Origin of the sequence: Pseudomonas sp. GM21 (genome assembly GCF_000282215.1) — a bacterium.
Classification (GTDB): Bacteria; Pseudomonadota; Gammaproteobacteria; order Pseudomonadales; family Pseudomonadaceae; genus Aquipseudomonas.
The window spans coordinates 1-57,671 of sequence record NZ_AKJS01000129.1 but is presented as its reverse complement, the minus strand read 5'-3'; the positions used below and the strand labels follow the sequence as shown (position 1 = coordinate 57,671).

At 58.6% G+C, this 57,671-nt stretch carries 48 protein-coding genes and 2 tRNA genes (1 of these 50 running past the window's edge); 18 read left to right on the top strand and 32 right to left on the bottom strand.

The window, feature by feature from the left end:
* Positions 1 to 2,061, bottom strand: the 5' portion of a protein-coding gene (locus PMI22_RS07905; RefSeq protein ID WP_081502817.1) for a dermonecrotic toxin domain-containing protein. Its footprint begins 2,895 nt before the window's first position; only the first 2,061 of its 4,956 coding nucleotides appear in the window; its start codon is at positions 2,059 to 2,061; its stop codon lies off the left edge, out of view.
* Positions 2,062 to 2,301: 240 nt separating this feature from the next.
* On the opposite strand from PMI22_RS07905, the gene PMI22_RS07910 reads away from it, so the two are divergent.
* Entirely contained in the window at positions 2,302 to 3,429 is a 1,128-nt protein-coding gene (locus PMI22_RS07910; RefSeq protein WP_007947567.1) for a sensor histidine kinase, read from the top strand.
* 143 nt (positions 3,430 to 3,572) lie between these two features.
* Here the strand turns inward: PMI22_RS07910 and PMI22_RS07915 are convergent, their stop codons facing one another.
* Entirely contained in the window at positions 3,573 to 3,878 is a 306-nt protein-coding gene (locus PMI22_RS07915) for a chaperone modulator CbpM (RefSeq protein WP_007947566.1), read from the bottom strand.
* Between the two features lie 23 nt (positions 3,879 to 3,901).
* A complete protein-coding gene (locus tag PMI22_RS07920; RefSeq protein ID WP_007947564.1) occupies positions 3,902 to 4,849 on the bottom strand; it encodes a DnaJ C-terminal domain-containing protein in 948 nt (315 codons plus the stop codon).
* A 293-nt stretch (positions 4,850 to 5,142) separates the two neighbouring features.
* Between PMI22_RS07920 and PMI22_RS07925 the strand changes: the two genes are divergently transcribed.
* A complete protein-coding gene (locus PMI22_RS07925; protein ID WP_007947563.1) occupies positions 5,143 to 6,408 on the top strand; it encodes an Hsp70 family protein in 1,266 nt (421 codons plus the stop codon).
* 103 nt (positions 6,409 to 6,511) lie between these two features.
* On the opposite strand, the gene PMI22_RS07930 is transcribed toward PMI22_RS07925, so the two are convergent.
* The 4 genes from PMI22_RS07930 to PMI22_RS07945 form a co-directional block, all read right to left on the bottom strand.
* The gene (locus tag PMI22_RS07930; RefSeq protein WP_007947561.1) at positions 6,512 to 7,525 is read right to left on the bottom strand and encodes an AI-2E family transporter; all 1,014 of its coding nucleotides are present in this window, start codon (positions 7,523 to 7,525) and stop codon (positions 6,512 to 6,514) included.
* A 217-nt stretch (positions 7,526 to 7,742) separates the two neighbouring features.
* The gene (locus PMI22_RS07935; protein ID WP_007947560.1) at positions 7,743 to 8,048 is read right to left on the bottom strand and encodes a PsiF family protein; all 306 of its coding nucleotides are present in this window, start codon (positions 8,046 to 8,048) and stop codon (positions 7,743 to 7,745) included.
* Between the two features lie 90 nt (positions 8,049 to 8,138).
* Positions 8,139 to 11,147 (bottom strand): DUF6543 domain-containing protein, encoded by a 3,009-nt coding sequence (locus PMI22_RS07940; RefSeq protein ID WP_157214448.1) that lies wholly within the window; start codon positions 11,145 to 11,147, stop codon positions 8,139 to 8,141.
* Between the two features lie 211 nt (positions 11,148 to 11,358).
* Positions 11,359 to 12,141: an AraC family transcriptional regulator gene (locus PMI22_RS07945; protein WP_007947558.1), complete on the bottom strand. Its 783-nt coding sequence runs from the start codon at positions 12,139 to 12,141 to the stop codon at positions 11,359 to 11,361.
* Between the two features lie 97 nt (positions 12,142 to 12,238).
* Here PMI22_RS07945 and PMI22_RS07950 point away from each other — a divergent pair, with 97 nt between their 5' ends.
* The gene (locus tag PMI22_RS07950) at positions 12,239 to 13,126 is read left to right on the top strand and encodes a DMT family transporter (RefSeq protein WP_007947557.1); all 888 of its coding nucleotides are present in this window, start codon (positions 12,239 to 12,241) and stop codon (positions 13,124 to 13,126) included.
* Between the two features lie 92 nt (positions 13,127 to 13,218).
* On the opposite strand, the gene PMI22_RS07955 is transcribed toward PMI22_RS07950, so the two are convergent.
* The 3 genes from PMI22_RS07955 to PMI22_RS07965 all read right to left on the bottom strand — a co-directional run bounded on the left by PMI22_RS07955 (position 13,219) and on the right by PMI22_RS07965 (position 15,162).
* Positions 13,219 to 14,109 (bottom strand): esterase/lipase family protein, encoded by an 891-nt coding sequence (locus tag PMI22_RS07955; protein ID WP_007947556.1) that lies wholly within the window; start codon positions 14,107 to 14,109, stop codon positions 13,219 to 13,221.
* A gap of 108 nt (positions 14,110 to 14,217) precedes the next feature.
* On the bottom strand, positions 14,218 to 14,523 hold the full coding sequence (locus tag PMI22_RS07960; RefSeq protein ID WP_007947555.1) for a DMT family transporter: 306 nt from the start codon (positions 14,521 to 14,523) through the stop codon (positions 14,218 to 14,220).
* On the bottom strand, positions 14,524 to 15,162 hold the full coding sequence (locus PMI22_RS07965) for an FMN-dependent NADH-azoreductase (protein WP_007947554.1): 639 nt from the start codon (positions 15,160 to 15,162) through the stop codon (positions 14,524 to 14,526).
* Between the two features lie 121 nt (positions 15,163 to 15,283).
* On the opposite strand from PMI22_RS07965, the gene PMI22_RS07970 reads away from it, so the two are divergent.
* Positions 15,284 to 16,183, top strand: a complete 900-nt coding sequence (locus PMI22_RS07970; protein WP_007947553.1) for a LysR substrate-binding domain-containing protein — start codon at positions 15,284 to 15,286, stop codon at positions 16,181 to 16,183.
* A gap of 122 nt (positions 16,184 to 16,305) precedes the next feature.
* Here PMI22_RS07970 and PMI22_RS07975 read toward each other — a convergent pair whose 3' ends face one another.
* Positions 16,306 to 18,381, bottom strand: coding sequence for an AsmA family protein (locus PMI22_RS07975; protein WP_007947552.1), 2,076 nt, complete (start codon positions 18,379 to 18,381; stop codon positions 16,306 to 16,308).
* A gap of 387 nt (positions 18,382 to 18,768) precedes the next feature.
* Between PMI22_RS07975 and PMI22_RS07980 the strand changes: the two genes are divergently transcribed.
* The 7 genes from PMI22_RS07980 to PMI22_RS08010 all read left to right on the top strand — a co-directional run bounded on the left by PMI22_RS07980 (position 18,769) and on the right by PMI22_RS08010 (position 23,910).
* Positions 18,769 to 19,155, top strand: coding sequence for a hypothetical protein (locus PMI22_RS07980; RefSeq protein WP_007947551.1), 387 nt, complete (start codon positions 18,769 to 18,771; stop codon positions 19,153 to 19,155).
* A 157-nt stretch (positions 19,156 to 19,312) separates the two neighbouring features.
* A complete protein-coding gene (locus PMI22_RS07985; RefSeq protein ID WP_007947550.1) occupies positions 19,313 to 19,945 on the top strand; it encodes a TetR family transcriptional regulator in 633 nt (210 codons plus the stop codon).
* Positions 19,946 to 20,213: 268 nt separating this feature from the next.
* Positions 20,214 to 20,714: an urease accessory protein UreE gene (ureE, locus tag PMI22_RS07990; RefSeq protein ID WP_007947549.1), complete on the top strand. Its 501-nt coding sequence runs from the start codon at positions 20,214 to 20,216 to the stop codon at positions 20,712 to 20,714.
* Positions 20,711 to 21,385, top strand: coding sequence for an urease accessory protein UreF (locus PMI22_RS07995; RefSeq protein WP_007947547.1), 675 nt, complete (start codon positions 20,711 to 20,713; stop codon positions 21,383 to 21,385). The genes ureE and PMI22_RS07995 overlap by 4 nt, the downstream gene beginning before the upstream one ends.
* A gap of 23 nt (positions 21,386 to 21,408) precedes the next feature.
* Positions 21,409 to 22,023 (top strand): urease accessory protein UreG, encoded by a 615-nt coding sequence (gene ureG / locus PMI22_RS08000; RefSeq protein ID WP_007947546.1) that lies wholly within the window; start codon positions 21,409 to 21,411, stop codon positions 22,021 to 22,023.
* Between the two features lie 28 nt (positions 22,024 to 22,051).
* Positions 22,052 to 22,615 carry a HupE/UreJ family protein gene (locus PMI22_RS08005; protein WP_007947545.1) on the top strand — a complete coding sequence of 188 codons (564 nt, stop codon included), beginning with the start codon at positions 22,052 to 22,054 and terminating at the stop codon, positions 22,613 to 22,615.
* A gap of 167 nt (positions 22,616 to 22,782) precedes the next feature.
* Positions 22,783 to 23,910, top strand: a complete 1,128-nt coding sequence (locus tag PMI22_RS08010; RefSeq protein ID WP_007947544.1) for an AGE family epimerase/isomerase — start codon at positions 22,783 to 22,785, stop codon at positions 23,908 to 23,910.
* Positions 23,911 to 23,997: 87 nt separating this feature from the next.
* Here the strand turns inward: PMI22_RS08010 and PMI22_RS08015 are convergent, their stop codons facing one another.
* The 9 genes from PMI22_RS08015 to amaB all read right to left on the bottom strand — a co-directional run bounded on the left by PMI22_RS08015 (position 23,998) and on the right by amaB (position 34,805).
* The gene (locus PMI22_RS08015) at positions 23,998 to 24,762 is read right to left on the bottom strand and encodes an SDR family oxidoreductase (RefSeq protein ID WP_007947543.1); all 765 of its coding nucleotides are present in this window, start codon (positions 24,760 to 24,762) and stop codon (positions 23,998 to 24,000) included.
* A 983-nt stretch (positions 24,763 to 25,745) separates the two neighbouring features.
* On the bottom strand, positions 25,746 to 26,051 hold the full coding sequence (locus PMI22_RS08020; protein WP_007947541.1) for an HdeA/HdeB family chaperone: 306 nt from the start codon (positions 26,049 to 26,051) through the stop codon (positions 25,746 to 25,748).
* A 369-nt stretch (positions 26,052 to 26,420) separates the two neighbouring features.
* Complete coding sequence (locus PMI22_RS08025; RefSeq protein WP_007947540.1) at positions 26,421 to 27,137, bottom strand: ABC transporter ATP-binding protein; 717 nt, start codon at positions 27,135 to 27,137, stop codon at positions 26,421 to 26,423.
* A complete protein-coding gene (locus tag PMI22_RS08030; RefSeq protein ID WP_007947539.1) occupies positions 27,134 to 28,006 on the bottom strand; it encodes an ABC transporter ATP-binding protein in 873 nt (290 codons plus the stop codon). The genes PMI22_RS08025 and PMI22_RS08030 overlap by 4 nt, the downstream gene beginning before the upstream one ends.
* Entirely contained in the window at positions 28,003 to 29,286 is a 1,284-nt protein-coding gene (gene livM, locus PMI22_RS08035; RefSeq protein ID WP_007947538.1) for a high-affinity branched-chain amino acid ABC transporter permease LivM, read from the bottom strand. The genes PMI22_RS08030 and livM overlap by 4 nt, the downstream gene beginning before the upstream one ends.
* A gap of 3 nt (positions 29,287 to 29,289) precedes the next feature.
* A complete protein-coding gene (locus tag PMI22_RS08040; RefSeq protein WP_007947537.1) occupies positions 29,290 to 30,204 on the bottom strand; it encodes an ABC transporter permease subunit in 915 nt (304 codons plus the stop codon).
* A gap of 239 nt (positions 30,205 to 30,443) precedes the next feature.
* Positions 30,444 to 31,577, bottom strand: a complete 1,134-nt coding sequence (locus PMI22_RS08045) for a branched-chain amino acid ABC transporter substrate-binding protein (protein WP_007947536.1) — start codon at positions 31,575 to 31,577, stop codon at positions 30,444 to 30,446.
* Positions 31,578 to 31,941: 364 nt separating this feature from the next.
* A complete protein-coding gene (gene amaA / locus PMI22_RS08050; RefSeq protein ID WP_007947535.1) occupies positions 31,942 to 33,225 on the bottom strand; it encodes an L-pipecolate oxidase in 1,284 nt (427 codons plus the stop codon).
* A gap of 89 nt (positions 33,226 to 33,314) precedes the next feature.
* The gene (gene amaB, locus PMI22_RS08055) at positions 33,315 to 34,805 is read right to left on the bottom strand and encodes an L-piperidine-6-carboxylate dehydrogenase (RefSeq protein ID WP_007947534.1); all 1,491 of its coding nucleotides are present in this window, start codon (positions 34,803 to 34,805) and stop codon (positions 33,315 to 33,317) included.
* 174 nt (positions 34,806 to 34,979) lie between these two features.
* Here amaB and PMI22_RS08060 point away from each other — a divergent pair, with 174 nt between their 5' ends.
* The 3 genes from PMI22_RS08060 (at position 34,980) to nadE (ending at position 38,124) form a co-directional block, all read left to right on the top strand.
* Complete coding sequence (locus PMI22_RS08060) at positions 34,980 to 35,888, top strand: LysR family transcriptional regulator (protein WP_007947532.1); 909 nt, start codon at positions 34,980 to 34,982, stop codon at positions 35,886 to 35,888.
* A 177-nt stretch (positions 35,889 to 36,065) separates the two neighbouring features.
* A complete protein-coding gene (gene pncB, locus PMI22_RS08065; RefSeq protein WP_007947531.1) occupies positions 36,066 to 37,292 on the top strand; it encodes a nicotinate phosphoribosyltransferase in 1,227 nt (408 codons plus the stop codon).
* A gap of 4 nt (positions 37,293 to 37,296) precedes the next feature.
* On the top strand, positions 37,297 to 38,124 hold the full coding sequence (nadE, locus tag PMI22_RS08070; RefSeq protein WP_007947530.1) for an ammonia-dependent NAD(+) synthetase: 828 nt from the start codon (positions 37,297 to 37,299) through the stop codon (positions 38,122 to 38,124).
* Positions 38,125 to 38,315: 191 nt separating this feature from the next.
* Here nadE and azu read toward each other — a convergent pair whose 3' ends face one another.
* Positions 38,316 to 38,762: an azurin gene (gene azu, locus PMI22_RS08075; protein ID WP_007947529.1), complete on the bottom strand. Its 447-nt coding sequence runs from the start codon at positions 38,760 to 38,762 to the stop codon at positions 38,316 to 38,318.
* Between the two features lie 345 nt (positions 38,763 to 39,107).
* Between azu and PMI22_RS08080 the strand changes: the two genes are divergently transcribed.
* Positions 39,108 to 39,695: a TIGR00730 family Rossman fold protein gene (locus tag PMI22_RS08080; RefSeq protein ID WP_007947527.1), complete on the top strand. Its 588-nt coding sequence runs from the start codon at positions 39,108 to 39,110 to the stop codon at positions 39,693 to 39,695.
* A gap of 68 nt (positions 39,696 to 39,763) precedes the next feature.
* The gene (locus tag PMI22_RS08085) at positions 39,764 to 39,952 is read left to right on the top strand and encodes a hypothetical protein (protein ID WP_007947526.1); all 189 of its coding nucleotides are present in this window, start codon (positions 39,764 to 39,766) and stop codon (positions 39,950 to 39,952) included.
* A gap of 109 nt (positions 39,953 to 40,061) precedes the next feature.
* On the opposite strand, the gene PMI22_RS08090 is transcribed toward PMI22_RS08085, so the two are convergent.
* The 11 genes from PMI22_RS08090 to rnr form a co-directional block, all read right to left on the bottom strand.
* Positions 40,062 to 40,952, bottom strand: a complete 891-nt coding sequence (locus PMI22_RS08090; RefSeq protein ID WP_007947525.1) for a transglutaminase family protein — start codon at positions 40,950 to 40,952, stop codon at positions 40,062 to 40,064.
* Entirely contained in the window at positions 40,952 to 43,438 is a 2,487-nt protein-coding gene (locus PMI22_RS08095; RefSeq protein WP_007947524.1) for a circularly permuted type 2 ATP-grasp protein, read from the bottom strand. Before PMI22_RS08095 ends, PMI22_RS08090 begins: the two co-directional genes overlap by 1 nt.
* 88 nt (positions 43,439 to 43,526) lie before the next feature.
* A complete protein-coding gene (locus PMI22_RS08100; RefSeq protein WP_007947523.1) occupies positions 43,527 to 46,802 on the bottom strand; it encodes a transglutaminase family protein in 3,276 nt (1,091 codons plus the stop codon).
* Positions 46,803 to 47,099: 297 nt separating this feature from the next.
* Entirely contained in the window at positions 47,100 to 49,403 is a 2,304-nt protein-coding gene (locus tag PMI22_RS08105) for a YgiQ family radical SAM protein (protein WP_033049522.1), read from the bottom strand.
* A 201-nt stretch (positions 49,404 to 49,604) separates the two neighbouring features.
* Positions 49,605 to 50,999 (bottom strand): replicative DNA helicase, encoded by a 1,395-nt coding sequence (gene dnaB, locus PMI22_RS08110; RefSeq protein ID WP_007947521.1) that lies wholly within the window; start codon positions 50,997 to 50,999, stop codon positions 49,605 to 49,607.
* A 120-nt stretch (positions 51,000 to 51,119) separates the two neighbouring features.
* Positions 51,120 to 51,566: a 50S ribosomal protein L9 gene (gene rplI / locus PMI22_RS08115; RefSeq protein ID WP_003197251.1), complete on the bottom strand. Its 447-nt coding sequence runs from the start codon at positions 51,564 to 51,566 to the stop codon at positions 51,120 to 51,122.
* Between the two features lie 19 nt (positions 51,567 to 51,585).
* Positions 51,586 to 52,479, bottom strand: a complete 894-nt coding sequence (locus PMI22_RS08120) for a hypothetical protein (protein WP_007947520.1) — start codon at positions 52,477 to 52,479, stop codon at positions 51,586 to 51,588.
* Positions 52,480 to 52,515: 36 nt separating this feature from the next.
* Positions 52,516 to 52,746, bottom strand: coding sequence for a 30S ribosomal protein S18 (rpsR, locus tag PMI22_RS08125; protein ID WP_002551829.1), 231 nt, complete (start codon positions 52,744 to 52,746; stop codon positions 52,516 to 52,518).
* Positions 52,747 to 52,774: 28 nt separating this feature from the next.
* The gene (gene rpsF, locus PMI22_RS08130; RefSeq protein ID WP_003217491.1) at positions 52,775 to 53,197 is read right to left on the bottom strand and encodes a 30S ribosomal protein S6; all 423 of its coding nucleotides are present in this window, start codon (positions 53,195 to 53,197) and stop codon (positions 52,775 to 52,777) included.
* 314 nt (positions 53,198 to 53,511) lie between these two features.
* On the bottom strand, positions 53,512 to 54,279 hold the full coding sequence (gene rlmB / locus PMI22_RS08135; RefSeq protein WP_007947519.1) for a 23S rRNA (guanosine(2251)-2'-O)-methyltransferase RlmB: 768 nt from the start codon (positions 54,277 to 54,279) through the stop codon (positions 53,512 to 53,514).
* Positions 54,276 to 56,906, bottom strand: a complete 2,631-nt coding sequence (rnr, locus tag PMI22_RS08140) for a ribonuclease R (protein ID WP_007947518.1) — start codon at positions 56,904 to 56,906, stop codon at positions 54,276 to 54,278. The genes rlmB and rnr overlap by 4 nt, the downstream gene beginning before the upstream one ends.
* Before the next feature lie 226 nt (positions 56,907 to 57,132).
* On the opposite strand from rnr, the gene PMI22_RS08145 reads away from it, so the two are divergent.
* Both PMI22_RS08145 and PMI22_RS08150 read left to right on the top strand, forming a co-directional pair.
* A tRNA-Leu gene (locus tag PMI22_RS08145) sits at positions 57,133 to 57,219 on the top strand.
* Positions 57,220 to 57,385: 166 nt separating this feature from the next.
* Positions 57,386 to 57,472: transfer RNA gene (locus tag PMI22_RS08150), tRNA-Leu, on the top strand.
* The last annotated feature ends 199 nt before the right edge of the window (positions 57,473 to 57,671 follow it).

The window sequence follows — 57,671 nt, the reverse complement described above, 5'->3', positions numbered from 1 at the left end:
GGTCTTGTCCCATTCGATGGGACGGTCGAATTCGGTCTGCCAGGCACCGGCACCGTTGTGTTTCATCTTCGGCTGATAGGCCGTCGATCTGTTCGGGTGCTGAAAACGCGGCTGGCCGGTCAGCGGATCGTCGGTGACCTCAAAGTGCTTGCCCTCCCGTGGAAGAAAGTCCCTGCCATTGTGTCGATGAAGACCTCGCTCATTCGCCAGTGCATCCTTGGGCAGGGAAACCGAGTGCTCATAGGGTTTCAGGTCCGGGTTCCAGAGACGGGTAAAGCCATCGGGGAGTTCGACCTTTTTCAGTTGGTCAACAAAAGACGACGCCCTGACTGGCGTCGGGAGCCGAGCGGGCAATACGTGGCCGGCCATCATCAGTGCCACCTGGGCCGCATTGATCATGACCCCGGCTAGCAGACCCGCGGCTTCGTCCCTGTCGCCTTTGCTCCAGTCTTCAATGCCCTCCATGGTTTCGAGCAGCATTTGCCCGACCATGATGCCCAACATCGCTTCGCCCAGCCCGGGCACCAACAGGGCGCCGAAATTGAACACGTTCCAGCCCAGACTCAAGTAACTGGTCAACCGCGCCCAGCGAGTGGCGGCATCTTCATCACCCGTCGGGACGGCAATGTGTCGCGCGTCGGCGATGGCTTTCTCCCTGCGCCAACCTGAAATATGACGCCAGATATCGCCCGTGACGAGGTTGGTGACCGGCTCTGCATCGGGGTTTTCCGTGGCGGTTTCCCTCCACCAGGGGCCCATATCCAAGGGCTCGCGTTGATGCCAGGTAAAGGTAGTGAGGCGCTCGTTGACTCGCGAGAAAAAACGACCCTTGTCTTTTTGCGCCACGAACCGACTGAAAAACTGTTGATAGTCCGGTGCACGCAACTGGCTGATCAGCACCTTCATGAACTCAGTGAACGATGCATATTCCTTGAGCGGGTGATCAGGGTCGTCCGGTATATAAGCGATCAATGTACCGTCCAGACGACTTTGTTGATGGATATCATCCTGACGGAGCATTTCATCAATCATGCCGCTGGGGCCGTTGGCGAAAAACGCCTCGAGCAGCTTGAACTGCTCGAACTCCTGGCCCGGCAATATCGACAAGCGCTGAGACCATTCCATCAGCAATTGCTGGTGCGCCGGAATCAGACTGTCATAGGTTTTTTTCACCAGCGAGGAGTCTGCCACTGCGCTGAACAATACAACGCCGGTCAGTTTGAACCCCATGAGAGACAAGCGATGACATTGCAGGGGCCGACTGCCCAGCATGATGTTGCTTTTACGATCCCGTACGTCCTGCAACTTGCTGTATGAATAATAAGAGAGGTCGTTTTTCAGATACGCAATAAGCGCTGACTCGTTGAAAGCCGCTATTTCGCAGGCGACGGCATGCCGCTCAAGCGTAGTCCTGGCATCAACGTTTTCCGGCTTGAGCAATGCAGTCATGTGTTTTTGATACTGGGCGCCGATATCCAGCGTCCTGCACAGGGAGGCAAACTGTTCGACCGTCAGTGTCTGGCGTTGCAATTCCCCCTCGGCATCCCGGGTGAAAATACCGGAGCCATCGCGAAAGGCGCCGGCCTGTGTTTCCGGCTCTTCAAAATTGTGCAGAGCCGCTTCCAGCAACGTGTATTGCCTGATTCGACTGGCATGGGTATCAATGCCAAATGTCAGTGTGGCGGGAACATAAAGCCGCACTAACGTTGTATTAACGTCCAGTTCAAGATCCAGCTGATCTTTCAGGGCGTGAACAAGTAACGGTTGCGCAAAGGTGTTGATGTCTTGTTGCAAATCATTGAGTGTTTTTTCCAAAGGGCCCTGCAATCGCCAGCGCTCATCGATAAGCCCTTTCAGGTACTGGCGATCCATGGCGCGCGCACGGGCATACCACTCGGGAACGGCCGGACTTTGCTTGACGAATGATTCAAGCCTGTCAGCGGGCACGGTCTTTATAAACGCCGGGACTTTTTGTGTGAGGTATTCCAGATAAACGTTCTCACCCTCGTCGGACACCGACGAAGATGTGTCCAATACAGTTCCATCTGATGACGCTTCCATTTCGCAAAAACCCCTATGCGACGACAAGAGCACCTAGCTTATGCAACGACGACAAAAACAAAAGATTAAATAACTGCTGACAAACCGCTTGAAAACAGTCACTCACATTCAACTTTAAAACCTGAAAAATAATTAATTACCACCCTGACCGCCTCGTTCTCTGAACCTGCGCGTGAACGGTAGTATTGGGCCGTCGGTAAAAAGACTAAGCTGCCAAGACCTTCAGTCAGGAAACCGGCCATGCGCTTATCCGAATTCATCAGGCAACACGTGGACCGTATCGTCGATGAATGGGAGCAGTTCGCCAGAACCATCACGCCAGCGGCCGAAAATATGGATCGTGTGGCCTTGCGCGATCACGCCAAGGCGATCCTGTTAGCGGCTGCCCGAGACATGACAACAGCACAAACCGCCAGCGAACAGGTCGCCAAGGCCAAGGGTGAAGGGCCGGAGAAAACCCCAAGCCTGGATGCGGCCGGCGCCAGCCATGGCGAGCTGCGCCATACCGTGGGTTTCGATCTGGTGCAGATGACCAGCGAATTCCGCCACCTGCGAGCCTGTGTGATTCGCTTGTGGGTCAACAGCCTCGAATCACCGGACCTGGCCTACTTCCAGGACATGATCCGCTTCAACGAAGCCATCGACGAAGCCCTCGCCGAGTCCACTGCGGCCTATGCCGAACAGGTCAATCGCTCACGGGATATCTTTCTGGCGATCCTCGGTCATGACCTGCGTGCACCGCTGCAAGCCGTGAGCATGTCCACCGAACTGCTGCTGCGTAAAACCGCGCTCGAAGGCGACGCGTTGGCCTGTGCGAACAGCATAAAGCGTGGTGCTCGGCACATGGCGGTGATGGTCAGCGATTTGCTGGAACTGGTGCGCAGTCGATTGGGCAAGAGCCTGCCCATTGAACCGGCGCCCATGGACCTGGCGGACGCCGCCCATACCGCGATTGCCGTCGCATGCGCCGGTAACCCGGAGTGCGACCCGATAGTAAGCGTCGTGGGCGATACCCGAGGTGTCTGGGATGCCGGGCGCCTTGATCAGCTGCTACAAAACCTGATTGGCAATGCGTTGCAGCACGGTTTGAACAAACGGGACGTCACCGTCACCGTTATAGGGGAGCCGGATACGGTTCGCCTGACGGTGCACAATTTTGGCGTGCCGATTCCCGAGGACGCTCTGAGCACGATATTCGATCCGCTGGTGCGCAGCGCCGACGAGGAATTGGGTCAGCCAACGACCAGCCTTGGCTTGGGGTTGTTCATCGTCAACGAAGTGGTGAATGCCCATGGCGGGACGATAGAGGTCAGCTCGAACGAGACTGACGGGACGCTGTTTACGGTGGTGTTGCCCAGGAACGGGTAGGCAGGGATACCGAGTTATCGTTCTTCGCGAGCAGGCTCGCTCCCACCTTCGACCGTATTCCTGCTGGATGAATGTGGTCTAAATGTGGGTGCGAGCCTGCTCGCGAAAGCGGACTGACAGGCACTAGAGAATCACCAGAACACCTATTCAACCACCAACCGCCCCAACCGCTGCTTGAGCATCCGGTTCTCGGCCCGCAGTTGCTGGACCTCTTCGAGCAGGTCCAGCGCCAGGGCGACGCCTTCCCATTCCAGTTCCAGGTCATGCCGCAGCTTGGCGGCACGCTTGGCCAGCGCCAGTTCGTAATCGTTGAAACGCCAATCCTTGGGCTGCGTGCCCTGAGGTTCGAGGATGCCGTGTTCGACGATTTCGATCACGTAGACGTCCGACAAGTCGGTCGCCTCACAGAATTCTGCCAGGTCCAGGTGAACGATCAGGGGGCTGCTCATGATGGGCTACTCCGTCTCTTGGATCAGAAGTTTTCTCTTGGGTTGAACTCGGCTTTTTTCGCCAGTTCCTGCCACAACGCCTTGACCTCATCGCTCGATGCTTTTGGCATGACGGCCTTGAGTTGCACAAACAGGAAGCCGCGCTCACCCGTCTTGCTCATCAAACCGTGGCCCTTGGCACGCATGCGCTGGCCATTCTGACTGCCGGCCGGCACCTTGAGGTTGATCTTGCCGGTCAGGGTCGGTACCGCGACTTCGGCGCCGAGCGCCAGCTCCCACGGTGCCAATGGCAACGTGATGATCAGGTTCTCGCCTTCGACATCAAATTTGGGGTGCGGCGCAAAACGGATCGTCAGGTACAGGTCGCCATTGGCACCGCCACCGACACCTGGGGCACCCTGGCCTTTGAGGCGGATGCGCTCGCCGTCGGTCACGCCGGCCGGGATTTTCACGTTCAGGCTTTTGCTGGTGTTGCTGACGTGCTGGCCGGCAGCGTTGTACTGCGGCACCTGGAAGGTGACCTTCTTCGATTCGTTCGAGAGGGTTTCTTCCAGAAAAATCCCGAGTTCCATTTCCACGTCTTGCCCTCGACGCCCTGTGCTGCGACGCGACTGTCCACCATTGAAACCAGGGCCACGGTTGCCGAAAATCGAACTGAAAAAGTCCGAGAAATCGCCCGCGTCCTGACCGCCACCGAAACCGCCTGCGCCACGTCCCTGCCACCCTGGCGGGCCCTGGAACGGTTGGCCGTGCTGGCCATATTTGCGCAAGTCGTCATATTCGGCGCGCTTGTCGGCACTTTTCAGCGCTTCATAGGCTTCCGAGGCGTCCTTGAACTTGGCCTCGGCGTCCTTTTCCTTGCTGACATCGGGGTGGTATTTGCGCGCAAGCTTGCGATAGGCAGCCTTGATCGCCTTGTCGTCAGCCGTCGGCTCCACACCCAGAATCTTGTAATAGTCTTTGAAGTCCATCTAAGGATCACCATCCGTTATCAAATCGCGCAGCCAGGCACAGCATGCTCTTGTTTGCAGCGTTTGGATTGACCGATCTCAAATTTGTGACCGGGCAGCGCGTCAGAAGTTTATCGGCAGCGGGCGGCGGTTCTTGCGACCGCCGGTTGGCTACCAGGCCCATGCCAGCAAGTTTGGGGCAAAGCTGAGTCTTTCAAGCGCTAATGACTGCGAATTAGCGGATAGTCGGCCTTCGAATATTCGTCGCACTGACATACACTGCGCGGCCGTTTTTTAACCGGAACTCGAAAGACATGAAAAACGCATCTCCAGCCCGTGCCTGTGGTATCGACTTTGGCACGTCCAACTCCACCGTCGGCTGGCTGCGCCCCGGCATGGAAACGCTGATCGCGCTGGAGGACGACAAGATCACCCTGCCTTCGGTGGTCTTCTTCAATATGGAAGAACGCCGCCCGGTGTACGGCCGGCTGGCGCTGCACGAGTACCTGGAAGGCTACGAAGGCCGGTTGATGCGCTCGCTCAAGAGCCTGCTGGGCTCCAAGCTGATCAAGCACGACACCAGCGTTCTCGGCACGGCGATGCCGTTCAAGGACCTGCTCGGGCTGTTTATCGGCCAGTTGAAGAAGCGCGCCGAAACAGCCGCCGGTCGGGAGTTCGAGGAAGTGGTGCTGGGCCGTCCGGTGTTTTTCGTCGATGACGATGAAATGGCCGACCAGGAAGCCGAAAACACCTTGGTGGACGTGGCCCGCGCCATTGGCTTCAAGGATGTTTCGTTCCAGTACGAACCGATTGCCGCGGCGTTCGACTATGAGTCGACCATTGAAAAGGAAGAGTTGGTGCTGATCGTCGATATCGGCGGTGGTACCTCCGACTTCTCGCTGGTGCGCCTGTCCCCTGAGCGCCGCACCCACGACAACCGTCACGATGACATCCTCGCCACCGGCGGCGTGCACATCGGCGGGACCGATTTCGACAAGCAACTGAGCCTGCAAGGCCTGATGCCGCTGTTCGGCTACGGCAGCCGCATGAAGAGCGGCGCCTACATGCCCACCAGCCACCACATGAACCTGGCGACCTGGCACACCATCAACTCGGTGTACTCGCAAAAGTCGACCCTGGCCTTGGGCAGCATGCGTTACGACATCGAAGACACTGGCGGTATCGATCGCCTGTTCAAGCTGATCGACCAGCGCGCCGGCCATTGGCTGGCCATGGAAGTGGAAGAAACCAAGATCCAGCTGACCCACGCCGACAGCCGCCATGTGCCGCTGGACCGCATCGAGCCGGGATTGAGTGTAGAACTGACCCGCGCGTTGTTTGAATCGGCCATCGAAGCGCTGCTGGAACGCGTGCGCAACAGCGTGACCCAGATGCTCAACGACGCGAATGTGCGGGTCGATCAGGTAGACACGGTGTTCTTCACCGGCGGTTCGAGCGGAATTCCGGCCTTGCGCAACAGCGTATCGGCGATGTTGCCGAATGCGCGGCATGTGGAAGGGAACATCTTCGGCAGCATTGGTAGCGGGTTGGCGATTGAAGCGGCCAAGCGGTATGGCTGAAAAGCAGTTGCGAGCGTCAAGCTGCAAGCTTCAAGTAAGAGCAGGTGCGGTGTTCGCCACTGGCTTTAACTTGCAGCTTGAAGCTTGAAACTTGCAGCTGTCGTCAAACCATCCCCACCAGCTTCAATTCACTCTTCAGATACGCGTAATAAATCGGCCCGGCCACCACCCCCGGCAGGCCGAACGCGGCCTCGAACACCAGCATCGCCAGTAGCAACTCCCAAGATTTTGCACTGATCTGCCCGCCGACAATGCGCGCGTTGAGAAAGTATTCAAGCTTGTGGATAACGATCAGATAACCCAGCGCCGCCGCTGCAACCCAGATCGACAGCGACATGCCGACAATGGTGATCAGGGTGTTCGACATCAGGTTGCCTATCACCGGCAGCAGACCGAGCAGGAACGTCAGCACGATCAGGGTTTTGGTCAGCGGCAGCTTGATGCCGAACATCGGCAGGACTACCGCCAGGAAAATTCCGGTGAAAAAGGTGTTCAGCAGCGAAATCTTGATCTGTGCAAACACGATGTTACGGAAGGCCTGGACCAGCAGGCGCAAGCGGTCGAACAACGCGGCCGCCAGAGGCTTGCGTTTGGTCACGTCCGGCGCGCGCTGCAAGGCAATGATCGCCCCCAGCACCATGCCGATCAGCAGCGTCACAAACATGTGCGCCGCATCCTTGCCGACCAGCTGCAAGTCGCTCAAGTGCTTGCTGATCCATTCGCCGATGGCCAGGCGGAATTCACCGGCACTGGCGGGCAGATAGGCGTCGATGAATGGCGGCAGTTGCCCGCGCGCCCGGTCGACCACGCCCATGAATTTGTCGAGGGAAGCGCCGGGGTTTTCCGCTTCGTGGAGCAAGAAACTGAAGGCACCGGCAAAGATCAGCGCCAGCACACTTACGACCAAGGTTCCAAGCAATGCCACCGCCAGCCAGCGCGCGCGCCGACCTTCGATCAGCCGCTGCAATTGCGGCGTGAGCATATTGACGAGTTCGAACACCAGCAGACCGGCCAGCAGGCTAGGCAACAAGCGCAGCGGGATCACCAGCAACAAACCACCAAAAATGATGAACCAACTGATCAGCAGCAAAACGTGGCGTTGAGAAAACGTTGGCATACAGCCTCAAAACGAACCGTAAAAGGATTGGCAGTCTGCCAGCGTTCCGGTGACAGCACTAGGAATTGTGTATGTCGACCTTGGTCGGGGTTCGGGCGATTTTTGCAGTGGCCCGACTGCCCCCTTCGCGAGCAGGCTCGCTCCCACACTGGTGCTGCGAACCGAGAACCATTGTGGGAGCGAGCCTGCTCGCGATGAGGCCCTCAACCCCCCACACCTATTTGTTCCTCAGGCAATCACTCATGAACGCCTTGCGCTCATCACCTTTGAGCAATTTGGTGGTGGCATCGGCATTGCAGGTTTTCATCTTCTGTTGCTGAGGGGTCAGGGTTTTGATGTCCGGGACGGCCGCCTCGGTTTTAAGGCAGTTGCTCATGAACATTTTGCGCTCATCACCTTTGAGGCTTTTTGCCGTCGCGTCGGCGTTGCATACAGTCATCTTTTCCTGCTGAGGTGTGGTCGCGAAGCTCTGGGAGCAGAGCAGCAAGCCGATTATCAACAAAGGGACACGCAACATCATCATGGAGTTTTCTCCTTGTTGCCGCGCCGAGAGGCGCGGCCTCATGCTGGAGTGTAGACAAAACCTATTGCACGATCGTGCGATTCTGGTGCTTTACTCAGTCACTTGATCAGAGCTTTGAAACTCTTTGAAAGCGTCCAAGTAGTGGTTGTAAGCACCAAAGCGTTTGTTGACGGTATGAACGGATAACTTCTCGAACGAAACAGGAACGGCTCCAGGTTCAGCGTAATAAGTAGTACCCACCCAGCTCAAGGAGACGAACTGCGCATAACCACTCTTGTACAGTTTGTCCATTTTGATCTGTCTGAAGGTGTTGCCTTCGGAAACTTCGGGCATTGCCGCCGGCCCGGGTAGAGCCTCGTTGATAAAAGCGTAGTCAGCAATCGCCGGGCCGGGCTCCAACGTCAAAATCGGCGGCAACTCGAAGCCGAAGTGACTATTGTTGGCGAGATGTGCAGCTGGAAATTCCGGCCACGAGTCGGCAACGACAAGTTGAGCGGGCATGCTTAAATCATCACCTATCACCACAAATTGGTGGTCAAACGCCGTCGCTTTGACAATATGGACTTTCGAGGTTCTGGGCTGATTGGCCAGAATGGAAAAAGTAACCTTTGAGTTCTCCGAACAGTTACCCCCCATGATCTCGATAGCTTTGCGAGCAGCTTCAGCAATCGTCATTTTCGCCGTGAACCCACCCGTCTCTAGATTCAGTTCCCTGATACCTTTGATTTTCGAGATGGCCGAGCCACCTTTTTCCCAAATGCTCGGCAACTGATTACCTGACAGAGGCAAAAGCTCCTTCGCTCGATAGATTGCACGCTGCGCCATTTGCAAATCAGCCATCACCAATGCAGACACTTCGACGGGGGCCTGCTGCGCTATCACCTTTTCAGGAAGCACTTCTCGCAGTTCGACCAGCGCCTCGCTTGGCGCCATGCCGTTTTCTCGAACGGCACGCTGCATGGATTCGTACTCATTGATTCGCCCGGTCTGCCGCAGATTGCGTGCATTGGCAGCCAGATTTCGTTCGGTCTCAGTGAGCGGCACCAGAGCGTCGTCAGTGAACAGGCGTCGAGTCAACGAACTGAACTGCTCGGGCAACATCAATGATTGCAACTCAGGTAGTGCTTCAATGCTCTGGATTACCATCAGATTGGCGTCATAGCTTTCGCCATTGGCTTTATACAACGCATTCTGCAGCAATAAAAAACACTGATAGGGAAGACGCTCGTGCAACCACTTCAAACCGCGCAGATAGTTGTATTTTTCAAACGTCGGAATTGCCTCATCAAACGACAATTGGTCAAGTTCTGCGTACTTGACCGCAATGGCGCGCAATTGCGCCACTTCCCCATCGGATGTGGGCAACCCTGCGCGCAGCCGCATGAAGTTCGGGTCAAACGCAGTCCATTGCAGTGCAGGCAGATTGGGCAGCACCTCCCGTAACTGGTAAGGCTTCAACGCATTAGTGCGCAGAATTGCTTTCAACGACTTCGTATCACCTTCTTCAAGGTTGAACCACTTCCGGGCTTGGTCTGGAAGTGTATGTAGGAGCGAGTTGTAGGGGGCGCTGGCGGAATGCATTGCGTTGCCTGCGTCATCGTAAGCCTGGTAAGTCCCGTTTTCACCCTCGACAAAAGTAAGATGGGTCGCCGCGTCGGCTTTACCGAAAGTGTGAAGTAGTTTTCCACCGTAGCGATGAAGATGAATGTCGAGGCGTACTTCATGCCCCCAAGCCCCCAGATTTTCCAACGAATGCAGAGCAAGCCTGAAGGTATCCGTAGTATCGACCGATTCCAGATAAAGGCCTTCGTAAGCACGACTGATACGGACATCCTGAAGCGCCCATCGCCCCAGGTTTTCAAGTCTGCGGGGGAGGAGACCAAGCCTGATTTCTTGCAGCTCCGCCGGCGTGGCGATGTCCACCAGTTCTCGGACTACAACACCCGGCAGCCCCTCCAGCTTGTCCTGAACGACGATCGCTTCGGGAGTCGTGGCCCGATCGGCACTGCGATAACGTTGATCAAACAGGTAGGCCTTACGCTGCTCAGCCCGCTGTGCAAGTTGGCTTCTGAGTCGCCGGGCATTCGCTTCAGGCGTGCTCAGCAGTTCACTGGGGGCAATGTTCAGCAGCGTTTTGGTTTCAGCCTCATTCAGGTGCGACAGCAAGGTTTTGAGCAGATCGCCATCGATGAACTGATCGCGCGATAGGGGCACCGGGGTGGCGTCTGCCGGGCCAAGTCCTTTCAACAGCTTGCCATCAGCGTCCAGCAACGCCATCGCCTTGCCCGGCCAAACATCATTGAGCAGTGCGAACTGAAATTGCAGGTCAGCTTGCAAATAATCAGGTGCATGGGCGCTTTTTATAGTGTCGATGAAGCGACCAATCTCGCGATCGATCCTGAATCGGGCCACCGTATCCTGGAGCAAAGGAATGATTCGTTCATGGTTGGCATACATGCGGCGGACTGCGTTCACATCGACGCGACTCACCGCAAGAATATCCGCACAGGCCTCTTCCAGACCGCGTGCCTGCGCGCCGAGACGATTGATCAGGGTCCGCTCATCCCATGTGTATGGTTGCTCGCCTTCGATCGCACGCTGATAGGCGTATCGAGGATCGGTCGAGGCTGCGCTCGCTGACTCGGCTTCAGTGCGCAGGCGCCAAAGCTTGCTGACCGGATCTCGTATAAGCACAGGACCAGAAGGTCTCAGCTCCCTGGACGTCGTGGCGCGGTACAGTCCGGTTTCGGGGTCTTTGCCGACCTGTACGATGCCGACGCCTGCAATATCGGCATACTGAAAGCCTTTGAATTTGCGCAAACCGTCGCCTTTGATATCGGCCGGTGGCAACTTGGCAGACTCGGGAATCCGATAATCTTTTAACGGACGGGCCGCTGATGCAGTAGCCGATTCGAAGCTGAAGCCGGTGCTGGAATTTATCTCGCTGACCGTTATCGACGACGTGCCTGTGCCGTGCGGTTCGGAGTTTTCAGGGACTCTGCTGATCTCCGGCAACTGAGTCCGAACTATTCCCGTCACGGGATCGAGATTGATACGGGACGGGGTATCGGGGTGCGGAGTCTGTACGTCCGCGGGCATCGAACCCGGTGTTCGAGCGTCAGCGTTGATAGAGCCTCTGGTAGGCCGTCGGGTTGCCATGAATCTTCATCCTTGTGATTTATTGTGGCTTCATTGCCGGGTGTCTTGGTTCCAGGGTGCCTGTTTACATCTATTTGCAAGGTCCCGCATCTGCAGTATTTTTACTAAAAACCAACTCGCAACACTTCGTAAGAAAGTTTTCGAAAAACAATCAAAAAGCGCTGTTACGCCGATAATGCTCCGGCGTGCACCCGGCCTGACGCGCGAACATGGCGATAAACGCCGAACCGCTGCTGTAACCAAGGTCGAATGCGATGGCCTGTACGCTACGCGGGCCTTTCAGCGCTTCAATTGCCGCAAGGAAACGCAAGCGCTGGCGCCATTCACCGAAACTCATACCTAATTCGCGGATAAACTGCCGGGCCAGGGTCCGCTCACTGACATGCACCTGTGCGGCCCAATGAGCCAGAGGCTGGTTGTTGTCAGGGGCGTCGTGCAACGCCTGGAGGATTGCCATAAGTCCGCTGCTGCTGGCGTACGGCAGATAACATTCGTGCACAGGCGCTTGCCTAAGTTGATCGACCAGCACCTGAGCCAGACGTCGGTCGGCATCACGTTCAGGGATCTTCACGTCGCGAGCGGCGAAATCCTTGAGGATCGCTTTGAGAATATCGCTGATCGCCAGCGTGCAGGCCTGTTGCGGCAACTCGCTGCACAGCGAGGGCGCCAGGCAAACCGCGCGGTAGTTGATCGGCTGGTTGCTATAGAAGCTGTGCTCGGTCCCGGGCGGCACCCACACCGCGTATTGCGGCGGCGACATGAATCGGTTGTTGCCGATTTCCATGTGCAACACGCCATTGGCCGAATACTCGAGCGTGCCCCACGGATGCCGGTGTGCCGAGGCGTACTCATGGGTGTTGAAATCGGCGTAGCGGAAATAGACCGGGGCTGGCAGTTCGGCGAAGTCCAGCAGGTCAATGTGTTTACTGTTCATGCTGTCCGTCATCCGGGGCAGGTTGTCTGGATCGAAGTATAGGCTTGCATCCAGACAAGCGGATAATTGCCCCTCATTAACGTTCTGGTTTTTTCTGATGCAATACGCTTATCCCCTGCTGGCCATTTTCATTTGGGCTGGCAACACCGTGATCACCAAAATGTCAGCCGGGGCCATCTTCCCCGCCGAGATCGGTTTCTATCGCTGGCTGTTGGCCGGGATTTTGTTCACGCCGTTCATGCTCAAACCGGTGATCGCGCATTGGCCGCTGATTCGCCCCAACCTGGCCAAGATTTTCGTTCTTGGCGTGCTAGGCATGGCGGTTTACCAAAGCCTCGCCTACTTCGCCGCGGCACTGACTTCTGCAACCAACATGGGGATTATCCTGTCGCTGATGCCATTGATGTCGTTGGCCATGGCGATTGTCAGCCTCGGTCAACGCTTGACCGCTGGCGCATTGGCCGGCGCGGTGTTGTCGTTTGCCGGCGTATTGGTGGTGGTGTCGTCCGGCAGCCTCGGCGCGCTGCTTGAACACGGCGTGAACATGGGCGACGCGATGATGCTGGTCGCCACCCTGGCCTATGCGATTTACAGCACACTGCTGAAAAAATGGCAGCTGCGCTTGCCGCCGCTGGTGTTGTTGTATTTGCAGGTGTTGGTGGCGGTGGTGGTGCTGTTTCCGCTGTTTGTCGCCTCGCCGAAGATCGGCCCGACACTGCAAAACATTCCGCTGGTGCTTTACGCCTGCCTGCTGGCTTCGATGCTGGCGCCACTGGCGTGGATGCAGGCGGTGGTGCGTTTGGGACCCAGCCGGACCACGCTGTTTTTCAACTTGCTGCCGTTGATTACCGCGCTGATCGCGGCGGTGGTGCTGCATGAGCAATTGGCGATGTATCACCTGGTGGGCGGGGTATTGACGTTGGGTGGGGTGGTGCTTTCGGGGCGGTGGACGACGGTGATTGGCCGTAAGGTTCGTGTTGCCTGAACTGACGTCATCGCCGGCAAGCCGGTCTCACGCCCACAATTGACCGCATTCCCCTGTGGGAGCGAGCCTGCTCGCGATAAGGGCGACTCGGTCTAGACGCCGGCCGCTTTAAGCCGGGCGGCATGCTCGACAAACAAGCGGATCGGCTCGGCGCCCTTCCCGACCAATCCCAGCGACTGATTGACGATGTCAAAGTGATCCATCGGATAATCATCGCCAATCACCGTGCCCAGGTGCGAGCTGTACCGCCCGACCATCCCGTCGCAATGCCCGACCTCGTTCACAAAAGTTTTGGCAAACAGCCGACAACTGCGATTCGTCCCGTCAAACAGGTTGCACCCGCTATCCGTCTTGCCCGGCTGCAAGGTCCCGGACCACGAGTAATAGCGCACGCCGTTAACCTCTTCCGGCCCGTGCCCGCCCCAGGTTTCAGGCAGGCCCTGTGGATAACGCTGATTGAACAGCGCCACGCCTTCGGTGGTGAGTGAATGATGGGACGCGTGGATATCCACCGGCAGCTTCGGTCCGCGATAACCGGTTTCGAACAGGCTCATCAGCGCGGCGATTATCCGTAACAGAAAACTCATAAGCCGGCCCTTGGCGCTGTCGTGCGGATAGTGCTTGTGCAGGTAATCGGCCAGTTCAGAGCCGTGATTCGGCCCGGCCACCGAGGTCACCGACGCCACGAGGTCCGGTCGTTTGGCCGCCGCGTAACGGGCTGTCAGCGAGCCCTGGCTGTGGCCGATCAGGTTGACCTTCCCGGCCCCGGTCTCGCGCAGGATTTCCTCGATTCGCACCAGCAGCTGCTCACCGCGCACTTCACTGGAATGGAGCGGCGAGACCTGCACCGCAAACACGATCGCCCCACCCTGGCGCAATGCCGAGACGATGCCGTACCAGTAGGGATAGAGCACCAGTCGGATAAAACCGAGCATTCCCGGGACCAACACCAACGGGTAGCGCGTGGCGGAACCTTGCGACATGGGCGAACGTCCTTGTGATCGGTGAGACGAAGCAAGGCTGGATGCAAGACATCAGCCAAGCATCGTCAGCGAAGATGACAACTCGACGACCAGTCTATGACATCCGCCCTACTTGAGCCCAACCACCCCCGCCACGATCAACCCGACCGACACCAGTTTGATTGCGGTCAGGCTTTCGCCCAGCAGCGCAAACCCGAGAAACACCGTGCCCAGTGAACCGATGGCGGTCCAGATCGGGTAAGCGATGCTGACCGGCAGCTCGCGCATGGCCAGGGTCAGGAAGTAAATCCCGCCCACGGCCGCGACCACGGTGATCAGCGACGGCCAGAGCCGGGTGAAGCCTTCGGCGTATTTCATGCCCATGGCAAAGGTGACTTCAAACCCGGCGGCGATCAGCAGAAACAGCCAGGCCATTCAGAACTCCCTGGCCAGCGCCAGTAGACGCTGCTCGGCCTCGGCGGCGGAGATCTGGAACGTGCGCGCCTCGGACTCTTCGCCCTCGGCGGCCACCACGGTGATGTCGGTGATGCCGATGAACCCCAGCGCCGTGCGCAGTAATGGATCAGCGTGGTTCATGGCCTCCAGTTCACCACCCGGCCCAAAGCCAAACCCGCCGCGACTGGTAACGATCAGCGCTTTTTTGCCCTTTACCAGCGGTTCGTATTGGGCCACACCATTGTCCAGAGTGTGATTGAACGTCAGCCCGAGCCGCACAATCTGATCGATCCACGCCTTGAGGCCACTGGGGATGCTGAAGTTGTGCATCGGCGTGGAAATCACCAGCAGATCATGGCCGAGCAACTCGCTCACCAACTGATCGCTGAAGGCCAGATCCGCCCGCATCGACAGCGGTCGCGCATCCGGCTCGGGGTAAAACGCGGCGGCCACAAAGGCTTCGTTGACCGGCGGAATCAGCGCCCGTCCGACTTCGCGACGAGTCAGGGTGGACTGAGGATTTCGGGCTTTCCAGGCCGATAAAAACACTTCGGCCAAACGGCGCGAATGCGAGCGATCGCCACGGGGGCTGGCGTGAACGGCAAGAATATTACTCATCTGAATCTCCTTGGGATTACACTCAATCAGCGTGTGACTTTTAGATTGAAGCCACCCGCCACGCGCTTCAAATGAGCAGAAATCAGTCGAGATGAATCCAATTCATCCATGGAGCTTCTCCATGTTTGCATCCTTACCATTGACCGCCCTGCGCGCCTTTGAATCGGCTTCCCGCCTGCTGAGCTTCAAGGCGGCGGCCGAAGAGCTGTCAGTGACGCCCACGGCGGTGTCGCATCAGATTCGTTCACTGGAAACCTGGCTCGGCGTTGCACTGTTCGAGCGATTGCCACGACAAGTGCGCCTGACCGAGGGCGGTGAACGGTTATTTCGCAGCCTGCACGGTGCCTTTCTGGACGTGGCGCAAAGCGTCGACACGTTGCGTCCGCAACGCAGTGGCGCCAGCCTGACGGTCTCCACCACCGCAGCATTTGCGGCCTTATGGCTGGTGCCGCGCCTCGGGCGCTTTTACGCGCGCCACCCCGGCATCAGCCTGCGCCTGGACACCCACTGCGAAGTCATCGACTTGCATCAGGACGCCAGCGTCGATCTGGTGCTGCGCTACAGCCTCGACACCTACCCGAACCTGTATGGGCAGTGCCTGTTCGATGAGACCTTCGGGGTGTACGGCTCGCCCGAGCAAGTCGCGCTGGCCACCACTCATACGCCCACGCTCATCAGCGTGCGCTGGCACAACTCCAAGTTGTACGCTCACGGCTGGGAGGCATGGTGCGCGCAGTCAGGCGAGGCATGGTTGGCGGGCAAACCGGCGATCCGGGAATACGACGAAGAGCACTACGCCCTGCAAGCAGCGATTGCCGGCCAGGGTTTGGTGCTGGCGAGCAATATTCTGGTATCGGAAAGCGTGGCCAGTGGGTTGCTGGTGGCTTATCGCGGCGAGATTCAGGTCGATGGCGCCGGTTACAGCGCGCTTTGTGTACCCGGGCGCGAGCGGCATCCGCCGGTCCGGGCATTTTTTGCGTGGTTGCGTGAGGAGGCGTTGCTGTCCGGGCATACCTTCTGAAAGATCTGTTGCGCCTGATAGGCCGCCATCGCGAGCAGGCTCGCTCCCACATTAGTACTGCGGACATCGGTCCAATGTGGGAGCGAGCCTGCTCGCGATGGCGTCAGTACAGACGGCGTAATTTACTTACTGGGTTTGACCGTCACCGGCGCCTTCCCGGCCTTCATCTGCTCCAGCAACGGCGCACACTGATTCGGCTCACCACCACTGGGCGCTATCAGCGCCAGCAACCCCGCCGCCGGTGCCGCAATCACGCCCAACGCCACCATCCCGGCCCCACGCAGCATCAGCGGCACGGCTTTCACACCGGCCTGCGGCTTGATGAACTTGCCCCGCACGTACAGTGGCGAGCGCAGCGATATCAAACGCCAGCCCTTCGACTCCGGCGTAATGGTCAGGTCAAGTTGTTCGGTCGCCATGTTCACGGTGCCATCAATGTAGACGATCGCATTTTCGGTATCGAAGACGAACAGGCGCGTGGTCGCCAGCCCGGTCTTGATGTCGAAGTCGGCCGCCGCACAATTGATTTTCACTTCTTTGTCGCCAAAGATTTTGCCGACCACATAGTTACCGACATTGAGCCCGGCCAGTTCCATCAACTCGCGGCTGATCGCACCGTCGTTGATAAGCATTTTCAAATTGCCGTTGGCGCTGCCCAATAGCTTGGCCACCGAATTGCCGCGCCCGGAAATATCGGCATCACCATTGAGCTCGCCGAAGCTGGTTTTCATGGGTTCGAAGGTCGGGAACAGTTGCTTGAGCTTGAATTTTCGCGCGGTAAGTTTGGCCTGGCCCTCCATGGGTTCGGTTCTGCCATTCAAGCGAATCTGCGCCTCCAGATTGCCACCCGCCACACCAAAGCGCAGGGGCGCGAGGCTGAGCACGCCGTCGGTCAGTACCAAGTGCGTAAAGAGGTCGTTGATCGGCAGTTTTTCGCTATGGATGATGCGCTTGCCGGTGAATTCAACGTCGGCGTCCATGTCACGCCAGCGCTCAGTCCTGAATTCTTCGACCGGCAACACTTTGTCCGTCGGCTGCTTGCTGTCGCCGCCACGGACCTGTTGCTTGGCATTGGAATCGGCACCAATCAGAGGTGCCAGGTCGGCGAACAACAGTTGCTCGGAGAGCAGTGAACCACTGAGTTTCGGCCTTGGCTGACTGGCGACGTAAGTCAGGCTGCCGTGAATGTCACTCTCGCCGATCTTGCCGTTGAACGCTTCATAGCGGTAAACCGCGCCACTCGGTTCATGCAGCTTGGCAATCAGGTGCCCGTCGGTGGCGTACGGCGACGTATCCGGCAGTATCACGCCGGTCAGCGGGTAGAGGTTGCCCAGGCTGGTGCCGGCCAGCTTCAGCCTCAAGTCCAGCGAGCCAAGGTTCAGGGGATCGGTCAGGGTGCCGGCCAGCTCTATGCGGGTGTCGGCAATCTTCATTTGAGCCTGCAGCGGAAACGGCCTGGTCGCGTCCTGCAGCGCCAGCAACCCGCCGATCTTGCCGGAGCCTTCGAGTTTCTGCGCGTGATATTGGCCTTTTACCTTGAGGGCGAACGCGTAATCCTGCGGCGCGCCACCCTTTTCAACCGCGGTTTTCGCTGCTTTGTCACCGACGATGTCGCTGAACGGGATCGGTTTGCCCAGCGGGTCGATCAGTACGTCGAGCTGAGTCTTCAGGTGCTGATCGTCAAGGATGACGTGGCCCTTGTCGAAGCCAATGGCGCCAATGTCGACCACCCAGTTCGACGGTTCGGCGTCGGGGTCTTTCGGATCGAATTTAAATGTCCAGTTGGCGCGGCCATCAGCCAGCCTCTGGAGGTCGGCGTTCGGTTCGGTCAAGTCGATGCGCGGGATCACCACCCGCTGGGCCAGCAAGGCCAGCGGCGAAATTCGTAGTTCTACGCGTTTGAGGGTGACCATCTGCGGTTGCTTCAACCAGTCCGGGTTGCCCAGGCTCAAGTCGTCGGCCACTACATGCGGCCACGGCACCCAACCCCGCCAGCCGCCCTCGTCAGGCTCACGCTGCCAAACCACCGCGAGGTTGCCATTGATGGCGAACGGACGGTGCAGCTCTTCAGAAACTTTAGTGTTGATAGCGGGTTTGATCCGGTTCCAGTCGAAAAACACGATGATCAAAACGAGTATCGCCAGCAGAACAACCAGGCTGGCAAAGGTCCAGGCAAAAATCTTGGGGGTGCGCGTCATTGCACAGGACTCCTGAATACGACTGCACGCCCCGACTGCGACGCACGTGTGAAACGTTAGGCCAGAACCGGCCTGCCATGACACCTAGGACTGGAAAAAAGCGTGCAGGTTTAACCGAAACGCCCATTAACGTTCAAATAATCGGTCCGGGGCACTTTGCTCACTTCAGGCAGCGTTAGCGACCCGCCCTTTTGTGCGGCGCGAGTGAGTCGAAACCACCCGTTCCAGGGCAAAACCACTCGCTGAAAACGCCCGTTTTAGAGCCTTGCAGCAGAACAATCAATTCCATTGATTATTACCATTGCGTTTATGAACTTTGATATCGATTTTTCGAGAGTAGCATTGCCTTCGTACCCACTTGATCGCCCTCCCACGGAGCAACCCATCATGAAACGCCAACTACTGCTAAGCCTGACCCTATCGATGCTAGCCAGCACAGCTTTCGCGCTGCCAGCCCCTGATCAGGCCGCTCCCCAAGTCAAAGACAACCACTCGGTGTTCAGCCAAACCGTCGCCGCAGATGGCTCCGATCGCACCCCACAAGGCCAGACCCTGGCTGAAGGCGGTTCCGACCGTACCCCACAAGGCCAGACCCTCGCTGAAGGCGGTTCCGATCGTACTCCACAAGGTCAAACCCTCGCTGAAGGCGGTTCCGATCGTACCCCACAAGGTCAAACCCTCGCTGAAGGCGGTTCTGATCGTACTCCACAAGGTCAAACCCTCGCCGAAGGTGGTGGTGACCGTGTAATCGAACGCAACAGCGCTACGAGCTAAGCCCTATGGCCGCCCTGAGAAAAAGCCCAATCCCCGGATTGGGCTTTTGACTTACAGAGCGCTGCATTTCCCCGCCTGAATCCCCGATAGTCGTTCGACGCCAGCGAAGCCGATTTGCTAGAGTGCGCCGCTGTCCTGTCCAGAAAACACCCTTGCGATGCTGCCCCGCGCCGAACAGAAACAACAAACCCGCAACGCCCTGATGGACGCTGCTCGCCATCTGATGGAGTGTGGCCGAGGATTCGGCAGCCTCAGTCTGCGCGAAGTGACCAGAACCGCCGGCATCGTGCCCACCGGTTTCTACCGGCATTTTGCCGATATGGATGAATTGGGCCTGGTGCTGGTGAGCGAAGTCGGTCAGACCTTCCGCGAAACCATTCGCCTGGTGCGCCATAACGAATTCGTCATGGGCGGCATCATTGATGCATCGGTACGGATCTTTCTCGATGTGGTCAGCGCCAATCGCTCGCAGTTTCTGTTTCTTGCTCGCGAACAGTACGGCGGCTCATTGCCGGTGCGATTGGCGATTGGCCGTTTGCGTGAAGACATCAGCTCGGATTTGGCGGCTGACTTGTCCCTGATGCCCAAGCTGCAACATCTCGACCTCGCGGGTTTGAGCGTGATGGCTGATCTGATCGTTAAAAGTGTGTTCGCGACCCTGCCGGACATTATCGACCCGCCGGCCGAGGCGCTCCCCGAACATTTGACGCCTCAGGCCAAGATCACCCAGCAACTGCGCTTCATCTTTATCGGTCTCAAACACTGGCAAGGCCTAGGCAGCACTGAATAACCCAGTGGGAGCGAGCCTGCTCGCGAAAGCGCAGTGTCAGTCACCTCCAATGTTGACTGTGCCGACGGCTTCGCGAGCAGGCTCGCTCCCACAAAAACCATTCAGCGCATCAAATCGGTGCAACTCAAATATCCTCGCACCACTTCCGCTCATAATCCTGCAACACCCCGAATCCCCCACTAAGCTCCGACAGGTATTTCCTACGTATCGCCCGATTGGCAAGCCCCTTGCTCTAGCCTGAGCATTGTCCACTGCTGGAAGCCTTCCGATGCTGGTGATTCATCGCAGAATCGACCCTCAACCCGTCTGGGCCGCCGAATTGCTCCTGACATTCGAAGCCCGGAGCAAAAGCCGTTTGCGCTGTTTCAGTGCTGAAGGTGAAGACGTCGGATTGTTTTTGGAGCGCGTTCAGCCGCCGCTGTATGACGGCGAATGCCTGCAAGCCGAAGACGGACGCATCGTGCGCGTCTGCGCCCGCCCCGAACAACTGCTGCACGTCACCTGCGCCAACGCGTTCGAACTGACACGTGCCGCGTATCACCTCGGAAACCGCCATGTCGCCCTGCAAATCGGTGATAGCTGGCTGCGCCTGCTCGACGATTACGTGCTTAAAGCCATGCTCGAACAGCTGGAAGCCAAGGTCGAAAACATCGAAGCCCCGTTCCAGCCGGAACATGGCGCTTACGGTGGCGGCCATCACCATTCTCGGCACGGCGACGAAGACTTCAACTACCCGCCGAAACTGCATCAGTTCGGCGTTCGTTTATGAACCCGGCCTGGGCGCTTCTTCGCCTGGCCAGCCCGCAATTGCCGATTGGCGGCTACAGCTATTCCCAAGGCCTGGAAATGGCGGTGGACAATGGCCGTGTCAGCGATGCAGACGGCGCGCGACGCTGGATCAGCGATCAGTTGCTGCTGAACCTGGCACGGTTCGAAGCGCCGCTGCTGCTCGCCCATTGCGTGGCTGCCTTTGATGAAAACTGGGCCGAGTTGCTGCAACGCTGCGAAGAACACCGCGCCAGTCGGGAAACCCGCGAGCTGCACCAGGAAAGCCGCCAGATGGGTTATTCCTTGCAGCAACTGCTCAACGGCTTACCGGAGCTGGATGCTCCCGCACGCGCCTTCCTCGATCAACGACCCGAACCGCACCTGGCCCTCGGCTGGGCGCTGGCCGCCCGCGCCTGGGGGATCAGTCCGCAGGATGCGTTAGCCGCGTGGCTCTGGAGTTGGCTGGAAAACCAATTGGCCGTGCTGATGAAAACCTTGCCGCTGGGCCAGCAAGCCGCGCAACGCCTGACCAGCGAACTGCTGCCGCTGTTGCAACAAGCCCAGCAGGACGCCACCCGCATCAACCCCGAACACTATGGCAGCGCCGCGTTTGGCCTGTCCCTGGCGTGCATGGCCCATGAGCGCCAGTACAGTCGCCTGTTCCGTTCCTAGGGCCTTTTAATATGGAGAACCACATGAACACACAACCCCTTCGCGTCGGCATCGGCGGCCCGGTCGGTTCCGGTAAAACCGCCCTGACGCTGGCCCTGTGCCTGGCCCTGCGCGAGCGCTACAACCTCGCTGTCGTCACCAACGACATCTACACCCGCGAAGACGCCGACTTTTTGGTACGCAACGAAGCCCTGGCGCCCGAGCGCATCATCGGCGTGGAAACCGGCGGCTGCCCGCACACGGCGATCCGCGAAGACGCCTCGATCAACCTCGAAGCCGTGGATCAACTGAACCGGCGCTTTCCGGGGCTGGACCTGATTCTGGTGGAGTCCGGTGGCGACAACCTTTCGGCGACGTTCAGCCCGGAATTGTCCGACCTGACTATCTACGTGATTGACGTTTCGGCCGGCGACAAGCTGCCACGCAAGGGTGGCCCCGGGATCTGCAAATCCGATTTGCTGGTGATCAACAAAGTCGACCTCGCACCGCTGGTGGGGGCGTCGCTGGAGATGATGGACAGCGATACCAAGCGTATGCGCAACGGCAAACCGTTTGTCTTCAGCAACCAGAAAACCGGCCTCGGGCTGGAGGAAATCATCGCTTTCATCGAACGCCAGGGCCTGCTGACAGCGGCCTGATCACCACTTATCAACAAGGAAGCTTCCCATGACACTGAAACGCATTCTGGGCGCCGTAGCCCTGCTGCTGACTCCAGCCATCGCTTTCGCCCATCCGGGTCATGGCGAAAATGGCTTGATCGCCGGCATCAGCCACCCGATTGGCGGCCTCGATCACTTGCTGGCCATGGTTGCGGTCGGTTTGTGGGCGGCACAGCAAAAAGGTGCGGCGCGCTGGGCGCTGCCGTGCACTTTCGTCGGCACGATGCTGATAGGCGGATTAGTGGGGTTTGAAGGGCTGAACCTGCCGGCGCTGGAAAGCGGGATTGCCGCATCGGTGCTCGCGCTGGGCTTGGCCGTGGCGCTGGTGGTGCGTCCGCCCTTGAGCCTGGCGGTGGGCGCGACGGCGTTGTTTGCACTGTTCCATGGCGTAGCACACGGGTTGGAGTTGCCGGACATGTCGAGCCCTTGGGCGTATGCGGCCGGGTTTGTGGCGGCGACGGCGGTGTTGCATGCGGCTGGATATGCGGTGGTTCGCGTACTGCCGCAAACGGCGGTTCGGTTAGCGGGAGCGGCGTCGGCGGCAACCGGGGTCTGGTTGCTCGCAGGCTGATGATCGTTCCCACGCTCTGCGTGGGAATGCAGCCCGGGACGCTCTGCGTCCCAACAGCCGAACGCGGAGCGTCCGATGAGGCATTCCCACGCGGAGCGTGGGAACGATCAATGCGCTCACTCTGCTAACATGTCGCGCAATCAACCCTGCCGTGACGACGCCAGCCAATGCCGCCTGTTCCCCGTTCCGCCTCCCAGCCTGAATTGACCGCCCTGTTCGCTTCGGTGCAACAGCACTTCCAGGACGTGATCGTGCCACTTTGGCAAGGACCCGGCTGGAATGCCGACATGGCGTTGCCGTATGAAGCACTGGACGCGGAACATCAACCGCTGGCGCCTCAACGCTACCGGGCCATGGCCTGTGCGCGGCAGTTGTATGTGTTCTCCAGCCTGATTGGCCAGGTTCCGGCCGCCCAAGAGCGCGCTGCTGCGCTATTCCGGTCCCTGCAGCAGCATTTCCACGATGCTGAGCATGGCGGCTGGTTCTACAGCATCGATCCGCACGGCGCACCGCTCGATCAGCGCAAAGACCTCTATACCCACGCGTTCATCCTGTTTGCCTGCGCCCATTACTGGGACAAGGTGCGCGAGCCGTTGGTGGAATCGGTGCTCAATGCGGCGCTGGAGGTGATCGCTCAACGTTTCGCGACAGGCGACGGCCTGTACGAAGCCAGCCTCGACCGTGACTGGTCAACGCTCGACTCCGGACCACTGCAAAATCCCCTGATGCACTTGGCCGAAGCCTTCCTCGCCACCCTGTCTGTACGTGAAGACATCCCCGTGCAACGTGCACTTATTGAGTTATGCACAGGCATGCAGAAGCGCTTCATCGACCCGCAACAGAGTGTGTTGATGGAGAAGCCACTGGGGGCCGTGGATAACTGGTTTGAACCGGGGCATCAGTTCGAGTGGTATTTCCTGCTGGAGTCTTCGCCGTTGCTGCGCGACTCCATACTGCATGCGTCGCTCTCACGTGCATTTACGCGTACCGAGCAGCTGGGCGTTGATTCATATACCGGTGCAGTCGTGGCGATGCTCGATCTGGAGGGTTCTGCAATGGATGCCACCCAGCGCATCTGGGCTCAGGCTGAATACCTGCGCGCCCTGACCTTGAGGCCAAATAACGAGGCCTCTGTGCTGCGCCAGCTGCGGGCGTTACAGCAGCGCTTTCTGCATGCAGGGGGCTGGTATGAGTGTCGCGATGAAAAAGGCGAAGTCAGCCGCAAGGACATGCCATCGACGACGCCTTATCACTTGGCAACCTGCTATCGCGGGCTGGTTGATTATCTCGGCTAACTGACAGATAGCTTTCGCCGGCAAGCCGGTCTCGCTCCCACAGTTCAGCGCAATCCCTGTGGGAGCGAGCCTGCTCGCGATTGGCCGTTACACCGATTTACGCTCAATAGAAAAACCAGCCCACGTCTGACTCACCGGCATCAACTCAAGGCTGTTGATGTTGATGTGCGCCGGCGCGTTAAGCACCCAGAAGATGGTCTCGGCGATGTCTTGTGGCTGGATCGGCTCAGCCCCGGCATACGTTGCGTTGTAACGCTCCTGGTCACCGGCGAAACGCACCAGTGAGAACTCGCTCTCACACAAACCCGGCTCGATGTTGCTGACACGCACGCCGGTGCCTTGCAGGTCGCAACGCAGGTTCAGCGAAAACTGTTTAACAAATGCCTTGCTCGCGCCATACACGTGGCTGCCCGGGTACGGGTAGTTGCCGGCGATAGAGCCAAGGTTGACGATGCCCGCTCCACGGCCATGGGCAATCAGGCGCGGCAGCAACAAACGGGTGCTGTACATCAGGCCTTTGATGTTGGTGTCGACCATGGTGTCCCAATCATCGAGATCACACTTGGGCGCCGGGTCCACACCGAGCGCAAGGCCGGCGTTGTTGATCAGCCCACGCAGCTTGGCGAAAGACGGTGGCAGGTTGGCAATCGCTTCCTCCATGGCTTTGCGATCACGCACGTCGAGCACCAGGCCATGCACCTCTGTCTGTTTCGATAACTCGGCACACAGGGCCGTAAGGCGCTCTTCACGACGGCCTGTCAGCACCAATTTCCAGCCCGCCTCGGCGAAACGACGGGCACAGGCTTCACCAAAACCGGAGGTCGCGCCGGTAATAAACAGGGTGTTGGACATCGTGTTCTCCTTGCTTCGGCTGGCGGGCAGCCCTTGGAATAGAAAGTCAGCTGGCAGCATGCCCGGCCTTGCTCACAGCAGCAACCATCACAAAAGCTGTGCAAAAAACAACCAACCCGGTTAACGCCATACGCACCGTGGCTTGCAGCCATGTACGCGCACGTTATCCACAGGCCGGTCCACAGTTTCCGGGGGCAAGTGGAAATGCTGGAGGCCGCTGTGTACAAGGCTTTGCGGGGAGTCTGGAAAGTTTTTCGCTTGACCCTCGCAGGTTCGCGGTGTAGCCCATGGCATTTTGCACGATTGCCCCTGCAAACCAGCGATGGCGCCAAGCCAGTAACGACGGCCCTTAGCCGAGTCTTTCCAGAGTTTAACCACAGACTTATCCACAGGCTTATCCTGCCCGTTTCACCCTCCTTTGGCCTCCAATAAAAAGGTTGACAACGCCATCCTCCAACCCTCTAAAAACACCTGATCAAAAAATGACCATATCGCTGAAAGCCACGTATTTAAAGGCGTCCAGCCAGCTACTCCCACGTTATTCACAGCCAGCTCCACAGCAAACGGGGACAAGTCAAAACAGTGATAAAACAACTGTTTACAGCGGCTTTATGTCGCGCTTTGAGAGCTTGTGAATATTGTTTTCCACAATTTCGAGAAAGCGCCCGAAGCCCCCAGAGGGAGGGAGCCTGCTCGCGATCGCGGTGCGTCACAAAAAGCATACGGATCGCTCCCACAGGGAATGGTGACGAATCGAGAATTGATCATGAAGTGATTTACATCCGCCCCCCTAATTACACCCGGGATGACGACGGCGCACACTCGATGGGGGGATATTTGCCGGCCAAAAATCGGTTCTTGAAAATCAGGCCAGGGAAATGATTCAACAAACTTTGCCCGCATCACTAATCGGCCTCACAAAACAGTAAACGCTCGCCGGCATTATAATACCGACAAGCGTCTCAGGTTCGTGACGACAGCATTCAGAATAATTTCTTCATTTCCTCTGTAAAACTAGATACTTTTTTCTCTGGATTCTTCGTGCACTTCTCTACATATACAGGAAGAACTTCTGCTATAACTTTTTCTTTAGTGAAAGAACCCCCATTTGAATTAATATTCTTGTCGACTGAAAACCAGAGTGCGATTGGGGCTTGGGCTGGCGGGGGCGTTACAAGGAACTCCTTACACGTCATATCATCGGGATTAGTCGACGCGGCATAAACAGTACTGACGGAGGAAATAACCAAGCTAGCCAGGGCCATTTTGCAAAAAAACTTATTAGTCATTTTAAGCATCTCCACAGACTTGGATAATACCTCTATATATAAGAGGTAAATCGTTCATTGATTTTCGCTAAAAACAAGAAACTTAAATTTAGCGGCACTACAAGTGCACGATGGATAAGTATAGACGGTTTCACGCATTGTCAATATCTATTTTATACAGACACCAACAACACTATAACCGGATAAGCTTTTACATACAGCCCCCATAAACCCCAACTAGATTAGAGATAACTATTAGTTGCACCGTTTAATATAATAGTTTCACCAAACAACCCATAAACACTAAAGTCCCAACCCACACTGTTCTTTCCACCATAAAAAAAAAGCCCCGACGATTGCGCGCCGGGGCTTTTGCTCAACTACGCAGACTCAATGACCGCCGAGATAAGCGTTACGCACCTCTTCGTTCACCAACAGCTCTTTACCGGTGCCCGTGAGGCGAATCTCACCGTTGACCATCACGTAGGCCCGATCCGACAACCTGAGGGCGTGGTTGGCGTTCTGCTCCACCAGAAAGATCGTCATGCCGGTCTTGGCCAGCTCCCGCAGGGTCGCGAAGATCTGTTTCACCACAATCGGCGCCAGGCCCAGGCTCGGCTCGTCAAGTAGCAACAGTTTCGGCCGGCTCATCAACGCACGCGCGATGGCGAGCATCTGCTGTTCGCCGCCGGACATGGTCATCGCCCGCTGGTTACGCCGCTCTTCAAGTCGCGGGAACAACTCGAACATCCGTTGCATGTCTTCCTTGGCGTACTTGTCACCGATAGGGATGGTGCCCATCAGCAGGTTTTCCTCGACGGTCATGTCGGGGAACACCCGCCGGCCTTCCGGCGACTGCGCTATGCCGTTGGACGCGATGTAGTGCGATGACTTGTGCGTGATGTCCACGCCCTGATAGATGATCTGCCCGTCAGCCGCACGCGGCTGGCCGAAGATCGACATCAGCAGGGTCGACTTGCCCGCACCGTTGGAGCCGATCAGGCTGACGGTTTCACCTTCATTGATGTGCAGCGAGACTTTCTTCAGGGCCTGGATTGGCCCGTAAAACACGTCCAGTTCCTTGAGTTCGAGGATGGGTTGCGTCATACCACTTCCTCTTCGTCGGCGCCCAGGTAGGCTGCAATCACTTTCGGGTCGTTGCGGATAGCGTCGGGACCGCCTTCGGCGATTACGATGCCGTGGTCCAGCACCACGATGTGGTCGGAAATACTCATTACCATGCCCATGTCGTGTTCGATCAGCACCACGGTCAGATCGTGCTCGTCACGCAGCAGCCGGATCATCGCGCTCAGCGCTTCGGTTTCCTGAGGGTTGAGGCCGGCAGCCGGTTCGTCGAGGCAGATGATCTGTGGACGGGTGCACATGGCCCGGGCAATTTCCAGTCGGCGCTGTTGGCCGTAGGACAATTCACCGGCCAGGCGGTTGGCGCAATCCACCAGGTCCACCACTTCCAGCCAGTAGAAGGCGTGGTCCAATGCATCGCTTTCAGCCTTGCGGTAGCCCTTGGTATTGAGGATGCCGGCCAGCATGCTGCGGTTGACCCACATGTGTTGGGCCACCAGCAGGTTTTCCAGTACCGACATTTCCTTGAACAGGCGAATGTTCTGGAAGGTCCGTGCCAGACCGGCACGGTTCACCAGGTGGGTGCCGCCGAAGGCCTTGTAGAACAGCCGACTGGCGAAGGATTTTGGCGAAACGAAATCGGTCGGTTTGAACGATTCGCCCAGCAATTTGATGACGTTGGTCTGTTGCCCACGGATGTTGAGTTCGATCTTACCGCCCGAGGCCTTGTAGAACCCGGTCAGGCAGTTGAACACGGTGGTCTTGCCGGCGCCGTTGGGGCCGATCAGGGCGAAGATCGAGTTGCGGTGCACCTTCAGGCTGACATCGCTCAGTGCCTTGATGCCGCCAAAGTGCATCATCAGCTTCTCGACCGAGAGTACGACTTCGCTCATGGCGCTACTCCTTTACGCGGGGTCACACCGGTACGGCTGATCCGAATCAGGCCGCGCGGTCGCCAGATCATCATCAACACCATCAGGATGCCGAACAGCAGCACGCGGTATTCCGCGAAACCGCGCAGCAGTTCCGGGGCGACGGTCAGCACGAAGGCTGCTATCACCACGCCGATGGTCGAGCCCATGCCGCCGAGTACCACGATGGCGAGGATCAGGGCCGATTCAAAAAAGGTGAACGAGGTCGGGTTGACGAAGCCCTGGTAGGTGGCGAAGAACACGCCAGCCAGGCCGGCTGTCGACGCGCCGATGGTGAACGCCGAGAGCTTCACCAGCACGTGGTTCAGACCCATGGAGCGGCAGGCGATTTCGTCTTCACGCAAGGCTTCCCAAGCGCGGCCAACGGGCATACGGGTCAGGCGGTGCTTGATGTACAACACGGCCAGCACAACCAGGAACAACACCGCATAAATGAAGTAGTACTTCACGTCAGGGTTGTAGGCGATGCCGAAGAACTCGTGGAACGGTACACCACCGTCTTTCGCCCGCTTGCCGAACTCCAGACCGAAGAACGTTGGCAGCGGGGCCGCCATGCCGTTCGGGCCACCGGTCAGTGACAGCCAGTTGTTGAGGATCAAGCGGATGATTTCACCGAAGCCCAGGGTCACGATCGCCAGGTAGTCACCGTGCAGACGCAACACCGGGAAACCGAGGATGCAGCCGGCAAGACCGGCGGTAATTGCCGCCAGCGGCAACACCGTCCAGAAGCCCAGACCGAGATACTGGTAACCGAGCGCCAGGCCATAGGCGCCGATGGCGTAAAACGCCACGTAACCCAGGTCGAGCAGGCCGGCCAGGCCGACCACGATGTTCAGGCCCAAACCGAGCAGCACGTAGATCAACCCGAGGATGACCACGCCCAGCAGGTAGGAGTTGGAGAAAAACGGAAACACCACGGCAATGGCGATCATCAGCGGGATGATCCAGCGCAACCGGGATTTGTAATCGGGCGGCAGTACATGAACCCCGGAGCCGGTGGTTTCAAATCCTTCGAGGATTCTCAGGCCCTTGGGGGTTTGCAGGAACAGGCTCAGGGCAAAACGACCGGCCATGACGATGGCGACAATCCAGGCCACCCGGGTCGTTTCCAGGTTGAAACCGTAGCCATCGAGTACGACACCGACTATCGGCCCGAACACGATCAGGGCAATGAGGCCGGCAAGAATCGCGTCAACCAGACTTTTTTTGATTTCGATGGTTTTTTTAGTGGTTGAAGACATCGCTTACACCTTCGACACAAGAGGACGGCCGAGCAGGCCTTGGGGCCGAAAGACCAGAACGAGAACCAGCAACGAGAAGCTGAAAACGTCTTTGTAGTCCGAGTTGACCAGACCGGAAAACAGCGACTCGGAAATCCCGAGAATGATCCCGCCGAGCATGGCGCCCGGTAGCGATCCGATCCCGCCGAGTACCGCAGCGGTGAACGCCTTGATCCCGATGATGAAGCCGGCATAGAAGTCGAATGTGCCGTAGTTCATGGTGATCAGCACGCCGGCCAGGGCCGCCATTGCTGCACCGATGATGAACACGTAGGAAATCACCCGATCGGTGTTGATCCCCAGGATCGAGGCCATCTTGCGGTCTTGCTGGGTGGCGCGGCACATGCGGCCGAGCTTGGTGTACTTGATGATGTAGGTCAGCAGGGCCATCCCGGCAAACGCTGCAACCAGGATGAAGACCTTGGTGTAGGTCAACTGCACAAAACCCGAGCCGATATCGACACGCCAGGCCCCCGTCAGCAAGGTGGGAACACCCTGTTGCTTCGCGCCTTGGGCGATCTGTGCATAGTTTTGCAGGATCAGCGAAATACCGATGGCGCTGATCAGCGGAGCCAGTCGGGTGGAGTTACGCAGGGGTTTGTAGGCGACGCGCTCGATGACCCAGCCATACACCGCCGTGACGACGATGGTGAAGATCAGTGTGCCGAGCATCAGCAGCGGGAAAGATTCGATACCGAAGTAAGCCAGCAGAGCCAGACTGATTGCCGCCAGGTAAGCAGAAATCATGTAAACCTCGCCGTGGGCGAAGTTGATCATGCCGATGATGCCATAGACCATTGTGTAGCCGATGGCGATCAGGCCATAGACCGACCCGAGGGTCAGGCCGTTGACCAGTTGCTGCAGGAAAATACCATCCATAACGCAATCTCACGCAATGAGAACCTGCACACCTGTGGGTGTGCGGTTCTTCTGGAAAAATACAGATGTACGTCGGAGCGATGTCAGACACGATCAGGCAGGCCACCACTGGCCCCTGCGGGCTGGCTTGCCCACGAAAGCGGTGTGTCAGGCAACTTTGATATCGACTGACCTGGCGCATTCGCGGGCAAGCCCGCTCCCACAGGGGATCTGTGAGGTTCAGCTGATCGAGTCAGCCCTTACTTCTGTTTTTCCAGCTGGTGGTATTTGCCGTCCTTGTCCCACTGGTAAACCACGTAGTCGGACACTTTCAGGTCGCCCTTGGCGTCCCAGGTCTTCTCGCCCATGACGGTTTTGACTGGGTTTTTCTTCAGCCACTCGGCGGCTTTCTCGCCACTGTTGGATTTGGCGCCATTGAAGGCCGCAGCCAGGGCCTGGACCGAAGCGTAGGCGTACAGGGTGTAGCCTTCAGGCTCGGTACCGGCCTTGCGGAATGCGTCTACCACGGCCTTGCTTTCTGGCAGCAGGCGTGGGTCGGCGCCGAAGGTCATCAGCACGCCGTCGACGAATTGCGGACCGCCAGCGGTGGTCACCAGTTCGTCGGTCACGATGCCGTCATCGGACATGAATTTGACGTCTTTGAGACCTTGTTCACGCAGTTGACGAACCAGAGGACCGGCTTCCGGGTGCAGGCCACCGAAGTAGACGACATCGGCGCCAGCGCCGCGGATTTTGGTCACGATGGTGCTGAAGTCTTTTTCACCACGGGTCAGGCCTTCATACAGCACAGGGGTCACGCCGCGCTTGACCAGCTGAGCCTTGGTGGCATCTGCCAGGCCTTGGCCGTAGGTGTCCTTGTCGTGCAGCACGACAACCTTCTTGCCCTTGAGCACGTCGACGATGTAGTCGCCGGCCACGATGCCTTGCTGATCGTCACGCCCGCACATACGGAACATGGCGCTCAGGCCGCGCTCGGTAACGGCCGGGTTGGTGGAGCCCGGGGTAATTGCGATGATGCCCGCTTCGTCATAGATCTCGGAGGCCGGGATGGTCGACGAGGAGCAGAAGTGACCGACCACGCCTGCGACTTTCTGGTTGGTCAGGTCCTTGGCGACCGTCACAGCCTGTTTCGGTTCGCAGGCGTCATCGCCCTTGACCAGTACGATTTTTTCCCCGTTTACGCCGCCCGACGCGTTGACCGCGTCGGCTGCAGCCTGTGCACCCTTCATGTACTGCTCGCCAAATGCCGCGTTGGCGCCTGTCATCGGACCCGCCACACCGATTTTCACATCAGCTTGTGCAAACGCAGAAACACCCAGCGCAGCTGCCACTGCGAGGGCCAGAAAGCCTTTCTTGTAAAACGTCTGGGACATGAGGTGGTGCTCCAAGGTTTTTTTTTAGTTGGCACTGCGATTTCTCTGAATGCTCAGAGCAAGGGCCGTGCCATCGGTTTTTTATTCTGAGAAAAGTCGCTGCCTTATTGTTTTTTCGACAATTTCGGTCCCATTTTCATTGGGCGTGCAACCGTCTAAACCGCGGAAGGTGAAACCATTTATTTTTAATGGCGCAACCCACATGCGCCATCATTGCAACCGCGGCGCCAAACAACGTGCAACCAGCCTGTAACACCGTTCGTCACCGAAGTGCACACTGCTGGTGCGGGACTGCTACAACCCGCACCATGACAGGCTAGTCGCTGCGCCAAAAAGCGCCGCTAACAGCAACAAATTTCAACAATCAGATAACGATCCGCAAGCACTGGCCTGCGTGATACAGCGAAAATCCGGCCTCGTACAAACAGCTACGCAACCCTACCCCCGCCAATGGCTGCATGGGGGCGAAAGGTATCGGCAGCGCTTGAGGATTTCCGTTACACAAGTAATCGGCGAAGGCTTTGCCAACTACTGTACCGGTCGTCACACCTCGACCGTTGTAACCGGTGACGGCCACTAAACCGGGCGCCGGTTCGAACAGACGCATCAAATGATCGGGGGTGAACGCGATGCACCCGGTCCAGGTGCATTCCCACTCCACCGGTTTGAGGTAGGGAAAATAGTGCTGCTGAACGCGGTCGGCCCATGCCTTGAGAAACCAGGCCGGCTTCTGATTGCCATTACCGAGACTGCCGAGCAACAGACGCCCGTCCTTGTCGCGACGAATACTGCTGAGCACCTGGCGGGTGTCCCAGGAACCCTGGCCGCCGGGCAGAATCTGTTGCGCGGCGTCTTCGGTCAGCGGGACCGACGCCACTTGGTAGTAGTAACCGGGGAAAAAGTTGCGCCGCAGCTCCGTCCAGTCGCCTTCGGTGTAAGCGTTGGAGGCGATCACGACTTTCTCGGCCATGACCGAGCCCTGAGCGGTTTGCACCGACCAGCGTTGGCCCTGACGTTCGAGCCGGGTGACCGGGGAATGGTCAAACAGTTGGCCGCCGAGACTGATAGCGGCTTTGGCCAGCCCGGTGGTATAGGCCATCGGATTGAGGGTGCCAGCACGTCGGTCCAGCAACGCCGCGGCGATTTTTTTTGTGCCCGTTGCCTGCTCACAGGCTTGCCCGGTCAGTAGCTCGACCGGTGCTCCGCGACGTTTCCATTGTTCTTCACGGCTGCGCAAATCCGCTTCGCCACGGGCGTTATGCGCCATGTGCAGCGTGCCTTCGCGGCGTAACTGGCAATCGATGTTGTACTTGTCCACAAGGCTGAACACCAGGGAAGGCGCCGCGCCGAGCATGCGATTGAGCTGGCTGCCCACCGCTTCGCCGAATCCGGCTTCGATGTCGTCCGGTGCAATCCACATGCCGGCGTTGACCAGGCCGACATTGCGCCCCGAGCCACCATGGCCGGCGCGATGCGCTTCCAGCACACAGACCGACTTACCTTGTTCCAGCAGATGCACCGCCGCCGACAGACCGGTGAAACCGGCGCCGATGACGCAGACATCAACTGTCACTTCACCCTTGAGCGCCGCGTTGTCGGGCCTTTGCGGCGTCAGTTTTTCCCACAGACACTCTTCGCGTAACGGCATTGCACGCTCCTGTCGGAGCAGCTAAAAGCCTCAAGCTTCAAGCCGCAAGCAAGTCTGCTTGGAGCTTGAGGCTTGAAGCTTGAGGCTGCTCAATCGAATGTAATACCCTGAGCCAACGGCAACTCCAGCGAGTAGTTCACGGTGTTGGTCTGGCGACGCATGTAGCCGCGCCATGCATCGGAGCCCGATTCACGACCACCGCCGGTTTCTTTCTCGCCACCAAACGCGCCACCGATTTCTGCGCCGCTCGGGCCGATGTTGACATTGGCGATACCGCAGTCGCTGCCTACCGCCGACATGAATTGCTCGGCTTCACGTACATCGGTAGTGAAGATGCAGGACGACAGGCCTTGTGGCACGGCGTTGTTCAGGCGCAGGGCTTCGTCGAAATCCTTGTAGCCGATCACGTACAGAATCGGTGCGAAGGTTTCGTGGCACACCACATCGCTCTGCTCCGGCATTTCAACAATGGCCGGCGCGACGTAGTAAGCGTTGGGGAATTTGTCTTCCAGTTGGCGTTTGCCACCGAACACGCGACCGCCTTCGCTCAAGGCCTGCTCCAGCGCGTCCTGCATGTTTTCGAAACTTTGTTTGTCGATCAGCGGGCCGATCAGGTTGCCTTCCAGCGGATGGCCGATGCGCACTTTGGAATAGGCGGCTTTCAGGCGGGTGACGATCTCTTCCTTCACCGATTCGTGCGCGATCAGGCGACGCAGTGTGGTGCAACGCTGACCGGCGGTGCCGACGGCGCTGAACAGGATGGCGCGAACGGCCATGTCCAGGTCGGCGCTTGGGCCGAGGATCATGGCGTTGTTGCCGCCCAGTTCCAGAATGCTGCGAGCAAAACGCGCGGCGATTTTCGGCGCCACTTCGCGACCCATGCGAGTGCTGCCGGTGGCGCTGATCAGCGCGACACGCGGGTCATCTACCAGCGCTTCGCCAGCATCGCGGCCGCCGATGATCACTTGGCTCAGGTGTGGCGGGGCATCGCTGAAGTTTTTCAGGACGCGGTCGAACAACGCCTGGCAAGCCAGCGCGGTCAGTGGGGTTTTCTCGGATGGTTTCCAGATCACCGGGTTACCGCACACCAGCGCCAGCGTGGTGTTCCAGGCCCAGACCGCGACCGGGAAGTTGAACGCACTGATAACGCCGACGACGCCCAGCGGGTGCCAGGTTTCGCGCATGTGGTGGCCAGGACGCTCCGAAGCAATGGTCAAGCCGTATAGCTGGCGGGACAGGCCGACGGCGAAGTCGCAGATGTCGATCATCTCCTGAACTTCACCCAGGCCTTCCTGGGTGATCTTACCGGCTTCCCAGGACACCAACTCGCCGAGGTCGGCCTTGTATTCACGCAGGATGTCGCCCAGTTGGCGCACCAGTTCGCCACGACGGGGCGCCGGAACCTTGCGCCACAGTTCGAACGCATGATCGGCACGACTGATGTGCTGTTCGACTTCAGCAGCACCTTCCCAGTTTACGGCGGCGATCCGGCTGCCATCGATTGGCGAATGCACCGGCACTTTGCCGTTCTGGTACAGGGCCGGGTTCACACCAAGACGATCAAGCAATGCGGCAACCATGGGTTACTCCTCAAGCAAAAAACACAAAGGGTGCAGCCGGAATCATCACGGCTGATCAGACCTGTAGTTTTAGCGCCCCGGAGGTTACCCAACAAACGACGATTAAGAGAGATATCATTCCGTTTATTCATGCTACGAATTGCTGGTAAGAAAGAAACAAGAAAAGGACTACCCATGCTGAATAAACGCTATCTGCCGTCAATCACAGCCTTGCAGTGCTTCGAGGCCGTGACCCGGCATTTGAGCTTCACCCGGGCCGCCGAAGAGCTGAACCTGACCCAGAGCGCCGTCAGTAAACAGGTCGCGCAACTTGAGGAATTGTTGCAGCACTTGTTGTTCCGCCGCGTGCGCCGACGCCTGCAAATGACACCGGCCGGTGATTTGTACCTGGTGGAAGTACGAAAAATCCTCACCCAGGTCGAGATGTCGACCCATTACCTGCGTTCCTACGGCGGCGAGACTGAAGTTTTGCGCGTTTCAACGCCGCCGACTTTCGGTGCGCGCTGGCTGGTACCTCGCCTGAAAGGCTGGCGCCTGCGCCATCCGTCGATTCACCTGGACCTGTGCAGCGAGCAGGAAGCAGACGATTTACTGCAAGGTCGCAGCGATCTGGCGTTCTACTTTGGCCAAGGCTCACGGCCCGGCACCGAATGCCTGAAGCTGTTTGGTGAAGAACTGGTACCGGTCTGCGCACCGGGCAGCCTGCCGGACACGCCGTTCACCGACCCGACGCAACTCACCGACCTCGTCCTGCTGCAAAACGCCTCCCGCCCCCAGGCCTGGCACGACTGGTTCGACAGTCAGGGCTACCACACCGAACACAGCTACCACGGCCCGCGTTTTGAAACCTTCTACATGTGCATCCGCGCCGCTCAGGTCGGCTGCGGTGTAGCGCTGCTGCCGAGGTTTCTGGTGGAAGAGGAATTGGTTGACGGCAAACTGGTCATACCGTGGACACACGCGATGCCCAGCACGGATGCCTATTACCTGGCGTATCCCGAACATTCGGCGGAAGTGCCCAAAGTGCGTGATTTTGTGAAGTGGATGCTGGAGCAGATTGATAGTCCCACCTCCACAGACTGACCCTTGTAGGAGCAGTCGAGTGAAACGAGGCTGCGATCTGGTCTTGGTTAATTAACTGGATCAAAGGATCGCAGCCTCGTTTCACTCGACAGCTCCTACATAGGCAACACAGAAATCACTGGCAATCTTTACCAGTGATATGCGCCACTATCCCCATTCAATGCGGAGAACCCCGTTATGAGCGAGCCCGTGTTTGGCGATCGCATCGTGCAGAACCTGCTCGACACCGACTTCTACAAACTGACGATGATGCAGGCGGTGCTGCACAACTACCCGAACGTCGAAGTCGAATGGGAGTTTCGTTGCCGCAACAGTGAAGATTTGCGCCCGTACCTGGCCGAGATCCGATTCCAGATCGAGCGCCTGGCGGAGTTGAGTCTGAGCGCTGATCAATTGGGTTTTCTGGAACGTATCAGTTTTCTGAAGCCGGATTTCCTGCGGTTTCTCGGGCTGTTCCGCTTCAATCTGCGTTACATCCACACCTGCATCGAAAACGACGAGCTATTCATCCGCCTGCGTGGGCCTTGGCTGCATGTAATTCTGTTCGAAGTGCCGCTTCTGGCGATTGTCACTGAGGTGCGCAACCGCTATCGCTACCGGGAAGTCGGTCTGGAACAGGCACGTGAACAGCTTTATCGCAAGTTCGACTGGCTGACCGCCAACGCCAGCAGCGACGAATTGTCCGAGTTGCAAGTAGCCGATTTCGGCACGCGCCGTCGCTTTTCATACCGCGTGCAAGAAGAAGTGGTGAATGTGCTCAAGCACGACTTCCCCGGACGCTTCGTCGGCACCAGCAACGTGCACCTGTCCCGGGAACTGGACATGAAACCGCTGGGCACCATGGCCCATGAATGGATCATGGCCCACCAGCAACTCGGTCCACGGCTGATCGACAGTCAGATTGCCGCGCTCGACTGCTGGGTGCGCGAATACCGCGGCCTGCTGGGAATCGCCCTGACCGACTGCATCACCACCGATGCTTTCCTCGGCGATTTCGATCTGTTTTTTGCCAAGCTTTTCGACGGTCTGCGCCACGATTCGGGTGACCCGGTGTTGTGGGCCGAGAAAGCCATTGCCCACTATCACAAGCTCGGCATCGACCCGATGAGCAAGACGTTGGTGTTTTCCAACAGCCTGACACTGCCCAAGTCACTGGAGATATTCCGTGCGCTGTGGGGCCGGATCAATGTCAGCTTTGGCATCGGCACCCACCTGACGTGCGACATTCCCGGTGTCGAACCGATGAACATCGTGTTTAAAATGACGGCCTGCAACGGCCAGCCCGTGGCAAAGATTTCTGATGAGCCTGGCAAGACTCACTGCAATGACCCGAATTTTGTCGCCTATTTGCGACACGTTTTCAAAGTACCTGCCGCCCTATCAAGCACATCTAGCAAGGAGTGAATTCATGCAAGCCGTACAGCGTGAGATTGCTGAGCAGCTCAAGGTTCAACCACCGTTTGCCGACGACGCCGCCCTTGAGGCTGAAGTCGCCCGGCGGGTTAGCTTCATTCAGGATTGTCTGGTCAATTCCGGGCTCAAGGCCCTGGTTCTGGGCATCAGCGGTGGTGTCGACTCGCTGACGGCCGGCCTGCTGGCCCAACGCGCCATGCGCGAATTACGCCAACGCACCGGTGACAAGAGTTACAAATTCATCGCGGTGCGCCTGCCATACGAGACTCAGTTCGATGAGCACGATGCTCAGGCCTCGGTGGACTTCATCGCCCCGGACGAGCGCCACACCGTGAACATCGGCCCGGCGGTCAAATCCCTGGCCAATGAAGTGGCAGCCTTCGAAGGCAAGCACGCAGTCTCGGTGGACTTCGTGCTCGGCAACACCAAGGCGCGGATGCGCATGGTCGCTCAGTACACCATCGCGGGCGCGGCCCATGGCCTGGTGATCGGCACCGACCACGCGGCAGAAGCGGTGATGGGGTTCTTCACAAAGTTCGGTGACGGCGCCTGCGACCTGGCGCCGTTGAGCGGGCTGGTGAAAAACCAGGTTCGGGATATCGCTCGCAGTTTCGGCGCGCCGGAATCACTGGTGGAAAAAATCCCGACAGCCGATCTGGAAGACCTGTCGCCAGGTAAACCGGACGAAGCGTCACACGGCGTGACCTATGCCGAGATTGATGCGTTTTTGCATGGTGAGGCGGTACGTGAGGAAGCGTTCAGGATCATTTGTGACACGTATAAAAAGACTCATCACAAGCGGGTGATGCCGTTTGCGCCATAAGGACGTCGGCATCTGTACCGACGCCTTCGCGGGCAAGCCACGCTCCCACAGGTATTGTGTCGGACGCCGATAATAGGCACGACGCAAATCCTGTGGGAGCGTGGCTTGCCCGCGATGAACGATGACTCGGTCAGATGCCGGGCACAAAAAAAGCGTCCCAAGCGGACGCTTTTTTTATGAGCTCGATTTGATTACTTCAGCGTAACCGTGCCTTTCATCATCGAGATGTGGCCCGGGAACGAGCAGAAGAAGCCGTACTTCTCGCCAGCAGCGAGCTTCGAAACGTCAAAGGTCACCGAATCGGTTTCGCCAGCGCCTATGATTTTGGTGTGGGCGATGACGCGCGCATCACCTTCCGGCAGATAATTCTTGTCGATGCCTGCGGCCATGCCAGCAGTAGCGAGCGGCTGCATGTCAGCCTCTTTGCTCAACACCCAGTTATGACCCATGACATTCTTCGGCAGGCTGCCGGAATGTTTCAGATCCACGGTGAATGTCTTACAGCTCTTGTCGATGGTGATGTCCTTGGTGTCAAAAGACATCTGATCAGTGGAGTCGACAGTGACCTTGCATTCAGCAGCCATCAATTGGCTGCTGGCCAGTGTCAGCAGGGATACCGCAACAAGTTTGGCAAACATGGTGAATCTCCAAGGCAGGGTTAATAAAAAGTGCGAATGGACAGAAGACTGCCTGAAATCTTCGCAAGTTCCTATGACCTGAATCAAAAATTGTATACAACTTTTGGGCTATGAGCCCCATCGACACAATCTACCAGCCAGGCGTCTGGCACGGCCCTACTATCAAGCCGTCATCCTTTATCTGGAGCGTCTGTGATGTCCTTGAATAGCCTGTTGTGCAGCTTGTTCGCCGCCTACGCCTGTGGTGCCAGCGGCACCTGTGAAACACCCCGGCGCGAGGCTTAACCCTTGGAGCGTAGCTGACCTGCCTTTATTCTGTTGGCCATCCCGACCTTGGAGTAAGGCATGTCTTTAACGTCTGTTTGTGTATTTTGCGGCGCCAGCACCGGCACCCTCCCAGCCTATCGTGAAGCGGCTGTGGCCTTGGGGCGCTCCTTGGCCGAACGCAAGTTGACCCTGGTCTATGGCGGCGGCGCCGTGGGCCTGATGGGGATTGTTGCCGATGCTGCACTGGCGGCCGGCGGTGAAGTAATCGGGATCATCCCGCAAAGCCTCAAAGACAAGGAAATCGGCCACAGTGGCCTGACGCGCCTGGAAGTGGTAGACGGCATGCACGCGCGCAAGGCGCGGATGGCCGAACTCAGTGATGCGTTCATCGCTCTGCCCGGCGGCCTGGGCACCCTGGAAGAACTGTTCGAAGTCTGGACCTGGGGCCAGCTCGGCTACCATGGCAAACCGCTCGGTTTGCTGGAAGTGAACGGTTTCTACAGCAAATTGACCGGTTTTCTTGATCATATCGTCGGCGAAGGCTTCGTTCGCGCACCGCACCGTGACATGCTGCAAGTGAGCGAATCACCGCAAACCCTGCTAGATGCACTGGACGCCTGGCAACCGTCGGTCCTGCCAAAATGGACCGATCAAAAACCCAGCTAACGGCTCGGCACCGATACAGGGCAGAATATGCGCCGCTCAACCTCACCTTCGACCCCAGAGGATCGCCCATGGCTAAACCTAATTATTCCTTCGCCAAACGTCAGAGAGACTTGGCCAAGGAGCAGAAGAAAGAGGAAAAGCTTCAGCGCAAGAAAGCTACAGCTGAAGAAGAAGCAGCAGCACTGAACCCGGATGCTGAAGGCGAAGTGGCTACAGACGAAACTGAAGCACCGAAAGATCAGGCGCCCGACGCCTGAGACCCTCAGGGCCGGATGATCTGATCAGGCCCACCGGATCTGTGTCCAGGGTCAGCAGTGACTTTGCTGACCCTCACAGTCCCCTCTGAAATACACAATTTTATCTGCGTTAATTCAGTGGCATTACGGTGACGCTGACTTCCGGGTCATGGTTACCCCCTCCCAGAATCACCCCACGCAATGGCGAGACATCGGAGAAATCCCGCCCCCAGGCCAGGGTGATGTGTTCGAGTGCCGGTTGTACGTTGTTGGTCGGGTCAAAATCGACCCAGCCCAGCACCGGACAGAACACTGAAACCCAGGCGTGAGACGCGTCCGCGCCGATCAACCGAGGCTGACCGGGTGGTGGCTGAGTCAGCAGATAACCACTGATATAGCGAGCAGCCAGACCACGGGAACGCACGCACGCGAGCATCAGGTGAGCGAAGTCCTGACAGACCCCGCGTCGGCGCTCCAGCACTTCCACCAACGGCGTCGCCACTTGCGTCGCTTCGGCGTCGAAGGTGAACTCGCTGAAGATCTTCTCCATCAATGCCTGAACGCCCCACAGCAACGGTCGGCCCGGCGCAAAGCAACTCTCGGAGAAGTCGACAAAGTTGCGCTTCAAATGCACGTAAGGCGATTCGAACCGATACCGACAGGCTTCAAGAACGTCAGGGGACAGCGGCTGGCTGCTGTAGGTCAACGCGTTGCGGGTTTCTTCCCAGGGCGGCGATTGATTGAAATCCAGCACGGGCCGGGCGAAGACTTCGACGGTAAGGCTGGCGTTGACCAGCAACTCATCGTGGGGACGTTCAAATGCCAATCGCGTCAGCGGATTGCCAAACACATCCAGCTCATCCCGGCGCGCGGTCGGGTCGGGGCTGATCTGCAATTGTTGAGCAGTACAACGCTGCCACGCACAGGGCCGCGGCCAGAGATGCGCGAGCTGCTGGGCCAAAGACACCGGACTGTCATAGTGATAATGGGTGTCGTGGAAAATCTGGTAGTGAGCACTCATCAGACGGACACCGTGCGTTGGCTGACATCATCGACATGGGCGAAATGGCGCAAGGCCAGGCGATCCGATACTTGCCCACTGGCGTCGGCGATTTCTTGCAGCAAATCGGCCAACCCATCAAGCGCGGCGCGCACGCCCGTTTCGCCGAACAACGCGTTTTCCAGGCAGCCCAGATCGAATTGCGCCAGTCGCGCCACCAACAGCGGCAAACTTGTTTCCCGGGGCACACCAAAGTCGTCATTCAAACGTTTCAGGGTTCGCGTCACCAGCTTCAACTGGAACAGGACGGCGTGAGGGTTTTGCTCATCGAGCAGCAACAGGTCGAGCACTGGCAGCAGTTGCGCCACCGCCAGATACCGCGAACGGTAAGTGATGCTGCTGTTGCCCAACTCCAGCAACCACTCTAACCCCGCCTGATCGAAAGCCCCGGCGCCACGCAAAAATGCTGCCAGGCTGCCGCTGAGAAATTGCAGGCGCTCGATCCGCCGCCCGATCATCAGGAAACGCCAGCCTTCGTCCCGGGTCATGTCGTCCAGGGCGAAGCCAGAAAGCGCCGCCAGCGACATCACCAGACGGTTAAGAAAGTCCAGCAGCTCGCCGAAATCCGGCTCGTCGGTATCCAGCTCCATGGCCTCGCGCTGCAACTCCACCAACGCCTGCCAGTTTTCCCGCGAGAGTTTGCCGCGCACTTGCGAGGCCGCCCACTGCAAGCGTTGCAGATTGGCACGCAGGCTGAATGACCAGTCTTCGCCGAGTAATGCGGCCAACAGGCGCTCTGGCAACTCGCCTTCCTCGGGCAACAGATGCAACCGTTCACCGAGTTCGACAGCCGCCTGCAAGGCTTGCGGATCATCACCGTCCACGTAGCGCGCCAGCATGATGCGCAACAGTCGCGCGCTGTCATCACAGCGCTCGCAATAGCGGCCAAACCAGAACAGGTTTTCCACCACCCGCGAGGGCAAATAAGGATCCCGGCGTACCAGGTCATGCACACCGATCGTGCGCTGGGTTTTCCACTGCTCGCCGCTGGGCGGACGATCGCTCAACACCCATGTGTCCTTGCTCGCACCACCGCGCTGCATCGACACCACTTCGGCGTCGGCCTCGGCGGCTACCCGGGCCAGCCCGCCCGGTAAAACCCGATAGCCGTCATGGCTGGCCACTGCGTACACGCGCATGCCGATGGCGCGTGGTTGCAACTGACCGTCCTCGGCCTGCCAGATCGGCGCATGGGACAATTGGGCCATTTCTTGCGCCACATACGCATAAGGGCGCGCCTGCATTCGCGCGGCCAGGGCCAGACGCTGTTTTTCACTCAAGTCACGGCCAAATACCGGTGCAAAGCTTTGCGACGGGAAAGCCGGTTTGATCAACAGCTCCGGCAGTTTTTCCAGCGCTTGAGCCAGCACCGGCGGCTCACCGCACCACCAGGTTGCAATAGACGGCAGGATCAGCTTTTCACCAAACAGGAACTGATTGATCTTCGGCAGAAAACCCAGCAACCCCGGCGACTCCAGCACGCCGCTGCCGAGGGCATTGGCCACCAGCACCCGCCCCTGCCGCACGGCTTCAAGCAGCCCCGGTACGCCCAGTGCGGAGTCGGTGCGCAATTCCAGCGGGTCGCAGAAGTCGTCGTCGAGCCGGCGCATGATTGCGTGAACCCGACGCAAGCCGCTCAGGGTTTTCAGGTAAACCGTGGCATCACGCACCGTGAGGTCGCCGCCCTCCACCAGCGGATAGCCGAGCTGACGCGCCAGATAAAGGTGTTCGAAATAGCTTTCGTTGAATCGTCCCGGCGTGAGCAACACGATCAGCGGTGCTTCTTCATCGCGAGGCGCCTGCCGCGCCAGTGTTTCCTGAAGCGTGCGGAAGAACCCGGCCAGATGCTGCACTTTCAAATCGCGATACAGCTCGGGAAAGGCCCGGGAGACGATGGTGCGGTTTTCCAAGGCGTACCCGGCGCCGGACGGTGCTTGAGTCCGGTCCGCCGTGACCCACCAGCGGCCATCGGGCGTGCGCGCCAGATCGACGGCGTACAGATGCAGAAAGGCCCCGTCGGGCGGCGTAATGCCCTGACAGGGCCAGAGGAAGTTGTTGTGCCCGAATACGAGTTCCGCTGGCAGCAGACCTTCGGCGATCAGGCGCTGGGGGCCATACAGATCCGCCAGTACCGCGTTCAACAGACGCGCCCGTTGAGCGATCCCGGCTGATAACTGCGCCCACTCATCAGCGGCAATCACATGCGGCAGCAGGTCGAGTTCCCACGGCCGGTCTGCGCCCTTGGGGTCGGCGTAGACGTTGTAGGTCACGCCGTTTTCCTGGATCTGCCGGGTCAACAAGGCCTGACGCTGCACCAACTGCGAGGGCGTACTGCGTTGCAATTGGTCGATCAACCGACGCCAGTGCGGGCGTACGCCGCCACTGTCGTCGAGCAGTTCGTGATAGGTGCCCGCCGTCAGCGGGTAGTGATCAAGCAGATCAGGCATGGAAAGCTCGGCAGACAGCAATGAACGGTCAGACTAACGCAGGCTCATGACGCCCGGATATACGAAAAATCCGGGCGTCGCGTACGATTTAGAAACGTCGTAAATCGAGCGTCATCGGCAGTTCGTCGTTAATTTCCAGAGTCGGAACAGGAAGTTTCCCCGGCGTGTGTCCGATGCGGAAAAACCGCGCCATGCGTCGGCTCTCCGCCTCATTGGCGTTCACCGGCAGGCTGTCGTAGTTGCGCCCGCCCGGATGGGCCACGTGGTATTGGCAGCCGCCCATAGACCGTTGCATCCAGGTGTCGAGCAGGTCGAACACCAGCGGTGCATGAACCGGGATGGTTGGTTGCAGGCAGTTGGCCGGTTGCCAGGCACGGAAACGCACACCGGCGACAAACTCGCCGACCCGCCCGGTGGGTTGCAACGGCACCGGAACGCCGTTGCAGGTCAGCAGATAACGTTGCGGCGCCAGCCCTGTGAGCTTGACCTGCAAGCGCTCCAGCGACGAATCCACATACCGCACCGTGCCGCCGACCGCGCCCTCCTCGCCCAGCACATGCCACGGCTCCAGCGCCTGACGCAATTGCAGTTCAATGCCGCTGACCGCGTAATCGCCGACCTTGGGAAAACGGAACTCCAGATGCGCGGCGAACCACTCGGCCCGTACCGGATAACCGGCCGCGTTCAGATCCACGATCACATCGGCGAAATCCTGCTCGATAAAATGCGGCAACAGGAAGCGATCGTGCAATTCAGTGCCCCAGCGCGCCAGTTTCGGCGGCGCGTAAGGCTCGCGCCAGAACCGCGCCACCAGCGCCCGCAATAACAGTTGCTGAGCCAGGCTCATGCGCGCGTGCGGCGGCATTTCAAAGGCTCGCAACTCCAGTAATCCGAGGCGTCCGGTCGCACCGTCCGGCGAATAGAGTTTGTCGATGCAGAACTCGGCGCGATGGGTATTGCCGGTCACGTCGATCAGCAGGTTGCGCAGCAGCCGGTCCACTAGCCATGGCGCGCACTCTTCGCCCGGTTCAGGCATCTGCGCAAAAGCGATCTCCAGTTCATACAGCGCATCATTACGCGCTTCATCGACGCGCGGGGCCTGAGAGGTTGGGCCGATGAATAGTCCGGAAAACAGGTAGGACAAGGACGGGTGGTTGTGCCAGTAACTGATCAGGCTACGCAGCAAGTCGGGACGACGCAAAAACGGTGAGTCGGCCGGGGTCGCGCCGCCCAACACGAAATGGTTACCGCCGCCGGTCCCGGTGTGCCGCCCGTCGATCATGAATTTCTCGGTGGTGAGTCGGGTCTGGCGCGCCTCTTCGTACAGAAACTCGGTGCGCTCGACCAACTCGTCCCAAGTCGCGGACGGTTGCACGTTGACCTCGATCACGCCCGGATCCGGGGTGATGCGGAAGTTGCTCAGGCGCGGATCGCTCGGCGGTTCATAGCCTTCCAGCAATACCGGGCAATGCAGTTCCTGAGCCGTGGCCTCGATGGCGGTGACCAGTTCCAGATAGTCCTCGACCCGTTCCAGCGGCGGCATGAACAGGTACAACCGCCCTTCCCGGGCTTCCGCGCAGAACGCAGTGCGTGTCAGCCAGTCGGCGGACTCGTCGATTTTTGGCTCGCGCTCAACCGCTTCGGCCGGCATGCCTGGGCTGTTTAACGCAATGGTGTCGGGCAGCGCGGGAAAATCCTGGTTCGGATCATTGGGATGAATGAACGGATACTCCGCCGCTTTCACCCAAGGCTGCGAGCCGAGCGGCAAGCGATAACCCAGCGGCGAATCCCCCGGCACCAGCCGGCAGTGCTCGTCGCGCAGATACCAGCGACCGCTTTGCCATTGATCACCCTTGGCGGTGCGCGCTAGCGGCAGGACCTGGCCGATGACTTTATCCAGGCCCTGGTTGAAGACTTTACGCAGACGCGCACGCTCCAGCGGCTCTTCCAGACGCGAGTCTTCGGCGCTGACGTTCTGCGGCAATGTGCCTTCGCGCCAGAGGTAATAAAAATTGTCTTCGTAGGCTGGGAACACAAAACGTGTAGGAATCTTCAGCCGTTCAGCGACACTCGCCAGAAAACGCCCGGCCAGTTCGCCATCGGCGCCGTAGTCTTCCTGCTCATCGGCGATCAGCGCGCTGTTGTGCCAGATCGGCACGCCGTCGCGACGCCAGTAGCAGTTCAGTGACCAGCGCGGTAATTGCTCCCCGGGGTACCACTTGCCCTGACCAAAATGCACCAGCCCTTTGGGTGCGTAGTGTTTGCGCATGCGCTGGAACAGTTCGGCGGACAGCCGACGTTTGTCCGGCCCGAGCGCTGCGGTGTTCCATTCGGCACCGTCCGGGTCATCGATGGAAACAAAGGTCGGCTCGCCGCCCATGGTCAGGCGCACATCGTCTTCCAGCAGATCGGCATCGATCTGCCGACCCAGCGCCTGAATCGCCTGCCACTGATCTTCGGTGTAGGGCTTGGTGACGCGGGGGGCTTCCCAAATCCGCTCCACGGACATCTCGTGGGTGAATTCGCACTCGCACGGCTCCACCAAGCCACTGATGGGTGCCGCAGAGCCAGGATCGGGGCTGCACGCCAACGGAATGTGACCCTCACCGGCAAACAGCCCTGACGTCGCGTCCAGGCCAATCCAGCCAGCACCCGGCAAATACACTTCGCACCACGCGTGCAAATCGGTGAAGTCCACGTCAGTGCCCGACGGACCGTCCAGACTTTTGACGTCGGCGGTCAGCTGAATCAGGTAACCGGAGACAAAGCGCGCGGCGAGCCCGAGATTGCGCAGCAGTTGCACCAGCAACCACGCCGAGTCGCGGCAGGACCCGGATGCTTGGTCGAGAGTGTGTTCAGGCGTCTGGACTCCTGGCTCCATGCGGATTAGGTAACCGATGTCTTCACTCAGGCGCTGGTTAAGCGCGACGAGGAAATCCACACTCGGCAGCGGCGTGCGGTCGATACCGTCCAGATAGGCCTTGAACTTCGGCGTCAGGGGCAAGGTTTCAAGGTACGGCGCCAACTCCTTGCGCTCGTCGGCGGCGTAGGCGAACGGGATTTTTTCTGCGTACGGCTCAAGGAAAAAATCGAAGGGATTGAAGACCGCCATCTCGGCCAGCAGATCGACTTCAATCCGCAGCTCATCGGTTTTTTCCGGGAACACCAACCGCGCCAGGTAATTACCCTGGGGGTCTTGTTGCCAGTTGATGAAATGCTGCTCGGGCGAGACTTTCAGCGCATACGACAATATCCGCGTGCGACTGTGAGCGGCCGGGCGCAGGCGAACGATCTGCGGACCGAGCTCGACAGCGCGGTCGTAGCGGTAATGTGTGACGTGGTGCAATGCGACATGAATCGACACGGCGTGCCTCCTGCGAGCCCTAAGCGTTATCGAAAGCGCGCAAGACTTATGCCATCGCGGCAACGCTGGCGCTTTCTCCGTTTGCTTGAGGCAGTACAGCACCAAAATCGGGCGATGCGAGAAATTGGTTGGGGGCAGTTGCACGCAAATGTTGCGAAGGGGGTGATCGTCCCCACGCTCCGCGTGGGAATGCAGCCCGTGACGCTCCGCGTCACTGGACGCGGAGCGTCCCTTGAGGCATTCCCACGCGGAGCGTGGGAACGATCAGGTTGGCGTTCTGTTCAGCTCAAGAGAGGCTTAGCGCGGTACAACCGGCTTACGAGCGGGCTTAGGGCCTTTGCCTTTGGCCGCGTCCTTGCGCTCCTTGGCCGCCTGCTGGTTGCGGGCGAACGCCGCCGCCTTGGCCTGTTCACGCTTGTCCCACGGGTTACCGCCATCGCTGGCACGCGGCGGCAAGCCGGTGTGCTGGGTCAGGATCTTGGTGGTCTTCTCCCCTGCAACCTTGTGGCTGCCGGCCGGTGTCGAGTTCTTGCGACGGGCGCTCTGATAGCTGTCGGTCGCCGGCTGATGCAGCGGGATCAACTGGTTCTTGCCCGGCCCGATCAGATCGGCGCGGCCCATGCGGGTCAGCGCTTCACGCAGCATCGGCCAGCCTTTCGGGTCGTGATAACGCAGGAACGCCTTGTGCAGACGACGCTGCTCTTCGCTCTTGACGATGGTCACGGCGTCGCTCTTGTAAGTGACCTTACGCAGCGGGTTTTTGCCCGAGTGGTACATCGCGGTGGCAGTGGCCATCGGCGACGGGTAGAACGCCTGCACCTGGTCGGCACGGAAGCCGTTGCCCTTGAGCCACAGGGCCAGGTTCATCATGTCTTCGTCGGTAGTGCCCGGGTGGGCGGCGATGAAGTACGGAATCAGGTACTGCTCTTTCCCGGCTTCCTTGGAGTACTTCTCGAACATGCGCTTGAACTTGTCATAGCTGCCGATGCCCGGTTTCATCATCTGGTTGAGCGGACCTTCCTCGGTGTGTTCCGGGGCAATCTTCAGGTAACCACCCACATGGTGGGTCACCAGCTCTTTGACATACTCCGGCGACTCGACCGCGAGGTCGTAGCGCAGGCCGGAAGCAATCAGGATCTTCTTCACACCCGGCAATGCACGGGCGCTGCGGTACAACTGAATGAGCGACGAGTGATCAGTATTCAGGTTCGGGCAGATACCAGGGAACACGCACGATGGCTTGCGGCACGCGGATTCGATTTCCGGGCTCTTACAGGCGATGCGGTACATGTTCGCGGTCGGGCCGCCGAGGTCGGAAATGACGCCGGTGAAACCCGGGACCTTGTCGCGGATCTCTTCGATTTCGCGAATGATCGACTCTTCGGAACGGTTCTGGATGATCCGCCCTTCGTGCTCGGTGATCGAGCAGAAGGTACAGCCGCCGAAGCAGCCACGCATGATGTTCACCGAGAAGCGGATCATGTCGTAGGCCGGGATTTTTTCCTTGCCGTACGCCGGGTGCGGGATGCGCGCATACGGCATGCCGAACACGTAGTCCATTTCTTCGGTGGTCATCGGAATCGGCGGCGGGTTGAACCAGACATCGACTTCGCCGTGCTTCTGCACCAGCGCGCGGGCGTTACCCGGGTTGGTTTCCAGGTGAAGTACGCGGTTGGCGTGAGCATAAAGCACCGCATCGCCACGGACTTTCTCGACCGAGGGCAGACGAATCACGGTCTTGTCGCGGGTCATTTTCGGGCTAGCCAGGATCTGTACGACCTTGGCTTCAGTCGGGTCTTCAACCGGACCTTTTTCCTGCTCAATGGCGCAAGCCTGAGTGTCCTGGGTATTCACGTACGGGTTGATGATCTTGTCGATCTTGCCCGGACGGTCGATGCGCGTGGAATCGACTTCGTACCAGTCTTTCGGCGTATCGCGGCGGATGAACGCGGTACCGCGCACATCGGTGATGTCTTCGATCTTGTGACCGTAGGACAGACGCTGGGCGACTTCGACAATCGCACGCTCGGCGTTGCCGTAGAGCAGGATGTCGGCGCAGGCGTCAATCAGGATCGAGTTGCGTACCCGGTCCTGCCAGTAATCATAGTGAGCGATGCGGCGCAGGGAAGCTTCGATGCCACCCAGAACGATCGGCACGTTCTTGTAGGCTTCCTTGCAGCGCTGGCTGTAAACCAGGCTCGCGCGGTCCGGACGTTTGCCCGCCAGGCCACCAGGGGTGTAGGCGTCATCGGAACGGATTTTCTTGTCGGCGGTGTAGCGGTTGATCATCGAGTCCATGTTGCCGGCCGCGACACCGAAGAACAGGTTCGGCTCGCCGAGCTTCATGAAGTCGTCTTTGGACTGCCAGTTCGGTTGGGCAATGATCCCGACGCGGAAGCCTTGCGACTCCAGCAGCCGGCCGATGATTGCCATGCCGAACGACGGATGGTCAACGTACGCATCACCGGTGACGATGATGATGTCGCAGGAATCCCAGCCAAGCTGATCCATCTCCTCCCTGCTCATCGGCAGGAATGGCGCTGGACCGAAGCATTCGGCCCAGTACTTGGGATAGTCAAATAACGGCTTGGCTGTTTGCATGACGATGACCGGTGTTGAGATGAAAAATCGCGGGCGCGGAATATAGCACAAAAAATAACCAATTCCGACGGCTATGGTCGGAAATTGTGTCGACCCAATCGCCGGCAAGTCGAATTGTCGCACCGCCGCTCCCACAAGGATTTGAGTGTCCCTGTGGGAGCGGGCTTGCCCGCGAAGAGGCCCTCTCAGGCACTACATAACTTACTCGTCGTCGAAGTTATAGCTACCCGGCGCGAGGTTTTCGAAGCGGGTGTACTTGCCGATGAACGCCAGTCGTGACGTGCCGATCGGACCGTTCCGCTGCTTGCCGATGATGATTTCGGCGATGCCTTTGTGCTCGGTTTCCGGGTGATACACCTCATCCCGGTACACGAACATGATCACGTCAGCATCCTGCTCGATCGCTCCGGATTCCCGGAGGTCGGAGTTGATCGGGCGTTTGTTCGGCCGTTGCTCCAGGGAGCGGTTGAGCTGGGACAACGCCACCACCGGGCAGTTGAATTCCTTGGCCAAGGCTTTCAAGGAACGGGAGATCTCGGAAATCTCGTTGGTACGGTTGTCGCCGCCGGAACCGGGAATCTGCATCAATTGCAGGTAGTCGATCATGATCAGGGCGACATCGCCGTGTTCACGCACCAACCGGCGAGTCCGCGCACGCATTTCCGAGGGGCTGATACCGGCCGTATCGTCGATGAACAGCTTACGGTCGTTGAGCAGGTTGACCGCCGAGGTCAGGCGCGGCCAATCGTCGTCATCCAGGCGACCGGCCCGGACCTTGGTCTGGTCGATACGGCCGAGGGACGACAACATACGCATGATCAGCGATTCACCTGGCATCTCCAGCGAGTAAACCAGGACGCACTTGTCGCTGCGCAACACGGCGTTTTCCACCAGGTTCATCGCAAAGGTGGTTTTACCCATGGACGGACGGCCGGCGACGATGATCAGGTCGGACGGCTGCAGGCCACTGGTCTTCTCGTCGAGGTCGGTGTAGCCGGTGGACAGACCGGTGATGGCGTTGTCGGTGTTGAACAAGGTGTCGATGCGGTCGATGGCCTTGGTCAGCAGGTCATTCACGCTCACCGGGCCGCCGGTTTTTGGCCGGGCCTCGGCGATCTGGAAGATCTGCCGCTCAGCTTCGTCGAGAATCTCTTCTGCCGTACGACCTTCCGGGTTGAAGGCGCTGTCGGCAATCTCGGTAGCAATGCCGATCAACTGGCGCAACGTCGCCCGTGCACGAACGATCTGCGCATAGGCCTTGATGTTGGCGACGGACGGGGTGTTTTTCGCCAGCTCGCCGAGGTAGCCCAGACCGCCCACTTGCGAGGTCTGACCTTCCTTGTCCAATTGCTCGGCAAGGGTCACGACGTCGATGGGGGAGTTCTGGTCGGCGAGCTTGGCGATCGCGCGGAAGATCAGGCGGTGGTCATGTCGATAGAAATCGCCGTCCGAGACCTGATCGAGCACGCGTTCCCAGGCGTTGTTGTCCAGCATCAAACCACCGAGCACGGCCTGTTCGGCCTCGATGGAGTGCGGCGGCACTTTCAGGGAAGCGGTTTGCAGATCGTATTGCTCGGGTGCAGAGATATCGTTCATGGCCACTTGGTTATTTTATGAAAAGCGGGGGAATCAGAAAGACAAAGGGCACGACCTGTAAACAGGATCGTGCCCGATGTTACCGGCAAGCACCCGAGGGTGCCAGCCGACAAGTACTACTTAAGCTGCTACCACGACAACGCGTACGGTGGCTTCAACTTCAGCGTGCAGGTGCACGGCTACGTCGAATTCGCCTACGTTGCGGATGGTGCCGTTCGGCAGACGTACTTCGCTTTTTGCAACTTCAACGCCAGAGGCGGTCAGTGCATCAGCGATGTCGTGAGTGCCGATCGAACCGAACAGCTTGCCTTCGTCACCGGCGGTGGCAGTGATAGTCACTTCCAGCTCAGCCAGTTGGGCGGCACGGCTTTCAGCCGAAGTTTTACGGTCTGCTGCGGCTTTTTCCAGCTCAGCGCGACGCTCTTCGAACGCAGCCAGGTTGGCAGCGGTCGCAGCGGTAGCTTTGCCGTAAGGCAGCAGGTAGTTACGACCGTAACCAGCCTTAACGTTCACTTTGTCACCCAGGTTGCCCAGGTTGGTGACTTTTTCCAGAAGGATCAGTTGCATGTGAAAATCCTCTTAACTTTTAACCTTCACCGTTCGCGTTATCGGCATCTTTCGGTGCCGAACGACCGCGAAAATCAATCAGGCTGTCGACGATGGCCAAGACCACCAGCAACGGATAGATCAGCTGCATAAACAGCAACAGCGTGACGTACAACCCCACCAGCCAGAATCTGGCCAGTCGCTTTTGCGCCACCAGCCCGTGAATCAGGGCCAGCCCGGCGAACACCAGCGGCACGCTGCACAACGGCGTTAACATGGCCATCTGTGGACCGATGTTCGGCCCCAGAAGCATGCACGCCAGCAGCAACATCGCCGGCAAAAGCGGGAATCGGATGGCGCGAAACTCGCGACCAAAACCGCCCGGGTTGTACAACAACGCCTGCCAGTAGCGCCCGACAAGCAGGCTCAGCACACTGACGATTTGCAACAAGGCCGCAATCAGGCCGGTCAGGACCGGTGCAATCAGGGACGCAAAATGCGCTTGCTCGCCTACCGATAACTTCTCGTAGACATCACCGAGTAGCGACGGCATGACTTTTATCAAAGCCTGCGCCAGCATCTCGATTTGAGGGCCAAAAGTCGCCCCCAGCACCACTGAAAACACCACTCCCATCGCTATGCTGACCAGCAGCACACGGACCCAGGATTCGCTTGCGCGCAAAACCAACGCAAGACTCGAAGAACCCAACAGCACCAAAAGTGCCCGAGGGTCATCCGCATAAAGCCACCAGATCAACGCCGGCAGCACTCCCAGGGCAAGAACGCCAAGGGCGTCCTTCAAACCGCGCCGCAGAAGCACGAGGCATCCAGCGGCAGCACCCAACCAATACAACAACGGCAATGTTACGCATCCAGCCACTACGAGAGTGGCCTGCATGCGACCGCGCATAATGAACTCAGCTATGGCGCGCATGCATTCAATCCTTTGCTACGTGTCGACTGCCCGGTCTCAGCGGCCGTGGCTGTCGGTGTAGGCCAGCAGGGCCAGGAAGCGGGCGCGCTTGATAGCGGTGGCCAGCTGACGCTGATAACGTGCTTTGGTACCGGTGATGCGGCTTGGAACGATTTTGCCGGTCTCGGATACATAAGCTTTCAGAGTGTTGAGATCTTTGTAATCGATCTCTTTCACGTCTTCAGCGGTGAAGCGGCAGAATTTACGACGACGGAAGAAACGTGCCATGTAATAGGCTCCTCAAAAGGTCCGTGGATTACTCGTCAGCGTTATCGCTGTTGTCGCTGTCATCACTATCAGCGCTTTCAGCGCCTTCGTGCTCAGGACGGTCGCGACGCTCACGGCGCTCACTGCGGTTTTCTTCAGCCTTGAGCATCTCGGATTGGCCGGTAACGGCTTCTTCGCGACGGATGACCAGGTTACGGATCACTGCATCGTTGTAGCGGAAGTTGTCTTCCAGCTCGGCCAGGGCCTTGCCAGTGCACTCAACGTTCAGCATCACGTAGTGAGCCTTGTGAACATTGTTGATTGCGTAGGCCAGTTGACGACGGCCCCAATCTTCCAGACGGTGGATTTTGCCGCCGTCTTCTTCGATCAGCTTGGTGTAACGCTCTACCATGCCGCCGACTTGCTCGCTTTGATCCGGGTGGACCAAAAAGATGATTTCGTAATGACGCATGAATGCTCCTTACGGGTTGTAGCCTGCCGCTCAAAAGCGGTCAGACAAGGAGTGAATGACACTTATGGACTTGCTTGCGATAGACACATTCGTGCCTGCCGTCACAGCAAGGGGCGCAATTGTAGAGAAGCGACAGGATACGCGCAAGGCAATTGGTGATTATTTGAACAGTTCGTTCGCCCACCAATTTTTGCTTCACCACAAACCACTGTGGGAGCGAGCCTGCTCGCGAAGGGGGCATGACATTCGGCATTGATGCTGAATGTTACTCCGCTTTCGCGAGCAGGCTCGCTCCCACAGGTATTGCGTACAGATCAGGACTTCTTGGCGGTTCCGGCGGCTTTGACGCTGCGCTGGCGCTGAGCCTCGAACAGACAAACGCCAGTCGCCACGGACACGTTGAGGCTACTGACACTGCCAGTCATCGGCAGGTGCACGAGGTAGTCGCACAGATCGCGGGTCAGGCGACGCATGCCGCTGCCTTCCGCACCCATGATCAGGATGGTCGGACCGGTCATGTCTTGCTGATACAGACTCTGCTCCGCTTCACCGGCCGTGCCGACAACCCACAAACCACGCTGCTTGAGTTTCTCAAGCGTGCGCGCCAGGTTGGTCACGGCAACCAACGGAATCACTTCCGCCGCGCCACAGGCCACTTTACGGACCGTCGGGGTCAACGTGGCCGACTTGTCCTTGGGCACGATCACCGCCAGCGCACCGGCCGCATCGGCCGAACGCAAGCAAGCGCCGAGGTTGTGCGGATCGGTCACGCCGTCGAGCACCAGCAACAGCGGTGCGCCTTCGGTACGGTCCAGCAGCTCGTCGAGCATCGCCTCACCCCAGACCTGACTCGGACTCACGTCCGCCACCACGCCTTGGTGCACGCCTTCAACCCACGCATCCAGCTCACGGCGCTCGGCCTGGCCGACCGCTACACGGTTTTCGGCAGCGAGCTGGATCAGCGTTTGCACGCGCGGATCGCTGCGACCTTCCGCCAGCCAGATCTGCTTGACGCGTTTCGGGTGGTGGCGCAGCAATGCTTCTACCGCATGCACGCCGTAGATTTTTTCCAACTGACTCATGGTTTGGCCTTAGGTTTACGCGCCCCGCCGCTTCTGCCGGCTGGAGCAGCACCCGCTTTTGGCGGGCCTTTACGATGTTTGCTCGGTTTTGCTGGCTTGCCGCCGGGAGCCTTGTCAGGCGCCGACCGCCCGGTCTTTCCCCCAGACGCCGCTTTACCGCCGCTTTTCGCTTCAGACAGCAACGCCTGCTTCATTTCCCGGCTTTTACGCAGCTCGGCGTTTTTCGCCGCGGCATCGCTCGGGCGATAGGCTTCGACAGCCTTTTCCTTGGCAGGACGACGACCGGTTTTTGCCGGTGCCGGTTCTGCGGCGGTTTTAGCAGCCGGAGCGGTTGTTTCGGTTCCGCGCTTCTTGCGGCCAATTGGCGCGCTGATGGTTTTTTCAGCCATATCGAAGTCGATCTTGCGCTCGTCGAGGTCAACGCGCATTACGCGCACTTCAACGGTATCGCCCAGACGGAAGCTGCGACCGGTACGTTCACCGGCGAGGCGGTGATGCACAGGATCGAAGTGGTAGTAATCTCCCGGCAGCGCGGTGACGTGCACCAGGCCTTCGACGTAGATATCGGTCAGCTCGACGAACAGGCCAAAACCGGTCACGGCGGTGATCACACCCGGGAACGATTCGCCCACGCGGTCTTTCATGAACTCGCACTTGAGCCAGTTCACTACGTCGCGGGTCGCTTCGTCGGCACGGCGCTCGCTCATCGAGCACTGCTCGCCGAGTTGCTCCAGCGCCGCTTCGTCGTACGGATAGATGCGCGCCTTCGGAATGGTCATCGCACCAGCACGACGAACGTGCGGGGTATTCATTTTCGAATGGATAACGCTGCGAATCGCCCGGTGCGTGAGCAAGTCCGGGTAGCGGCGGATCGGCGAAGTGAAGTGGGTATAGGCTTCATAATTCAGGCCGAAGTGACCCTGGTTATCAGCGCTGTACACCGCCTGGCTCAACGAACGCAGCATGACGGTCTGGATGAGATGGAAATCCGGACGGTCCTTGATGCTTGCCAGCAAGGCCTGGTAATCCTTCGGCGACGGACCGTCCTTGCCTTTGTGCAGGGACAGGCCGAGTTCACCCAGGAAGGCGCGCAATTTTTCCAGACGCTCCGGTGGCGGACCATCGTGGACGCGGTACAGCGCCGGGATTTCGTGCTTTTTCAGGAATTCGGCGGTGGCCACGTTGGCCGCCAGCATGCATTCCTCGATCAGCTTGTGCGCATCGTTACGAACGGTCGGGCGGATTTCGGCAATCTTGCGCTCGGTCCCGAAGATGATCCGGGTTTCCTGCGTTTCGAAATCGATCGCGCCACGCACATGACGAGCGGCAAGCAGCACTTTGTACAGTGCATAAAGCTGCTTGAGGTGCGGCAGAACGTCGTTGTACTCGCCGCGCAGCTGACGCGCTTCGGTGAGTTTCGGCGTTTCCAGCATCGCACTGACTTTGTTGTAGGTCAGGCGGGCGTGGGAGTGAATCACCGCCTCGTAGAAGCAGTAGTCGGTCATTTCGCCGGACTTGGAGATGGTCATCTCGCAAACCATGGCCAGACGGTCGACGTGCGGGTTCAGCGAGCACAGGCCGTTGGACAGCTGCTCAGGCAGCATCGGCACGACGCGCTCGGGGAAGTACACCGAGTTACCGCGAACCTGGGATTCGTTGTCCAGGGCTGAACCGATCTTCACATAGCTGGAAACGTCGGCAATCGCCACGTACAACTTCCAGCCACCGGAGAACAGGCGCAGCTTGCCTGGCTTGGATTCGCAGTAAACCGCGTCATCGAAGTCGCGCGCATCTTCACCGTCGATGGTCACGAACGGCAGATGACGCAGGTCGATGCGCTTCTCTTTGTCCTTCTCTTCGACTTCCGGCTTGAGCTTGGCGGCTTCTTTCAATACCGCTTCAGGCCAGACGTGAGGAATATCGTAGGTGCGCAGGGCGACATCGATTTCCATGCCCGGCGCCATGTAATTACCCACGACTTCGACCACGTCGCCTTGCGGCTGGAAGCGTGGTGTCGGCCAGTGAGTGATCTTCACTTCAACGAATTGACCGATCTGGGCGTTGGCATTGCGGCCCGGGGTGACCAGCACTTCTTGCTGGATCTTCGGGTTATCCGCAACGACGAAGCCGATGCCGCCTTCTTCGAAGTAGCGACCGACGATGGTTTCGTGAGCACGGGAAACCACTTCGACGATCATGCCTTCACGGCGACCGCGACGGTCGAGGCCGGAAACACGGGCCAGGGCACGGTCGCCGTCGAATACCAGGCGCATTTGCGCCGGGCTCATGAACAGGTCGTCGCTGCCGTCGTCCGGAACCAGGAAGCCGAAGCCGTCACGGTGACCACTGATGCGGCCCAGGATCAGGTCGAGCTTGTCCACCGGCGCATAAGTGCCGCGACGGGTATAGATGAGTTGAGCATCGCGCTCCATGGCGCGCAGGCGGCGACGCAGGGCTTCGATCTGGTCTTCGGTGGTCAGACCAAACTCTTCGACCAGCTGCTCGCGGTTAGCAGGCGAACCCCGATCAGCAAGGTGCTGAAGGATCAGTTCGCGGCTAGGAATAGGGTTTTCATATTTTTCCGCTTCACGAGCGGCCTCGGGATCGAGGGACTGCCAATCGGCCATTAGAGAGTTTTCACCTTGTCTATATGCGGGTTAGTTTGGCATAGGCGTAATGAAACGGGAAATTTCAAGCTATGACAGCCCTTCTAAAGCCCTTTATCGACATCGCATCGCTGATTTGAAGACCACTGGTGAAATTTTCCAGGTTTTTTTGATGTCGGGGGTTTACAGTTAAAAAGACGCTCCGTATAGTGCGCGCCATCGACGACGCAGACGCGCTGCCGATACTGCCCAGATGGTGAAATTGGTAGACACGCCAGCTTCAGGTGCTGGTGACCGCAAGGTCGTGGAAGTTCGAGTCTTCTTCTGGGCACCAATTTCGAGCTTGAGATTAGTTCAATTTCAAGACTCACACAAAAACCCGCGAAAGCGGGTTTTTGCATTCTAAGCATCTGATTTATTAAATCTAAATCAGGGGTTTACAGATCAAAACGCTCTCCGTATAGTGCGCCACATCAACAGCGGTGACGCTGAAGATAAATGCCCAGATGGTGAAATTGGTAGACACGCCAGCTTCAGGTGCTGGTGACCGCAAGGTCGTGGAAGTTCGAGTCTTCTTCTGGGCACCAATTCAAATTCAAGGTCACGATCTTGAATTTCACAAAAACCCGCGAAAGCGGGTTTTTGCGGTTCTGGCATTCGAAAACAATCTCCCCCCTCGAGAAACTCACGATTTGTAGCAGCTGGCGAAGCCTGCGTTCGGCTGCGTAGCAGTCGTAAATCCTGAACGCGCGGATTTCCTGAAACACCGCATCGTCTGATTTCACG

What these genes read in the sequence shown, in the direction of transcription:
- ureG (WP_007947546.1), top strand. Translation starts at nt 21,409, where the DNA reads ATGAACACACAACCCCTTCGCGTCGGCATCGGCGGCCCGGTCGGTTCC.
- amaA (WP_007947535.1), bottom strand. Translation starts at nt 33,225, where the DNA reads ATGCCGTTACGCGAAGAGTGTCTGTGGGAAAAACTGACGCCGCAAAGG.
- PMI22_RS08045 (WP_007947536.1), bottom strand. Translation starts at nt 31,577, where the DNA reads ATGTCCCAGACGTTTTACAAGAAAGGCTTTCTGGCCCTCGCAGTGGCA.
- PMI22_RS08005 (WP_007947545.1), top strand. Translation starts at nt 22,052, where the DNA reads ATGACACTGAAACGCATTCTGGGCGCCGTAGCCCTGCTGCTGACTCCA.
- PMI22_RS07925 (WP_007947563.1), top strand. Translation starts at nt 5,143, where the DNA reads ATGAAAAACGCATCTCCAGCCCGTGCCTGTGGTATCGACTTTGGCACG.
- rpsR (WP_002551829.1), bottom strand. Translation starts at nt 52,746, where the DNA reads ATGGCACGTTTCTTCCGTCGTCGTAAATTCTGCCGCTTCACCGCTGAA.
- PMI22_RS08040 (WP_007947537.1), bottom strand. Translation starts at nt 30,204, where the DNA reads ATGGATGGTATTTTCCTGCAGCAACTGGTCAACGGCCTGACCCTCGGG.
- livM (WP_007947538.1), bottom strand. Translation starts at nt 29,286, where the DNA reads ATGTCTTCAACCACTAAAAAAACCATCGAAATCAAAAAAAGTCTGGTT.
- PMI22_RS08060 (WP_007947532.1), top strand. Translation starts at nt 34,980, where the DNA reads ATGCTGAATAAACGCTATCTGCCGTCAATCACAGCCTTGCAGTGCTTC.
- PMI22_RS07955 (WP_007947556.1), bottom strand. Translation starts at nt 14,109, where the DNA reads ATGTCGCAAGGTTCCGCCACGCGCTACCCGTTGGTGTTGGTCCCGGGA.
- PMI22_RS08015 (WP_007947543.1), bottom strand. Translation starts at nt 24,762, where the DNA reads ATGTCCAACACCCTGTTTATTACCGGCGCGACCTCCGGTTTTGGTGAA.
- PMI22_RS07980 (WP_007947551.1), top strand. Translation starts at nt 18,769, where the DNA reads ATGAAACGCCAACTACTGCTAAGCCTGACCCTATCGATGCTAGCCAGC.
- rplI (WP_003197251.1), bottom strand. Translation starts at nt 51,566, where the DNA reads ATGCAACTGATCCTTCTGGAAAAAGTCACCAACCTGGGCAACCTGGGT.
- PMI22_RS08090 (WP_007947525.1), bottom strand. Translation starts at nt 40,952, where the DNA reads ATGAGTGCTCACTACCAGATTTTCCACGACACCCATTATCACTATGAC.
- PMI22_RS08105 (WP_033049522.1), bottom strand. Translation starts at nt 49,403, where the DNA reads ATGCAAACAGCCAAGCCGTTATTTGACTATCCCAAGTACTGGGCCGAA.
- PMI22_RS08095 (WP_007947524.1), bottom strand. Translation starts at nt 43,438, where the DNA reads ATGCCTGATCTGCTTGATCACTACCCGCTGACGGCGGGCACCTATCAC.
- PMI22_RS07960 (WP_007947555.1), bottom strand. Translation starts at nt 14,523, where the DNA reads ATGGCCTGGCTGTTTCTGCTGATCGCCGCCGGGTTTGAAGTCACCTTT.
- PMI22_RS07985 (WP_007947550.1), top strand. Translation starts at nt 19,313, where the DNA reads ATGCTGCCCCGCGCCGAACAGAAACAACAAACCCGCAACGCCCTGATG.
- dnaB (WP_007947521.1), bottom strand. Translation starts at nt 50,999, where the DNA reads ATGAACGATATCTCTGCACCCGAGCAATACGATCTGCAAACCGCTTCC.
- PMI22_RS08085 (WP_007947526.1), top strand. Translation starts at nt 39,764, where the DNA reads ATGGCTAAACCTAATTATTCCTTCGCCAAACGTCAGAGAGACTTGGCC.
- PMI22_RS08010 (WP_007947544.1), top strand. Translation starts at nt 22,783, where the DNA reads ATGCCGCCTGTTCCCCGTTCCGCCTCCCAGCCTGAATTGACCGCCCTG.
- PMI22_RS08120 (WP_007947520.1), bottom strand. Translation starts at nt 52,479, where the DNA reads ATGCGCGCCATAGCTGAGTTCATTATGCGCGGTCGCATGCAGGCCACT.
- pncB (WP_007947531.1), top strand. Translation starts at nt 36,066, where the DNA reads ATGAGCGAGCCCGTGTTTGGCGATCGCATCGTGCAGAACCTGCTCGAC.
- PMI22_RS07935 (WP_007947560.1), bottom strand. Translation starts at nt 8,048, where the DNA reads ATGATGATGTTGCGTGTCCCTTTGTTGATAATCGGCTTGCTGCTCTGC.
- PMI22_RS07995 (WP_007947547.1), top strand. Translation starts at nt 20,711, where the DNA reads ATGAACCCGGCCTGGGCGCTTCTTCGCCTGGCCAGCCCGCAATTGCCG.
- PMI22_RS07930 (WP_007947561.1), bottom strand. Translation starts at nt 7,525, where the DNA reads ATGCCAACGTTTTCTCAACGCCACGTTTTGCTGCTGATCAGTTGGTTC.
- PMI22_RS07915 (WP_007947566.1), bottom strand. Translation starts at nt 3,878, where the DNA reads ATGAGCAGCCCCCTGATCGTTCACCTGGACCTGGCAGAATTCTGTGAG.
- PMI22_RS07920 (WP_007947564.1), bottom strand. Translation starts at nt 4,849, where the DNA reads ATGGACTTCAAAGACTATTACAAGATTCTGGGTGTGGAGCCGACGGCT.
- PMI22_RS07970 (WP_007947553.1), top strand. Translation starts at nt 15,284, where the DNA reads ATGTTTGCATCCTTACCATTGACCGCCCTGCGCGCCTTTGAATCGGCT.
- PMI22_RS07945 (WP_007947558.1), bottom strand. Translation starts at nt 12,141, where the DNA reads ATGAACAGTAAACACATTGACCTGCTGGACTTCGCCGAACTGCCAGCC.
- PMI22_RS08080 (WP_007947527.1), top strand. Translation starts at nt 39,108, where the DNA reads ATGTCTTTAACGTCTGTTTGTGTATTTTGCGGCGCCAGCACCGGCACC.
- PMI22_RS08025 (WP_007947540.1), bottom strand. Translation starts at nt 27,137, where the DNA reads ATGACGCAACCCATCCTCGAACTCAAGGAACTGGACGTGTTTTACGGG.
- PMI22_RS07910 (WP_007947567.1), top strand. Translation starts at nt 2,302, where the DNA reads ATGCGCTTATCCGAATTCATCAGGCAACACGTGGACCGTATCGTCGAT.
- azu (WP_007947529.1), bottom strand. Translation starts at nt 38,762, where the DNA reads ATGTTTGCCAAACTTGTTGCGGTATCCCTGCTGACACTGGCCAGCAGC.
- rpsF (WP_003217491.1), bottom strand. Translation starts at nt 53,197, where the DNA reads ATGCGTCATTACGAAATCATCTTTTTGGTCCACCCGGATCAAAGCGAG.
- amaB (WP_007947534.1), bottom strand. Translation starts at nt 34,805, where the DNA reads ATGGTTGCCGCATTGCTTGATCGTCTTGGTGTGAACCCGGCCCTGTAC.
- nadE (WP_007947530.1), top strand. Translation starts at nt 37,297, where the DNA reads ATGCAAGCCGTACAGCGTGAGATTGCTGAGCAGCTCAAGGTTCAACCA.
- rlmB (WP_007947519.1), bottom strand. Translation starts at nt 54,279, where the DNA reads ATGAGTCAGTTGGAAAAAATCTACGGCGTGCATGCGGTAGAAGCATTG.
- ureE (WP_007947549.1), top strand. Translation starts at nt 20,214, where the DNA reads ATGCTGGTGATTCATCGCAGAATCGACCCTCAACCCGTCTGGGCCGCC.
- rnr (WP_007947518.1), bottom strand. Translation starts at nt 56,906, where the DNA reads ATGGCCGATTGGCAGTCCCTCGATCCCGAGGCCGCTCGTGAAGCGGAA.
- PMI22_RS07940 (WP_157214448.1), bottom strand. Translation starts at nt 11,147, where the DNA reads ATGCCCGCGGACGTACAGACTCCGCACCCCGATACCCCGTCCCGTATC.
- PMI22_RS07950 (WP_007947557.1), top strand. Translation starts at nt 12,239, where the DNA reads ATGCAATACGCTTATCCCCTGCTGGCCATTTTCATTTGGGCTGGCAAC.
- PMI22_RS08020 (WP_007947541.1), bottom strand. Translation starts at nt 26,051, where the DNA reads ATGACTAATAAGTTTTTTTGCAAAATGGCCCTGGCTAGCTTGGTTATT.
- PMI22_RS07965 (WP_007947554.1), bottom strand. Translation starts at nt 15,162, where the DNA reads ATGAGTAATATTCTTGCCGTTCACGCCAGCCCCCGTGGCGATCGCTCG.
- PMI22_RS07975 (WP_007947552.1), bottom strand. Translation starts at nt 18,381, where the DNA reads ATGACGCGCACCCCCAAGATTTTTGCCTGGACCTTTGCCAGCCTGGTT.
- PMI22_RS08030 (WP_007947539.1), bottom strand. Translation starts at nt 28,006, where the DNA reads ATGAGCGAAGTCGTACTCTCGGTCGAGAAGCTGATGATGCACTTTGGC.